The following is a 55438-nucleotide window of genomic DNA, read 5'->3' as shown; positions in this document are numbered from 1 at the left end:
ACCGACTGCCTCGTCCGCGACTGCGCCGAGCACGGCGTCCACGCGGCGGGCGAGGCCCGCCTCGACCTCGCGGACTGCGGGATCAGGAACGTGGGCATGACCGGCGTCGCCGTGGACGAGCAGGCCGTGGCGACGGTCACCGGCTGCCGCATCGACGACGTCGCGACGGGCATCGGCGTCGGCTCGGCCTCCGAGAGCAGGGTCGAGCACACCACGGTCACCGGCACCAAGGACATCGGGGTGCGGGTCGCGACCGGTGGTACCGCGGTCCTCACCGGCATACGGGTCACCGGGGCGGGCGCGGCGGGCGTCGTCGTCGACAAGGGAGCCGAAGCCACCGTCAACGGCGGCTCGGTGGAGGACTGCGCGGGCTCCGGCGTCGTCGTGTGGACCGGGGCACGGCCCACGGTCGCGGACCTGCGCATCGACCGGCCCGCCAAGAACGGCGTCTTCCTCGCCGAGGGTGCGGGCGGCACCTTCACCTCCCTCGACGTGTCCGGCTCCGGGTTCCCGGCGCTCCACGTGGGCGCGGGGGCGGACCCCGTACTCCGGCACTGCCGGATCCGCGACTGCGCGGACGCGCTCGGCACGGACGAGGGCGCGGCCCCGCAGCTCGACGACTGCACCGCGGACGGCGTCCCGCTGACGTTCGGGGAACCCGCGGCCGCCCCGGCGGTGCGCGCCGCCCCGGGCGTACCCGGCGCCCCGCCGGCAGGGACGCGCCCGCCGGCCACCGCCGACGAGGAGGAAGCGCCCGAGGAGACCCTGGAGGACCTGCTGGGCGAGCTGAACGCCCTCGTCGGCCTCGACCGCGTCAAGCGCGACGTCGGCTCGCTGGTGAAGCTGATGCAGACGGTCCGGCGCCGTGAGGAGGCCGGGCTGCCCGCCCCGCCGCTCAGCCGGCACCTGATCTTCGCGGGCAACCCCGGCACCGGCAAGACCACCGTGGCGCGCCTGTACGGCCGGCTCCTGAAGGCGCTCGGACTGCTGCGCGAGGGCCACCTCGTGGAGGTCGACCGTACGGCCCTGGTCGGCGAGTACGTCGGCCACACCGGCCCCAAGACCACCGCCGCCTTCAACCGCGCGCTGGGCGGCGTGCTCTTCATCGACGAGGCCTACACCCTCGCCCCGGTCGGGGCCGGGAACGACTTCGGCACGGAGGCCGTCGGCACCCTGGTCAAGCTCATGGAGGACCACCGCGACGACGTCGTCGTCATCGCGGCCGGCTACCCCGGCGACATGGACCGCTTCATCAGCTCCAACCCGGGCCTGTCCTCCCGGTTCGGCCGCACGCTCCTCTTCGAGGACTACGCCGCGGACGAACTGGTCTCGATCGTCGAGTACCAGGCCGCGGAGCACCAGTACGAACTCACCCCCGCCGCCCGCGAGGAGCTCACCCGCCTCTTCGAGCTCCTCCCGCGCGGCGAGGGCTTCGGCAACGGCCGTTCCGCGCGCCAGATGTTCCAGGAGATGACCGAACGGCAGGCGCAGCGCGTCGCCGAGCTTGACGACCCGACCCCGGACCAGCTCATGGCCCTGCAGGACCAGGACCTCCCCCAGCCCGCGAACCGCGGCTGACCGCCCGGGGCCGCGTGGCGGTCCGGCGCGCGTGTCCGGGCCGCGGGCCGCTCGTGGTCCTGGCGGCCCAACGACCTCGCGCGGCCCGTGGCGGCGTCAGTCGCCGGGGGCGGGCGCGGCGGGGGCCAGGCGCGTCTCCATCCGGGCCACCACCTGCTCCTGGGCGCGGCGGCGCGCGGCGGAGAGCCTGCGGTCGAGGACGAAGACCGGCAGGAGCCACGCCCAGCCCCACACGACCAGCCCGTGGGCGAGGTCGACAGAGCGCAGCAGCGCGTTCGTGCCGTAGGCGAGGACGGCGGCGGCCGCCCAGGCAGGTGCCCGGTGCCGGGCGAGCAGTCGCAGGGGCGCCTTCGCCGGGCCGGACAGTTCGGCGAGCGTGGCCGCCAGCACGGCGGCCCGGTGGTCCTCCGGCCGGCCCCGCGACCATGCCTCGGCGCGGTGCCGGGCCTCCTCCGCCGTGCTGTCGCGCAGGGCGTGCGCGAGGTCGTCGCTCTGCGCCTGGGCGCTGCCCTGCTCCAGCCGGGCGGCCGCCGCCTGCATGCGGACGTCCTCCCACCACGAGCGCTGCGACCACCGCAGAGCCGCCTGGGCGCGCTCGGTCTCCGGGGCGTCGGGTGCGAGGCGCTCGAGCCGTTCCAGCAGGGTCCGCGCGCGGGCGGCCCGCCCGGGGTGCTCGAACGCGTCGGCGGCGAGGCAGAACCCGGCGTACCCGGCGAGCAGTCCGAGGTGGTCCGGGGCGAGTTCCAGTCCCGCCCGGAAGGCCTTCTCCGCCTCGTCGTCGTGGTCGTCCTCGTCCTCGCCGACGTGCCCGAGGGCCAGCCAGCAGTGGAGGTCGGCGGACGTGGGGTCCTGCCGCAGCCCTTCCCGGGCGGTCCTGCGCACCGCCGCGTGGCCGCCCGCGGCGTGGAGGTCGGCGCAAAGGCCCAGGTACTCGTCCGTCGTCGTCATGTGTCCCGCCCCTGAATTCGTGCGCCCCGTTCGGGGCCGCACCACTGTGTGGCATGCGAACGCGCACGTCAACGCGGATTCGGGGCTTCGGGGCGGGGCGTCCTACAGGTCGAGCACCACGTCCGTGCGCGGCTGCGAGCAGCAGATGAGGGCGTTGCCCTCGGCGGGTTCGTCGACGGGCTCCGGCGCGTATGCGACACCGCCCGTCAGGACCTGGGTCTCGCAGGTGTGGCAGACCCCGGTGCGGCACGACCAGCGGGTCGGCACGTCGCACGCCTCCGCGAGTTCGAGGAGCGTGCCGTACGCCGGGTGCCACGGCACGCTCAGGCCGCTGCGGGCGAAGGACACCGATGGACCCGTCGGCTCGCCGGGAGGGGCAGCGGGCGGGTGCGGGGTGCGGGCCGTCGCGTCGACCACGCCGGGGTTGATCGAGGACAGCGCGCCGAAGGTCTCCCGGTGGATGCGGTCCGCGGCCAGTCCCCCCGCTGCCAGCGCCTCCGCCATGTCGTCCATGAAGCCCTGCGGTCCGCAGATGTAGGCGTCCGCGTCCGGCGGCAGGTCCAGCGCGGCGATCCGCGCCGTGTCGAGCCGGCCCGCCCCGGTGTAGTCGGCGCCCGCACGGTCGCTCTCGCGCGGCCTGCTGTAGGCGATGTAGGCGTGCGCGCCCGCCATCTTTCCCACCAGGGCCCGGGACTCCGCGGCGAACGGATGGCTCTCGCCGTCGCGTGCCACGTGCAGCCACCACACCTCGCGCCGGCCGCACGCGTCGGCCAGCGCGTACAGCATCGCCATCACCGGTGTGGCGCCCACCCCCGCGGACAGCAGCACCACCGGCGTGTCGCCCTCCCCGAGGACGAATGTGCCGCGCGGCGCGGCGACGTCCAGCAGGTCGCCCTCCCGCACGTGCCGCCGCAGGAAGCCGCTGCCCGCGCCGTGCGGCTCCTGCTTGACGCTGATCCGGTACTCCGCCGCGCCGGGCCGCCCCGACAGGGAGTACGTGCGGATCAGCGGCGGCCCGTCGGGGTCCGGCCGCATACGGACGGTGAGGAACTGGCCCGGCATTCCGGCCGGCAGCGGACTGCCGTCCTGAGCGGCCAGCGTCAGCGAGAAGATGCTGCTGCTCTCGTCCCGGACCCGGGCCACCCGTAGCGGGCGGAAGCCCGGCCACGCCGGGGGAGGGGCCGCCGTGCCGGTCAGCCCGGGGTTGCCCGCCGCGCCGCCACCGTCCCCCGCCGGGGCGTCGAGCAGCGCCCGCATCGAGGCCTGCCACCCCGGGCTCAGCGCCGGGATGCGCAGGGCGCGCTCGACCTGGTCCCGGGGATGCCCGGGCAGGTACAGCAGCGCGTCGATGTCGGCAACGGTCATCGCCTCCGGCCCGGTCCCGAGCTTGACGATGTCGTCGCCCGCGGCGACCTCGCCCTCCTCCAGCACCCGCAAGTAGAAGCCCGGGCGCCGGTGGGCCACCAGCAGCGCGGCCATCCTGGGCTCCGCCATGCGCATCCCGACCCGGTAGCAGGTCACGCGCGGCTGCGTGACCTCGAAGACCGCGCCGCCGATGCGGTACCGGTCCCCGATGCACACCTCGTCGTCGGGCAGCCCGTCCACGGTGAAGTTCTCGCCGAAGTTGCCGAAGGTGAGGTCGTCCCGCCCGAGCTCCTTCTGCCAGTGGCGGTACGAGTCCAGCTGGTACACCAGCACCGCCCGCTGCTCGCCGCCGTGCCCGCCGAGGTCGCCCTGCCCGTCGCCGTCGATGTTGAGCCGCCGGACCATGCGCGGCCCGGAGACCGGCTCCTTCCAGACGCCCGTGTACGTCGTCCGGCCCTGCCACGGCACGTTCTTGGGCATACCGACGCTCACGGCGACCAGTGTGGCCATGCGCCATCTCCCTCGTAGCGCGAGCCCCCGCCTCCCGGCCACCGTATTACGCCCGTCGTGCCGCGCAACCCGGCCGAGGGGACGGTCCCCGGCGCCCCGGGGCGGGCGGTGCCCCGCGATCACCACCGCCTAGGGTGGGGATCCCGGCCCCGGCCGGGATTGCGGGCGGGCACGACGGTGTTCACCCACCCGACAGCCGCCGGCCCCTCGATGGACGGAGACCAGCACCACCCATGTCCACCACCGTTGATCACGCCCACCCCGCGGAGTCCGACGGCGAGCCCGCCCGGGCCGACGCGGCACCCGCCCTGGACAACCCGGTGTGGGCCGCCCTCACCGGGCCGCACGCCGGTTTCGCCGAGGTCCGCGGCCGAGCCGCCCGCTACCGGTCCGACGTGTCCGTCTTCGCGGGCCTCGCCGACCCGGCCGACCCCGCCGCCTGGGACGACCTGGCCCAGCTGCTCGGCCCAGGCGGTACCGCCCTGGTGACCGGCTCACCGGTGATCCCCGAGGGCTGGGAGGTCGTGGAGGGCGGCGAGGGCATGCAGATGGTCGACACCGCGCTCCACGCCGAGCACGCCCCGGAGGCCGTACGCCTCGGCCCCGCCGACGTCGACGACGTCATGGACCTGATCGCCCGCACGCGGCCCGGCCCCTTCCTGCCGAAGACCCTCGAACTCGGCACGTACCTCGGCATCCGGGAGGACGGCCGGCTGATCGCCATGGCCGGGGAGCGCATCCAGCCGCCCGGCTGGACGGAGATCAGCGCCGTCTGCACCCACCCGGACCACCGCGGCCGCGGCCTGGCGACCCGGCTGATGAGCGCCGTCGCGGCGGGCATCAAGGAGCGCGGGGACACCCCGCTGCTGCACGCCGCTGCGAGCAACACCAACGCGGTACGGCTCTACGAGTCGATCGGCTTCAGCCACCGCCGCCGCACCCTGTTCCTGCTGGTCCGCGCACCGGGAGCCCGGGCCTAACCCCGGTCGGTCCGCTTCTGGTGCTCGCCCGCCCGGGCGGGGGCCTCGGGGCGGACGGTCGCGTCGGCGGTGCCGGCGGCCAGTGAGCCGAGCAGGGCCAGCGAGCGTGCCGCCTCCGATCCGGGCTCGGCGTGGTAGATCACCAGGACCTGGCCCTCGGCGCCGTTGACGCTCAGCTTCTCCCGGTACAGGTCCATGTCGCCGACCTGCGGGTGCCGCATCCGGGCGATCGCGCCCTCGCGCCGGTGCACGTCGTGGCGCGCCCACAGCATCCGGAAACGGTCGCTCTTCAGCGAGAGCTCGCCCACGAGCGCGGCCAGCCGGGGGTCGTCGGGGTCGGGCCCGGCCACCGCGCGCAGACTCGCCACCGCGTTCACCGTCGCGGTCTGCCAGTCCCGGTGCAGCTCCCGCTCCTCCGGGTCCAGGAACGCCGCGCGGAGCCGGTTCACCCCCGGCACGTTGTTCGGCGACAGTGCCCGCGCCAGGGCGTTCGCGGCCAGGACGTCGAGGTACTTCCCCTGTACGAGCGCCGGCATCGGCAACTGCCCGAGCAACTGGAGGACGTGGCCCGGCACCTTCTCCTGCGCGGGGCGCCTGGCCCTGCGCGGCTTGGGTCCCACCAGCCCGATCAGGTACGCCGTCGCGTCGGCGTCCAGCCGCAGCACACCCGCGAGCGCCTCAAGGACCTGCACGGACGGATTGCGGTCCCGCCCCTGCTCCAGCCGGAGGTAGTAGTCCGAGCTGATGCCCGCGAGCATGGCGACCTCCTCGCGCCGCAGCCCCGGCACGCGCCGCAGCCCACCGCCGTTGAGGCCGACGTCCTCGGGCCGTACGAGTTCCCGCCGGGCCCGCAGGAAGTCACCGATCACATTCGAGGCGTCCATGCGCCCCACGCTAGTTCGCCCCCCGCCCCCGTGCCTGGCCCTGCCGCCCCCAGGAACGGCCCGCCGGTGACCGTCCGGGAGGATGGCCGCATGGCTGACGGGAACTCGGGCCTCGCCCGTGGGGACGTGCTCGACGAAGGACGTGCGCTGGCGCTGATCGGCGCCGCGTCCACTGTGGAGCGCCTCCCCGTGGGTGGTGCGACGATGATCATCGGCACCGCCGGGACGCTGATCATCGTGGCGGCGGGGGACGTACCGGGGCGCAGCGGTGTGTGGAACGCCCAGGAGCTTCGTCTGCTCGGCCCCGCACCGGCATCGGTGCTGGAGCGGCTCTGGGAGTGGGCCGGCTTCCATCTGCTCGTCCGCGTGGACGAGGGACTGCTCTACCTCGGCACGGGCCACGCGGAACAGATCGGTTCACACCTTCCTCCCGGCGGCACCGCGTACGAACTCGACGACTGCAAAATACGACCGGAGACGCCCCTCGGCCGGGCGCTGCTCCAGCGGGTCCGCCCGCCGCACCCCGTCGCGACCCGCCCCGGCCTGGAGTGGCTGGACCATGTGAACGGCGACCGTGCCCTCGCCCTGGAGCGGTTCGTCACGGGCTGGTACCCGGCCACCGCCGACGACGGGGAACCACCGGTCGTACCTGGCGGCTGCGCGGACCTGCCCGGAGGGCTCGGGCAGCTCTACCGACTGGCCGCGCGGCGTCCCGGCGTCCTGGGCGTCCAGAACCGCATGGTCGAAGACCCCGGCCGGGAGACCGACGTCTGCGGCGACATGCGTGTCCTCGGCGTCGAGAACCAGGGAGGGTTCCGCTGGTCCACGCTGTGGACGCCCGGCGAGCCCGAGGACGACCCCACCGTCTGGCACCGAGTGGACGACGAACCGCCGGTCGCCGAGAACGAACCCCTCAGCGGCTTCCTCCTCCAGTTCTCGCTCTACGAGGCCGCGATGGGCGCCGACTATGTGGCGCTGGCACACGGAATCAGCGGAGCCGAGGTCGAGCCGCTCACCCGGGAACTGCGCCCGGTTCCCCTCCGGCCCCTGGAGCCCAGGTCGGCCAGGCGTTTCCACGTGGCACCCGGGCTCGTCCTGAGCGTTTCGAAAGGGTGGAGGGAGAACGCGTACGACGTTCGGGCCGGAGCCACCGACCGCGGCGCTCTGGGGCCCCTGGCCCACGACGCCGTCGACTGGCTGCACTTCGACGCGTGACCCCGCGCCGTGCGGAGATCAGGCGCCGGCCTCCAGGCACAGCACCGGTACGCGCTGGACGAGGTTGTTGGCGAAGCCGCCGCGGTTCCAGGGCTGTTCCAGCGGCTGGGTGTGGCCCTCCGCGTCGGTGGCGCGGACGCTGAGCACGTGGTGGCCGGGCGTCGCCTCCCAGGTGGTGTGCCAGTGCCGCCAGGCCCAGGGGTGGCCCTCGTCGGCGAGTGCGGCCGCCTGCCAGGTGTGGCCGCCGTCCGTGCTCGTCTCGACGCCGACGACCGGCGCGCGGCCGGACCAGGCCCGGCCCTCCAGGCGCTGCGGGCCCGGCCGGACGACACGGGTGCGCGTCATGAAGTCGGGGAAGCCGGGCGGCACCATGAGGGCGCGCGGCGCGATGCGGGTCACCGGCTCGCCCGGCTCGTCGGGCTCCTGCCGGAAGCGGTACGCGACGGACTGCTGGAAACCGGTGAACGGCGTGTCCGTGAGCGTGATGTCGCGCAGCCACTTCACGTGCGCCATGCCGTACCAGCCGGGGACGACCAGGCGGACGGGGTGCCCGTGCTGCGGCGGCAGGGGCGCGCCGTTCATGGCGTACGCCACCAGGACCTCGGGGTCCTCGGCGGTGGCGGCCGCGACCGTGAGCGAGCGCTGGTAGTCCTGTTCGACCCCGCGCTCCACGCCGTGGTCGGCGCCGGTGAAGACCGCCTCGACGGCGTCGGGCTCCACGCCCGCCTCCCGCAGCAGCGTGCGCAGCGGCACGCCCGTCCAGTCGGCCGTACCGACCGCCTCGGTCAGCCAGGGCTGGCTGACCGGGCGCGGGGTCAGTCCGGCGCGGCCGTTGCCCGCGCACTCCATGGTGACCCGGTGCGTGACGGCCGGATACCGGCGCAGGTCGTCCACGGACAGGTCCAGCGGGGTACGGACCCTGCCGCCGACGGTGAGCCGCCAGGTCCTGGCGTCGGCCGGCGGGATGTCGAAGTGGACCAGTACGTAGTGCAGGCCGGGCGGCGTGACGTCGTAGCGCAGGGCCTCCAGGGGGAGCGCGTGGTTGCGGGCCGCCAGGCCCAGTTCGTCCATGCCGATGCCCTCGGCCGGGTCGGCCAGCCGGGACGCGGCGCTCACGTGCGCGATGTTCGGATCATCCACCCCACCAGTGTGCCCCGGCAGGTCAGTGCCGGGCACGGTCGAGCAGCGCCCGCAGCACTGGACGCCGCGGCGACTCGCGGGGCAGGGCGCGCAGCGTCGCCTGCAGCAGGTCGACGTCGCCGTGGTTGCCGGGCCGGTCCAGCCAGTCGAGCAGCAGCCTGGCGTCGCCCCGGTCACGCAGGGCGCGACGCAGCCCACAGTGGAGTTCCTCGCGCGCGTCGACGATGGCCGGGGCGTCCGAAGCGGGCAGCAGCGCCCCGGGGTAGCGGGCCAGGGCCCGGCGGTGGGCGCCGCGCGCGAGGAGGGCCCGGACCTCGTCCGCGTCCGTGGTGGCCGGCAGCAGCAGCCGGTACGGGCGCGAGCCCAGCACCTGCGGGCCGAGCAGCCGGCGCAGCCGCGACATCTCGGCCCGCATGGTGACCCGGGCCGATTCGTGCTCGTGCAGCCGGACCGCCAGCGCGTCGGCGCCCAGCCCGCGTGGATGCCGGGCCAGCAGGAAGACGATCTCCGAATGGCGAGGGCTCAGTTCGACCGTGCCGTACGGGGAGGTCAGCTGTGCCCGGTCACGGGCCAGCACCTCCAGCCGGGCCGTCGCGGTCCCCGCGGCCGGTGCCGATCCCGGGGCGGCCGGCAGCACGCCGCGCAGCCGCAGCAACCGCAGTTCGGCCTCCGCCGCCGCCACGGTGGCGCGCACCAGGGCCAGGGCGTGCGGCGCCGCGATGTGGTCGCCGCCGGTCAGGTCGATGACGCCGATGACCGCGCCGGTGTCCGGGTCGCGGACCGGGGCCGCCGAGCAGCTCCACGGGTGCACCGGACGGATGAAGTGCTCGCCCGCGTAGATCTGCAGGGGCCGCCCGAGCGCGACCGCGGTGCCGGGTGCGTTGGTGCCGGCCGCGTCCTCGGCCCACTCCGCGCCCTCGACGAAGCCGATCCGTTCGGCCCGCGCGGCCAGCCCCGGGGTCCCCTCGACCCACAGCAACCGGGCGTGCTCGTCGCCGACCGCCACCAACTGGGCGCTGTCCTGCGCCGGTTCGACGAGCAGGCTGCGTACGACGGGCAGCACCGCCGCCATCGGGTGCTGCCGCCGGTAGTCCCGCAGCTCCGCGGCGCCGAGCCCGGGGGAGCGGGGGCCGTCGGCCTCCGGGTCCACGCCGCGGCTGAGCGAGCGCTGCCAGGAGTCGCGGACGACGTCGCGCACCGGGCGCGGGGGGCGACCCGTCGTCAGGAACTCCTCGTGGGCGCGCGCCACGTCCCGCCGCAGGAGGTCCGGATCGGTTCCCGGCGGCCAGGCCGCGTAGGACGCCGCGTACGAGACAGTCATGGCCGTCCCCGGAAGTAGGCACGGACCGGTGCCCGGCGGCACCGGGTGGGGTGCTGCCGAGTGTAGTTCCGCGGTGGCGCTCCGCCGCAACCCTGTTGCAACCTTGCGTGTCCTACGGTCGCGCCGAACGCCGTCCGCAACGGAGCGGGTGGCACGCAATGGGAGGCCGCCCCATGACCCGGTACGCCAACCCCGGCTCCGACGACGCGATCATGAAGTACCAGCCCCGCTACGACCACTGGATCGGCGGCGAGTACGTGCCGCCCGCCCGCGGCGAGTACTTCGAGAACCCGACCCCGGTCACCGGGGAGACCTTCACCGAGGTCGCCCGCGGCACCGCCGAGGACGTCGACCGGGCCCTCGACGCCGCCCACGCGGCCGCGCCGGCGTGGGGCCGTACGTCGGTGACCGAGCGGGCCAACATCCTGAACAAGATCGCGGACCGCATGGAGGCGCACCTGGAGGAACTGGCCGTCGCCGAGAGCTGGGAGAACGGCAAGCCGGTCAGGGAGACCCTCGCCGCGGACATCCCGCTGGCCATCGACCACTTCCGCTACTTCGCGGGTGCCATCCGCGCCCAGGAGGGCAGCCTCGCCGAGATCGACGACGACACCGTCGCCTACCACTTCCACGAGCCCCTGGGCGTCGTCGCGCAGATCATCCCCTGGAACTTCCCGATCCTGATGGCGACGTGGAAGCTCGCCCCGGCCCTCGCCGCGGGCAACGCCGTCGTCATCAAGCCGGCCGAACAGACCCCGGCCTCCATCCACTTCTGGATGAGCCTGATCGCCGACCTGCTGCCGCCCGGCGTGGTCAACATCGTCAACGGCTTCGGCGTCGAGGCCGGCAAGCCGCTCGCCTCCAGCCCGCGCGTGGCCAAGGTCGCCTTCACCGGTGAGACGACCACGGGCCGGCTCATCATGCAGTACGCCTCGCAGAACCTGAGGCCCGTCACCCTGGAGCTGGGCGGCAAGAGTCCCAACATCTTCTTCGACGACGTCTCCAGCGCGGACGACGACTTCTACGACAAGGCGCTCGAGGGCTTCACGATGTTCGCCCTCAACCAGGGAGAGGTCTGCACCTGCCCGTCCCGCGCGCTGATCCAGGGCGGCCACTACAACGCCTTCCTCGAGGCGGCCGTCACCCGCACCGAGAAGATCGTCCAGGGCCACCCGCTGGACATCTCCACCATGATCGGTGCCCAGGCCTCCAACGACCAGCTGGAGAAGATCCTCTCCTACTTCGACATCGGCCAGCAGGAAGGAGCCAAGGTCCTCACCGGCGGCGAACGCGCCGACCTGGGCGGCGAACTGGCCGGCGGCTACTACGTCCGGCCGACCATCCTCGAGGGCGACAACCGCATGCGCGTCTTCCAGGAGGAGATCTTCGGCCCCGTCGTCGCCGTCACCTCCTTCGGCGACTTCGACGACGCCATCGCCACCGCCAACGACACCCTCTACGGCCTCGGCGCCGGCGTGTGGACCCGCGACGGCAGCACCGCCTACCGCGCCGGCCGCGCGATCCAGGCGGGCCGCGTCTGGACCAACTGCTACCACGCCTACCCGGCGCACGCCGCCTTCGGCGGCTACAAGCAGTCGGGCATCGGCCGCGAGACGCACAAGATGATGCTCGACCACTACCAGCAGACCAAGAACCTGCTGGTCAGCTACTCCCCGAAGAAGCTCGGCTTCTTCTAGGACGCCGCGTGAGGGGTGCCTGGCCCGGCCGGGGCCGGGCACCCCTGTCAGGTGTGGGTGAGGCGGACGCAGGCCGCGGCGACTTCGCGGAGGTCGCCGGTGCGGCGCAGCAGGTCGCGTTGGACGCGGGCGCCGTTGCCGGTCTTGAGGAGCCCGGCGAGGGCGTCCTGCGCGGGGACCAGGTCGCCGTTGTCCTCCAGGGCGTCGCGTACGAGGTCGAACAGCGCGCGGACCACGGCCTCGGCCGGGGCGGGCTCCATGGTCACCGGGTGGACCAGGCGGCCGTCGATGCCCTCGCGGGCCGCCCTCCAGGTCGCCAGCCGCAGCAGGGCCACGCCGTGCGCTGACGGCGGCTCACCGGCCCGCCACGCGCGGGCCGCGGTCTCCACCAGCGCCCGCACCAACGTCGCCAGCAACGCGGTCGCGGACGCGTCCAGGCACACGTCCGCGACGCGGACCTCGACGGTCGGGTAAGCGTGCGACAGCCGGGCGTCGAAGTACACCATGCCCTCATCGCGGAGGGCGCCGGTGGCGATCATGGCCCGCACCTGCTCGTGGTAGGCGGCGGCGGAACCGAACGGTTCCACCGGCCCTGCCGACGGCCACCTGCCCCACACCCGGCTGCGGTAGCTCGCGTAGCCGCTGTCCCGGCCCTGCCAGAACGGCGAGTTCCCGCTGAGCGCCAGCAGCACCGGCAGCCAGCAGCGGATCCGGTCCAGGACCGCGACGCCCTCCTCGTCGGACTCCACCGACACATGGACGTGGCAGCCACAGGTCAGCGTCTCCTGCGCGGTCAGCCCGTACCGCTCCCGCAGCCACCCGTACCGCTCCCCGGTGCTCAGCTGCGGGCTCACCGGCAACGGCGACGTCGCCAGCGCCGCGACCGCGCCACCGGACTCCTCGGCGTGCCGTGCGGCCTCCGCCCGCCACCGCACGATCTCCGCCGCCAGGTCCTGCATCCGCGACTGCGGCCGGGTGGCGAACTCCACCTGCTGACGCTGCAGTTCCGCCTCGAACACCTGGCCGCCCGCCGTGCCGTCACGACCGGCCGACGCCAGCACCGCCGTCGACAACGCCCGCGGCTCCCCGGACTCCGCGTCCAGCAGCAGGAGTTCCTCCTCCACACCGACCGTGCGCAACGCTTCTCCTTCCCGGCAGCCGCGGGGGACGCGGACGCGCCTCAGGCAAGCACCGAATCGTCCTCCGGCCGGGCCCCCGGCAGCCGCAGCCGCGCCGCGATCAGCGCCGTGGCGACGTCCCGCGTGCCGGTCGCCACGCACAGCGTGTACGAGACGTCCGCCATCCGGCGGCGCACCTCGGGGTCCCCAGCGTCGAGCATCCTCAGCGTCTCGTAACGGTCGACCAGGTCGTTCAGCACGGCGGGGTGGGCCAGCAGCACATCGTCCTCCTGCGGGGTGGTTCATGGGATCAAGCCGCGTACCTGGCTGCCGCCTACCCCGGCTTCGGCCGGGCACGCAGGAGGAGCGCGGTGCGGGATCAGCGGCGGGTCCGCTCCGGCAGGGCGGTGACGATGATCTCGCGGGTCGCCGTGCTGTCCTCGACCGTGCGGAACCCGGCGAGGGCCAGCGCGTCCAGCACCGCCCTGTGGAGCGGGCGGCGGTGCGCCCCGGCCGGATGCCGCGCCGTCACATCGGTGCCGAGGAGGGTGCCCCAGCGCACGACCACGCCCCGCGGCCCCGCCTCCACGACGGGACGGTCCTCGCCGCCCGCGTGCCGTGCGAGCGGCAGGCCCGCGTCCAGCAGGGCCAGGCACACCGCCGTGTACAGGCGCCGGACGTCCGCGCCGAGCCGGTGGGCCGACGGGCGGGACGGGGTGAGCGCGCCGCGGTTGCCGGTGAGGTCGAGCAGCCGCAGGACGGTGTCGCTCGCGGCGGTCACGGTCAGCGTCCGGTGCGCGGCCATGGCGCGGTTGCGCAGCTCCAGCAGGGCGTTCAGTCCCGCCCCGTCGCAGTCGGTGACGTCGCGCAGGTCCAGGTCGAGGCCGTCCCCCGCCTCCAGGGCGGCGAACAGGGCGCGGCGCACTTCCGGCGCGGTCGCGGCGTCGAGCTCGCCGATCAGGACGGCCTCGGTGCGCGCGGCGCCGTGGGGACCGAGCAGCATGGTCAGGCGCGTATGGGACTCATGCTGCCCGGCGAGTTCGGGTCCCGCGGGGACGGAGTGCACCCGCAGATCGGGAAACCGGTCCGACATGCCGTACCTCCTGCACTTTCGCTGCTCGCCGGTGCGTGCACCATCTCGGCGTGGAGTGATCGGAAAACGTGAACGACACCCGGAGGCCCGCATGAACATTTCCGGGCAAAAGGGTGACATCGGCATGATATGTGCTGGAGGGCGGGTTGGCGCCCGGTGTGCCGGGCGCGTCCGTCCGCGCGTCGCGGCGGGGCCGCCCGCACGCCCGGTCGGCGGTCGTACGCGGGCCGTACGGGGGCGGGGCTCAGGGATCAGAGCGGGCGGCAGCGCGGCGCTGCCCGTCACGGCGGGCGTCGTGCCACCTGTCGGTGGGAGGCCGGCCCCGCCACAGAGCCGGCCCTCCGGGAGTCCGGTTCCAAGAAGCCACACGGATCGGGACGCCCACCACGCTATGTGCCACCACTGACAACCGGCGCGTGCGGCGACGTCCTCCTCATGGGCGGTGGCAGCCAACGACGGGAGGGGCCGAGGGGAGTTCCCGGTAGGGCGCCCGGCTCAGCGGGAGACCGCCGGCGCGACGTGAACCTCAGCCGGGCCAGACACCGGTGAGACGCCGGGTGGCGGTCGCGCCCGCGCGGTCGACCGCCGCCTTGACGAAGGCGAAGATCGCGCCCTGGAGCGCCGCCGCGGTGAGCACCTCGGCCCAGGAGCGGTCCTCGTCGGTGGCGTCGGGCGCGTCCTGTTCGTGGCCGAGGGTCTTCCAGGCCTGCTTGAACAGCGCGCCGGCGATCAGCCCGGAGACCGCGCCCAGGGTCAGTCCCACGGGCTTGTAGACGATTTTCGACGCCTTCACCCGCGCCTCCTCCTGGCGCGGCGCACCAACAGCAACACCCCCATCGCCGCGCCGGCGCCCAGCAGGGGCGCGCGATGGGACCGCGCGGCGCGTGTGGTCCGGCCGGCACGTGCTCGTACCGCCGGGGCCTTCGTGCGGGCCAGCCGCCCGGCGCGCACAGCCTGGAGCCGCATCCGCCGGGCCGCCTCGACGGCCTTGTCCCGGGCCGGCTCCGGGGTCTTCTCCCGGACCAGCTCGCCTATCCGGGACGCCGCCTCGTGCGCCTTGGCGCCCGCCTGGCCGGCCCGGCCCGCCAGCCGGCCCTTGACATCGGTCTTCGCCGACAGCGCCGCGACGGTGCGGCCCAGTTCCTCGCGCGTCGCCTCGACGCGCTCACGCAGTTCGTCGGTCGTCGGTGACTTGTCGCTCGTCATCGGTGTGCCCTTTCCTTGAGTTCCGCGATGTCGGCCTTGACGCTGTCGATGGTGGCCTCAGGCGCGGGCGGGGCCGCCCGGCCGAACTGCCTACGGCCCGCCGCGGCAAGTACCGCCGCGACCAGGGCCAGGACCCCCGCGACGACCAGCGCCGCCGCCCACACCGGCAGCGCGAGCGCCAGGGCCGCGACGGCGGCGGAGCCGAGCCCCTGCAGCGCCAGGACCGCGAAGAGGCCCGCCCCGCCGAAGAGTCCGCCGCCCAGGCCGAAGCGCCGGCCCTTCCGGGTCATCTCCGCCTGGGCCAGCCGCATCTCCTCGCGTACCAATCGCGACAGTTGCCCCGACGCGCGGGACACCAGTTCGCCCACCCGTTCGTCACCGCCGCCGCGGTGCTCGGTCGCGCTCACGGGCCGTCACCTGCCTCCGTCTGTTCCGCGGTCCGTCTTCCGTTCGCCCCCTCACCACGCGCCTTCCCGCTCCGCACCGGCTCACGCGCGATCACCCTCCTGACGTGACATCAGACCCTGCCGGACGATGATGCGTTCGGCAGGATGGGGACCATGAAGACAACCTCCACGCCGCAGCCGGGTTCGTCCTGCCGGGGCTCCGCCCTGTCCCTGTGGTCCAAGGACTCGGTACTCTCAATCGGTTCGGTGGGCTCCGTGCTCTCCATCGGTTCCGTCGGCTCGGTGCTGTCCGTCGGCTCGGTCGGCAGCGCCCTGTCCGCGGGGTCCATCGGTTCGGCCCTGTCGCTGCTGTCGACCGGTTCGTGGCTGAGCGTGGGCTCACTGCTGTCCGCCGGGTCGCGCTGGTCGGTCCTGTCCTGGCGCTCCTCGCACGGTTTCCGCTCCGCTGGCACGGCAGCCGCCGTGGCCGGAGCGGCCGCGCTCGTGCTGCTGGCCCGTTCGGCGGGGGACCCGCCAGCGGAGTGATCACAGGCCCGCCTGGCGTGCCGCGCCAGGGCCCGGGCGGGGTCCGGGGGTTTGGATGGGGGCGGCCGCCGACCGGTGGCCGTCGCATCCGACCTGGAGGCCGTCGTGCGTGTCCGCCCTGTCGCTGTGTCCGTCCTGTCCACGGCGATGCTCGTGGCCGCGGCGCCCTCCGTACGGGCCGCGGACGGCTGGACGCCGCACCGCGACGGCGGCCGCAGCGTACGGCTCGCCGTGTACGACTCCGGGCGCGTCGGCCACGCCCTGATCACCGTCCACCGGGTCGGGCGCGGCTGGGAGGTCGACGCCCTCGTCACCAAGGAGGTCGACGACCCGGGCTGCATCTACCTCGCCACCGACGACGGTGAGGACGGCGGCCAGGGCCGGGAGATCGGCGCCCAGTGCGGCTCCGCCGACACCACCACCCGCATGATCAGCCACACGGAGTTCCGCCGGCTGGTCCTCGGCTGGGTCGACGGTGACGGCGTCCCCGTCAGCCGGCGCAGCGTCAGGCTCTGACGGCGTGCGCGGTGTCCCCCGGTGTCCGCGACCTCGCCGGAACCGCTGGCCCGCGACCGTAGCGATGGGGTACGACTGCACGATGGACTGCGAGCGTTGCCTGGAACCCGTGATCGAGGGCCCCGAGGGCGGCTACGTGTGCGGCCTGTGCCTGTTCACGGTGGAACCCCCCGGGTACAACAAGCGCCGCGAGGAGGGGCTGCGGGCCGTCGCGGCCGAACGCCGCCGCCGTACTTCGGAACGTCGCGCCCGCAAGGGGCTGCCGGTCTGAAAGGTGCCCATCCGGCACTCCGCGGACCTGCTGCCCGACCCGGAGGCCATGGCCTGGCCGGCGCGCCACGCCCTCCCGCCGAACGGCCTCGACGCGGGCGCGCCCTCGGGATCGGGCGCCGCGCCCCGCGCTGCCGGCGCCGGGCCGTACGGCGCCGGCTCGCCGACCGCCGACTGCATGTCTCCGCACGCAGCAGATCTTCGGCAACGTCTCGCGCTACCTGCTGCCCGCTTTCCCGCTGTTCGTGCCGCCCGCGCCGGCCCTCGCCCGCACCCGGCCCGCCGCGCGGGCCACGCTGCTGGGGTTCGCCGCGCTGGCCTCCGGCTCGTACGCCGGATACGTGCTCTTCGAGCCGGGCGTTCCGTAGCCCGCGGCCATGGTGGTGATCCAGCCCTCGCCCGAGCCCGGCGGCGACCACCACGTACGCGAGCACGACCGCGTCGACGGGCCCCCGGGCAGCCGGGCGGCCCGGCATCCGTGACCCGGATTCTCGGCGGGACGTTAGATCTGGGCGCCGGACCTTGTCCGGGCGAGGCGCGGAACCCCGTGCTCTGGGCACCTCGCCCCGTCCCCCATCAGGGCCTTTCCCTCTGGAGCCGCCGATGTCGCCGACTTCCGCCATGCCCGCGTCCCCGTCCGCCGAGCAGCGCGGCAAGCGCCGCCTCGCCCTCGTGGGAGGGTCGCTGGGCAATCTCGTCGAGTGGTACGACTGGTTCGTCTACGCCAGCTTCGCCCTCTACTTCGCCGACTCCTTCTTCCCCGGTGACAACCCGACCACCCAGCTGATGAACACCGCCGGCATCTTCGCGGTCGGCTTCCTCATGCGTCCCGTCGGGGGCTGGGTACTGGGGCGCGCCGCCGACCGGCACGGCCGCAAGAGCGCGCTGACCCTCACCGTCACCATGATGTCCGTCGCCGCCCTGCTGATCGCGATCGCCCCGACGTACGGTCAGGCCGGCTACGCCGGCGCACTCGTGCTGCTGCTCGCCCGGCTGCTGCAGGGCATGAGCATCGGCGGCGAGTACGCGGCCAGCGCGACCTACCTCACCGAGGCGTCGGCCCGCAATCGGCGCGGGCTCGGCTCGTCCTTCCAGTACGTGTCGATGACGGCGGGACAGCTCCTGGGCCTGGCGATCCTGATCACGCTCCAGCACGTGCTGACCACGGACCAGTTGTACGACTGGGGCTGGCGCGTGCCCTTCCTGCTGGGCGCGGTCTTCGCCCTCGTCGTCTTCTGGATCCGGCGCAGGCTCCAGGAGACCGACGCCTTCGCCGAGGAGGCCGGCACCCAGGACGACGCCCGCGGCTCGCTCCGGCTGCTGTGGCAGCACCGGCGTCAGGCGCTGCTGGTCATGGCGCTCACCCTGGGCGGCACCGTCGCGTACTACACCTACACCACCTACCTCACCAAGTACCTCATCGGCAGCGCCGGCATGGCCAAGAACACCGCGACGCTGGTCAGTTTCACCGCGCTCTTCGTCTTCGCGCTGCTCCAGCCCCTGGCCGGTGCGCTGTCGGACCGGATCGGCCGCCGGCCGCTGCTGATCACCTTCGCCGTGGGATGCACCTTCGGCACCTACCCGATCATGACGGCGCTCGGCTCGGCCTCCTCGTACTGGCCCGCGCTCGGCCTCTCGCTGCTCGCGCTGGTGATCGTCACGGGCTACACCTCGATCAACGCCGCCGTGAAGGCCGAACTGTTCCCCACCCGGGTACGGGCGCTGGGCGTGGCGCTGCCGTACGCGATCGCCAACGCCCTGTTCGGCGGCACCGCGGAGTACGTGGCGCTGTGGTTCAAGGACGCCGGTCACGAGTCGGCCTTCTTCTGGTACGTCTCGGCGTGTGCGCTGGTCTCCCTCGTCACCTACGTCCTCATGCCCGACACCAGGAACGCCGCGCTCAGCCGTGCCGAGGAGGCGGCCGGCGACCCGGCGCCGCGGGCCGCGCGGTCGCCGGCCGAGGGTGTGGTGCCGCAGGCGTAGTACCGCCCCCACCGAGGTGTGCGGCTCCCGATCCCGGACACGGCGCCGGGATCGGGAGCGCGGCGGTCGGTCAGCGGCGGACGACCTGCGGGGCTATGTCCTCGGTGAACGTCCCGCCCTCGGAGGACTTGGCGGTGAGGGCCTTGGCGGGGGTGGTGCCGCAGAAGGCGGCTTCCAGCGTGCCGCCGAGGATGGTGTTGACGGTTCCGTTGTTGGAGGTGTTGGCCATGGACGTCATGCTGCGCTTGCCGTCGGCGGTGGTGAACGCGTAGGTGTAGAAGCCCTGGACGGTGCCGGTGTGGCCGTACACGGTGACGCCGCAGGACAGCTTCCTGGCGCGCAGGCCCAGCCCGTAGGACTGGGTGCCGTCGGCGTTGACCGGGACCATGGTCATCATCTGCTGCAGTTGGGCGGCGGGCACGAGCGTGCCGGAGACCAGCGCGGAGAAGAACCGGTTGAGGTCGTTGGCGTTGGAGATGACCGCGCCGGCGGACTGCGCCCAGGAGACGGTCTGTTCGGTGGAGTCCACCAGCGGCAGCGTGGTGTCGTCGGGGCGCAGGTAACCGTGGGCGTAGGAGCCGGAGATGGTGGTCTGCGGGTGGACGTAGGTGGTGTTCTTCAGGTTCAGGGGCTCGAAGATGCGCTGCTGGTACTGGGTGGCCATGGGCACGCCGGTGACGTGCTCGATGAGTTGCCCCAGGACGACGAAGTTGGTGTTGGAGTAGCTGTAGGCCGCGCCGGGCTCGTTGGTCGGCTGGTGGGCCGTCGACAGGTCGATCAGTTCCTGGTAGGTGAACACCTTGTTCCGTACCGATTCGAAGCCCGGGACGGTGAAGTAGAACATGTCGTTGGTGTAGTCCCACAGGCCGCTGCGGTGGCTGAGCAGATGCCGCACGGTGATCCGGTCGTCCGGCAGCGGCTGGGCCAGGTAGGTGTTCGCCGGTGCGTCCAGGTCGATACGCCCCTCGGCGACCAGTTGCATCAGCACCACCGTGGTGAAGGACTTGCTGACGCTGCCCACCCGGAACCGGCGGTCGGCGTCCATCGCGGTGTGGGCGACGGTGTCCGCCTGGCCGGAGGAGATGCGGTAGCTCGTGCTGCCGGAGTCGATACGGGTCAGCGCCCCCGGGGCGCCGTTGGCCATCGCCTGCTTCTGCACGGCCAGGACGGCGCTGACGGAAGGGGCGGGCAGGGATGAGGTGGCGGCGCCGGCGGGGGAGGCGGCCAGGACGGCCGTCGCGGTGCAGCCTGCGAGCACGATGCCCGCGTTCTTGATGCGCATGGTGGACTTTCTGGTCGGGGAACAGGTGACCGGTGGGGGGCGTCGCCTTATGCGGCGACTGCGGGCCCGGGAACGCGGGGACCCGGATCGTGCCGGGTCCCCCGCCGGTGGCCAGGCGTCAGCCGACGGCCAGGGTGGCGAGGGGGCGGTGGCCCGCGTCGAAGACGGTGACACTGCGTATGAAGGGGCTCCCCTGCTGCGGGAAGGACGAAGGGAGCGGGCTGGTGGCGTACCAGGCGCCCCAGCGGGGGTGTCCGGGCAGCCGGACGACGCTGCCGGTGACCGTGCCGAGGCCGGTGACGACCCTGACGGTGGCCGCGTCGGCGGCGTCGTCCGGGGTGACGTACACCCCGGACAGGAAGTACCGGTCGCCCACCGTCTCGGCTTGCAGGCTCACGCTGGGCCGAGTGGGATCGATGTTGCCGTCGACCACGCTGCGGAACTGGTCCGGCTGGTCGGGCGTGGACCAGTGCTTGCCCTCCTCGGTGAGCCACAGGACCACCCCGGGAGCCGCGTTGACGCGCTCACCGGGCGACACGACCCGCGCCCACCCGCCCCTCGTGGCGGGGGCGCCGGCGGCCGCGGTGGCCTGTGACGTTCCCGTGGGCGCCGTGGACGCCGTGGACGGCGCCACCGCGTAGGCCACTGCCGGCACCCCTGCCAGAAGGGCCGCCGTCATCGTGGCCGCCGCTAACTTCTTCATCCGGGTCATGGATGAGACTCCTTGCAGACTGTCAAACGAACGCACCGGGGGCTCACATGCCCCCTCCACCTCTCAGACCACGGTTCGGCGAAGATCGGTTGACAGAACGCGCAGACTTTCCGGGTCGGTGGTGGTGCGCCACCTGCCGCGTCGGAACCGCCACTGCATGGATAGGGGGAGATCCACGGATGCACGCGCTACCGGTCGAGGACGCCGACCGCATGGCCCACGCATCCGGCACGGCCCTCGCCGCCAGCGCGGCCACACGTGAGCAGGGTCGGCCGGGCCCTGGATGCCCTGCGGTTCGTGCACGAGGCGGAGTTCGACCTGCTCGACCTCGAACCGCCGGACCCGGACCGGCTGAAGCTGCGGCGAATGGCCCCCGGTCATCGGCCTGGTCGTCGCGGGTGTGGGGATCGCGTTGGCACCCGAGGGCCGGCACTTCCCGTCGAGTTCATGCTCCGCGGCCGCGCTCCCGTTGCGGCGCCGCGTCGACTCGTCTCTCCCGGGGCACACGCGGCCGGCCAGGCCGCCCGTCGCTTCCTCGAACACGTCCGCGGCAGCCTCCGTACCCCGGACGGTCGTTGGGGCGTCCCGCGGCGGTCAGCAGCAGAGTGCCCGCAGCACCATGTCCGCGTAGCGGTGCCAGACCGACGGTTCGCGTTCCTCGAGCCGCACCAGCTGCAGGGCCGCGCCGCACAGGAGCACCCGCAGATCCAGCGGCGTGGTGTCCTCGCGCAGCGTCCCCGCCGCACGCGCGGTCTCCATGGCCTCGGTCAGCGACTCCAGGACCGACACGGCGGCCGGGGACGCTCCGTCCGCCAGGCGCTCGGCGAGCAGACGGTCGTGGGCCAGGACGTCGAAGAGTGCGCACACATGGCGGCGGAAGACCTCGCCGGGGCCGGGCTCGTCCCGGGCCGCTGCGGTGCGCCGTTCGAGCTCCTCCAGGCTCAGCCGGGTGATCGTCTCCAGCAGGTCCTCCTTGGTGGGGAAGCTCCGGTAGACGGTCGCCTTGCCGACCTGGGCCCGCGCCGCGATCTGGGGGACGGTGGCCAGGGTGCCCCGTTCGCGGAAGACGTCGACCGCGGCGGCGACCACGCGTTCGTGGTTGCGGCGGGCGTCCGCCCGCCGCGGTGACGTGGACGTCTGCCGTTCCGGGTCGGGCGGGTGCGCAGGGCTCATGGGACGGCTGGCCTGTCTGGGTTCGATGAGGGGCTCGGCCCCCTGGGTCCGGTGGCCATGGTATCGGACCCGGGAGTCCGTTTCCTTGCGGTGAGTGTGTGCGTACGCAAGTACTGGGTGCCTCCATGGCGCGCGCCGACCTCCGCCGGCGGATGCGGGTGGTGCCGGTTCGCAGGCCCCGGTGGGGAACGACCGTGCAGGCAAGCCGCGCCGCTCGGCCTCGTGGGGCCGGTTCGCTGATGACGTCGATCCGGAAGCCGGCCGCGGTGAACGCGTCGGTGATCGCGTGCAGCGGTCGTCCCGGAAGGCCATCAGGTGCTTGGCGCCGCCGAGTTCCCTCATCCCGGACGAGCCCCGTCAGGGCGTTTCGGGCTTGCGGGCCAGGAGGCAGGCGTGCGGTCGGTTCACACGTCCGCCGGGCTGCTGTTCCAGTTTCGCGGTGACGACGAGTCCGGCCTGCTCCAGCAGGTCGACCATGCGGTCCAGGGGCAGGAGGTACGACTTGTAGGACACCGGACGGCCATAGCGGTGGGTCGGCTGCAGTCGCTCATCGCCGACGTAGTCTCCCCAGAGCAGGCAGCCGCCGGGCGCGAGCGTGCGGTGGAACTCGGCGAACACATCCGGCAGCCACTGCGGGGGCGTGTGATGGGTGGAGTACCAGGCCAGGATGCCGCCGAGCTCGTCGTCCCCCATCTCCAGCGCGGTCATCGAGCCCTCGGTGAACCGCAGGTCCGGGTAGGCGTGCCGGGCCAGCCCGACCATCTTCGGCGACAGATCGACGCCGAAGGCGGACACCCCCAGCCCGGCCAGGTGCGCCGTCACGCGCCCGGGGCCGCACCCCAGGTCCGCGACCGGCCCCAGACCGGCCGTCCGCACCAGTTCGGCAAATCCCGCCAGCATCGCGCGTGACAGCGGGTCCATGGCGTCTGGAGGCGGGACGCGTTCGACGTAATCGGCGGCGACCGTGTCGTACGACTCGCGGACGGAGGTCAGGAAGGAGGGCTCGGCCATGCGGGCGACCCTAGGCCAGGCAACTGACAGACCATGGCACGACCTTCAGCTCGTCTGGGCGACATCCGCCGCGGTCGCCACCCAGCCGTCGCACCACGCCGCTGATCGTTCGCGGTCACGGCACCGTCGCCGGTGCGCCCACGTCGGCACCGCCATCCCGGACGGCTCCCGGTGCCGGACCGGGTCGCCCTGGCGGGCGTCGATACGCCCCAGGCGATCGCCGAAGGCGAGTCCCCACCGTGAACTCCCGCGGCCCCGACTGTCCTGGCAGCCCACCCGCTACCTTCCTCACATGGAACGGGCCATCATCCTGGGCAGCCTCGCCGCGGGCGGAACCGACACCGCCCCGCAGCGACTCGCCGAACTTGCCGCCGAACTCGACATACCGGCCGCCGACCTTCTCGTTGTCGCAGGCCGGCCGGTGCCGACGGAACTCCTGCCCCCGGAGCGCGACGCCAGGGTCATGAGGCAGTTCGCATACCGCGTCAGTCACTGCGACCACTCCCAGCTCGCCGCGCTGGAGGCATGCGTCCGCTCACTGCCCCGCGTCACCGCTCCAGGACCCTTCGTTCAGCCGGCGTGGCCGGGCCGCCGTCCCGCCGAGACCGGGTTCGCCGCCGTGTTCGGCGCGCTGATCCGCAATCGCGGCTTCGGCATCCGTGAACTGCCGTTCATGGGACTGTCCCTCAGCACGCTGTACCGGATGGTGTCGCGCTGGGACCCGAGTCCGCACCGCCGGCAGCAGCTATCGGCCGTAGCGGGTCCGCTGGGCTGGACCCTGCCCGATCTCTTCGCGGTCGCCGATGAGCCGTACTCGGAGGAACTCCGCCCGCTGCTGCACTGCCACCACCTCGGGCGGGTCTTCGCGGCGGCCGTCCCCTTGACCACCGCCCAGCTGATCAAGACCGCGGAGGAGGCGGATCGACTGAGCGTGCGTGAGGACCGCGGCGCATGGCAGCCCGTCTCGCAAGGCTTCGCCGAGGAGTGCCCGGACTTCCCCTGACGGCAAGGGCCGCCTCGGTGCCTTCTGGCATGAGCGCTCGCTCGGACGCCTCCGTCGAGAGGCCCACCGCGGCCGCGACGCGGTCCCGCGAGACCGGTCCGGCCGTGACCGGCATCCTGTACACGCTGTCTTCGACGCAGAGGGCGTCATCTGTCCCGGGCAGGTGAATCCCTTCCGGGGAGCGCCGTGCATCGGGGTCTGACAACGTTGTCTAACCGAAGTGCCATGCGTGCGTTCGCAATCAAAGGGAAGGTGGGCGGCCGACAGGTCCAACCCTGTCGGCCGGGGGGTGTGGGGGATTCAGACCATGGGGCGGACCCTGCCGCTGCGGGACGCCGCTGTGGCGACCGCCGTCATGCAGGGGGTGCAGTACTCGTCGCGGTAGTCGTCGTCGGGTGCCGGAACGGGCCTGCCGGCGAGCGCACGGCCGCACAGGGTGCTTCCGTCAAGCCGGAGTACGTGCCACAACTGGGCGGATCCGGTTTCCGTCGCTATGGGTTCGGCGCGCATGTCGTACATCGGCGACCTCCCACTCGAACGCGTATGCGGTCACGCTCATGAGACGCCGCCCGCCCCGAAGCCGCGACCGAGAGGCCGCCGAACGGGTGAATCGCGCAGGGTGACGGGACGAGCGTGGGATCAGCCGCGCCGGACCAGCGCCAGCAGATCCGTGACGAGTTCGAGCGAGGCGTCGACGTGGGGGAGGGACATGGACTCCACCATGAAGTGCTGGATGCCCGTCCGGTCGGCGAGCGACTTGATGGCGTCGGCGACCCGGGTCAGCGGGGTCCCCTCCACGACGTTGACCCGCATGACCGTGTCCAGCAGCGAAGGGTCGCGTCCCGCCGCACCGGCGAACTCGTTGATCAGGGCGCGCTGCGCCAGCACCGTGTCGGCGTCCACGAAGACGGGCACGACGCACGCCGGCAGCCAGCCGTCCGCACGTTCACCGATGCGCTTGAGCGCGGCGGGGGCCCCGCTCGGCGCACCGAGGTAGAAGGGAGGGCGGGGCTTCTGCGCGGGCTTCAACGGCGCGTACTGCAGCGGAAGCTCCAGGTGGCGGCCGTGGTACTCCACCGGGTCCCGGGTCCAGAGCAGCTCGAGTGCGTCCAGCATCTCGTCGGTACGGGCGCCGCGCTTGGTGAAGTCCACGTTCGCCGCCGTGAATTCCTCGGGCGACCAGCCGACGCCGAAGCCGGGGATGAGCCGCCCGCCGCTGATCCGGTCGATCGTGGTCAGACTGCGGGCGAGCTGTGCGGGTGCGTAGACCGGCGCGATGAGGACGTTGGTGCCCAACTGCACCTGCTCGGTCGCGGCCGCCGCGACACCGAGCAGAACGAAGGGGTCGGCCGCGGTCCGGTACTCCACCGGGATCGTGGTGCCGGGGCCGGTGGCCCCGATCGTGGGGTTCACGGCGGCGAAGTGCCGGTCGCCCGCCCACAGGCTTGCCGCACCGGCCTTCTCCGCCTCCCGGGCGAACTCGGCCGCCCGGTCGACCTGGTGGGCCACGTTGTGCAGGTACGGAAGCGCAAACCCGATCTTCATGGAAACCCTTCGTTCGCCTCGGGGGCATGCCGGACACGGCCGTTGCCCACGTCAGGAGCCCGCGACGAAGCCGTAGGCCGTGCCCAGCCTGCTGTCCCGCCGTCCGGGGGTGAAGGCACTGGTGTTCCTGGGAGTGCCGGGACCACCCGGCACCTTCATGACGAGGCGACTGGTCCCCCCGCTCCCAGGACCGCCGGGGCACTGCCACCGGGGGCCGGGGGCGTGCACAGTGGGGTTCCCCCAGGGAAGCGGTGTTCAGGCGGCCGGAACGGGCTCCAGGGTCTGCTCGGCCCAGATGGTCTTGCCGACCAGCGCGTACCGGGTGCCCCAGCGATGGGAGCACTGCGCCACCAGGAAGAGCCCGCGTCCGCCCTCGTCGGTGGTGGCCGCCCGGCGGATGTGGGGCGACGTGCTCGCCGCGTCGCTGACCTCGCAGATGAGCGTCCGGTCGAGGATCAGGCGCAGCCGGATCGGGTCGTGCCCGTGCCGGATGGCGTTGGTGATGAGTTCGCTGACGATGAGTTCGGTGGCGAAGGCCAGGTGTTCCAGCCCCCACAGGTCGAGCTGCCGCAGCACCAGCGAGCGCATGTCGCCGACGGCCGCGGGGACGGGGGGCACGGTCCACGTGGCCAGCTTCCCCGGGTCGAGGGGGCGGGTCCGGGCCAGCAGCAGGGCCAGGCCGTCCTCCATCGTGAGCTGGGCGGCGACCAGGTCGGAGATGGCACGGCACGTCTCCTCGATCGGGCGGGCCCGGTCGGCGACGACGGTGCTGAGGCGGGCGGCGAGCGTCTCGGACGTGTCCGTGGCGCGCTGGAGGCTGTGGCTGGAGAACACCAGGGTGCTGCCTTCGGCGAGTTCCAGATCCAGCGGCTCGAACACCGGGTCCCCCTGGCCGAGGGGGTTGTTGACCGGCACATCGGGGATCACCACGTCCCCGCTCCGGCCGACGACGGCCGGCGGGGGATGTCCGGCACTGGCCATCACGCACCGCCGCGAGACGGGGTCGTAGACGGCGTACAGGCAGGTCGAGCCCTTGAGCGCCTCCACCACGGGCGCGGACCCGGTGGCGTGTTCGCGCTCCAGGAGCCGCGGCACCATGTCGTCGATCTGGCCGAGCAACTCGTCCGGTGTGAGGTCCACTTGGGCCAGCGTGCGGATCGCGGAGCAGATGTGCCCCATGCACGCGGCCGCCTGGAACCCCGTGCCCGGCACCGCGCCCACGACCAGGGCGACCCTGGCACCGGACAGCGGGATCACGTCGAACCAGTCGCCGCTCACGCCTGCGTGCACCCGCGACGGCCGGTAGTGCTGCGCCACCTCGACCGCGCTCTGGTCCGGGACGCTGCGCGGCAGCATGCTCGCGTGGAGGGTGAGGGCGGCGGTGTGCTCGTTGGTGTAGCGGCGGGCGTTGTCCAGGCAGACGGCGGCGCGCGCGACGATGTCCTGGGCGAGGACGAGGTCGTCGGGTTCGAAGGGTTCCGTGCCGCGCCCCCGGTACAGGTGCACCAGGCCCAGGGTCGCGTCCCGCGCGCGCAGCGGTGCGAGGATCAAGGAGTCGATCCCGTACCTGAGCATCGCCTTGACCCGCTGGTCGGCGGTGTCCCGCAGCCAGGGGGCGCCGGGGTCGACGACGGGGATCAGCCGCGGCCGGCCGTCGGCGAGGCTCTGCACGTGCGGCGAGTCGGGGGGATAGTCCTGCAGCTCCCCGGGTTTCCGGAGCCCGCTGATGACGTCCGGGTCGACGGCCGTGCGGGCGAGGGAACGCAGCGCGACGGGCCCGGAGCCCATCGGCTCCGGTTCCGCACCCTCCATGACGTCGTCGAGGAGGTCGATCGTCGCCACGTCGGCGAGCCTCGGAACGAGCACGTCCACGAGTTCCTCCGCCGTGCGCCGCACGTCCAGCGTCGTGCCGATGCGCATCGCGGCCTCGTCGAGGAGCGCCAGACGCTCCCGGGTCCTGTGGCGGTCCGTGATGTCGATGATCAGATCGGTGACCCCGAGGACGTCGCCGTCCGGTGCCGTCAGGACGACGGAGGAGACGTGCCAGACGTGGTCCCGGTGCGGGTCGGCGGAGGTGCGCCCTTGGTGGACGGCGTTGACGACCGGCCGGCCGCTCTCCAGGACCCCCTTGAGCCTGCGCTCGATCGCCGCGGCGTCGAGTCCGGGGAGGACCTCGCTGACGGGCCGGCCCAGGGCCTTCTCCGCGGGGAACCCGTGGATGCGTTCCAGGGCGGCGTTGACCCGAACGAAGCGCAGGTTCCGGTCGTACACGGCGATGCCGATGGGCGCCTGGGTGAAGAGGGCCTCCAGGATCGCCTCGCCCTCCGCGAGGGCCGAAGAGATTGCCGGGACCGCGACGACCGCGGTGCCCCCGCCGTCGCGCCCTCCCGGCTCGAGCAAGGGCGACATGTGGAGGACGACGTCGGGGGGGCCGCCGTCACGGCGGCGCGTGAGCACGGCGCGACGGCCCGATGAGGACGGCCGCCCGGGTGCTCCGGCGGCAGGCCCCGGGGGCCCGGCGAACGCCTCCGGCCACAACTCGGCTGCCGGGCGTCCGACGACGTCCGCGGCGCGGCAGCCGAAGAGCCGTTCTGCGGCGGCGCTCCACGCGGAGACGAGGCCGTCGTCATCGAGGACGAATCCGGCGACGTCCTCGTCGCCGGACGATCCTGAGGGGCGGCGTCCGTATGGAGCCTCGGAGGGATTGCCCATTCTCATGTCCTGTCACGCAAGGTGACGATCCCGGCTGTCCCGGGACGCCCCGGGCGCCCGCGAGACGCCTGCCGCTCACGGCCGCACCACAACTCAGGCTACCGAGACCCACCGACACACGCCCGACCTGCTGCGGACGTCAACCTGCTACGGACGGTGACGGCACCGCTGCCCCGGGGTGAACGCCTCGTGCGGGCCGTTCGGCCCGTCATGCCTGGTACCAAGGGGGCCAGGCACGTGCGCGCCGAACGGGGTTACGGTCCTCGGTATGGACGCTTCGAATGCGATGGGTGAGTTCCTGCGGGGGCGCAGGCGCCTGGTCCGGCCGGAGGACGTCGGCATCGGCACCCAAGGGACGCGTCGGGTCGAGGGTCTGCGACGGGAAGAGGTCGCGATGCTCGCCGGGATCAGCACGGACTACTACCTCCGGCTGGAACAGGGACGCGACCGCAATCCGTCACCACAGGTGCTCGACGCGGTAGCCCGGGCGCTGACCCTGGACCAGGACGCGGCCGACCACCTGATCGGCCTGACGCAGGCTCAGGGAGACCGCACGTCCGCCCGGAGACGGTCCCGCGGCCGGGCACCGCGACCGGAACAGGTGCCACAGAGCATCCGCGAACTGATCGACGGATGGAGCGGCAACCCCGCCTGGGTGCAGAACAGGTTCTTCGACGTGAACGGCGCAGGGACTGGGAGTCGATGACACACGAGGGTGCGGCCATCCTGCGGGCCCTGGCGAGGCCGGACGTCGACGACCCCCGGCTGACCGAGCTGGTCTGTGACCTGTCGCTGCGGAGCGACCGTTTCCGTGACCTGTGGGCCCGCCACGACGTGACGCCGCACACGGGCCGGGTCTCCCGCCTGAGGCACCCGCAGGCCGGCGACCTGGAACTGCGGTCGAACAAGCTGACCATCGCCGGGAGCGGCGGGCTCATCCTCGGGGTGTTCCATCCCGAGCCGGGCAGCCGCAGCGCGGAACTCCTGCAGATGTCGGCAGTCTCAGCGCCTCCGCCCGCCCCTCGGCGGGGGAGAACCGGGACCGGCTGACCGCGCCGGAGCGGTGAGCGAAGGACTCCGGTCCCCGGTCCCACGACGTCCGACAAAACGGGGTGCTCCGGCACACGGCACCCTGACGGTGAAAGCAACGAGGATGACAGACAGACGAATTCCGGCGGAGACGCCCGTGCCCGGGGACGGTGTGGACCTCACCCGGGTGACCGCCAACTTCCGCCAGTACCTGCTCGGATGGGGCGAGGCGGAACGCGGCGAGGGGGACCTCGACTACTACCGCAGCGGACTCGCGACCCCCCAGTTCAACGGCGTGGTCCGGACCCATTCCCCGGACGAGGCCGGGCGGGCGGCCGCCACGGTCCGGACCCGGCTCGCCGACGTCCCCTGGTGGTGGTGGGTGGGCCCCGACAGCCCCGACCCCGAGGGAACGGCGGCCGCGCTCGCCCGCCACGGACTCGCCGAAATCGGCTCCGTCCCGGTGATGGTCCGGTCGCTCGACCGGCTCGTCGAAGCCGGGGAGCGACCGGACGGCCTGCGGATCGAGACGGTCGAGGAGCCCGCCCGCCTCACGGAGTTCGTCCGCACCTACAGCGCCTCCATGGGCGTCCCGCCGGGCCTCGAGGCCGACATGGTGCGCATCGAGGCGCAGCGCCCCGACAACGCGGACATCGTGCGGATCGCCGCGGTGCTCGGCGGTCGTATCGTCGGCACGACCGTGGTGATCACGGCCCACGGCCACGCGGGGATCTTCCTCGTCCACGTCGCCGGGACCCACCGCCGTCGTGGAATCGGCGGCGCCCTCACGGCCGCGGCCCTCCGCGTGGGGCGCGACCGCGGGATGCATTCCGCCGCCCTCATGGCCAGCCCGGCCGGTGAGCCCCTCTACCGGCGCCTCGGCTTCACGACGGTGTCCGCGTACCGGCTCTTCACCCTGCCCGCGTGAGAGCGGCCCGTGCCCCGGCCCTGGTGAGGGCCGGGGCACGGGCCGGTCGGATCACTCTCCGGAGTGGACGGCGGGCCGGCGCAACTGCACCTCGGCGCCGGTCTGCTTGAAGGACTCCGCGGACACCGGGACGAGCACCGCGTCGCGGTGGAAGTCCCGCAGGTTCGTCGACCCGCAGCTGATCATCGTCGAGGTGAGCTTGGCCCGGGTCCGTTCCACGTTGTCGTACAGGCTGCCGGCGTAGGGCACGTAGCCGTCGACGCCCTCTTCGAAGACCATCTGGCCGCGGTGGCCGTAGCGGGCCGCGTTCTGCGCGCGCCGCGAGCCCTCACCCCAGTACTCCTTGTACCACTGGCCGCCGATCTGCAGCTTCGGCGACGGGCTCTCGTCGAGCCGGGCGAAGTAGCGGCCGAGCATGATGAAGTCCGCCCCCATCGCCAGCGCCATCGCCATGTGCGAGTCGTTGAGCAGGCCCCCGTCGCAGCACAGCGGCACGTACACCCCGGTCTCCTGGGCATAGGCGTCGCGCGCCTCGACCACGTCGAGCAGTGCGGAGGCCTGCCCGCGGCCGATGCCCTTCTGCGCGCGGGTGGTGCAGATGGCCCCGCCGCCGATCCCGACCTTCACGAATGCCGCGCCCGCATCGGCCAGGTAACGGAAGGCCCGGCCGTCGACGACGTTCCCCGCACCGACGAAAACGTCGTCACCGTACGTCTCCCGCGCGAATTCGAGGGTCCTCGCCTGGTACACGGAATAGCCGTCGGAGGAGTCCAGGCACAGCACATCCGCGCCGGCTTCCAGCAGGGCGGGAATACGGTCCTTGAAGTCACGGGAATTGATGCCGGCGCCCACCCGCAGACGCTTCTCGCCGTCCACGCTCGCGCGGTGGTACGTCTTGTGGGCCTGGTAGTCCCTCTTGAGCACCAAGGAGACGACCCGGCCGTCCTCGAGCAGCGGCAGCACGTCCAGGTGGTGATGCCAGATCAGCTCGTTCGCCTCGGACAGCGAAACCGAGGCCGGCGCGGTGACCAGATCGTCACGGCCCCGCATCCGGTTGCCGGCGGCCTCGGAGGTTCCGTGACGTTCCAGGTGGAAGTCGTCGAGGCTGATGATCCCCTGGAACTCGCCGTCCGGTTCCCCGTTCTCCGTCACCACGGCCACGCCCTGCTCGGTGTCGGCCAACTGCCGTGCCACCTCGCCGAGAGGCGTCTGCGACGCCACGGTGACGTCGCTGGTCCGGAAGCCGGCCTTGTGCCGCTTCACCGTCCGCACGTCCGCGGCCTGGTCCTCGACCTGCTGGTTCTGGTGGATGAACGACAACCCGCCGACCTGCGCCAGCGCCACCGCCAGCGTCGGTGACGACACCGCCTGCATGATGGCGCTCACCATGGGGGTGGCGACCCGGATCCCCGGCTCCTCGCCGACCCGGTGACGCACCAGGGGCGCCCCGAGGTCCACGTTGTCCGGCGTGCAGTCTTCCGTGGTCAGGCCCGGAATGAGGAGGTACTCACTCAGGGTGCGGGAAATCTCGGGGAGGATTTTCACGTCGTCTCCAAAAAGGGCCTGCGCACCGGTCGACGACCGATGGGCGAGGCTCGCGCCGGCAGTGCGGATCGACGCCGGCCGGTAGCGCACGGTCGGAAGAATGCGCTCTGGAGATCCTGGGAGCGGGCGCACCCGGCGGGTCGGTGCACACACGCGCGGCCGAATTGACAGCGAAGGCACGACAGGCCGGAATCCGCATGGTGTTGCACAGGCGCTGACTTCCATGACGCCATGCGTGATCGTACCGCACCCGGCCTTTCCCGAGGTCAGATCGAAACGTTGGGGCGGCGTGCGAGGATCATTGCGCGACCGTTCCGACACTGCTCACCCATACGGGTAGAGGCGCCGCCTCCCCCTCGCGCGACGGTGGTTCGGACCGGTCGCCCACGACGTCAAGGTCCGGCCAGGCGACCAGGCCGGGTTCCGGGTCGTTGAGGAAGTCCTTGACGATGGATTCGAGGTCGCCGGAGGGCGCGTAGGCACCGCCGAACGGCAGCTCGTCCGCGGCCACCGACCCCGTGGAGCAGCGGAGTTGCCCGGCCTGTTCGTCGTGCCACACGTAGAACGTGGCCGCCCCGGCGAAACCCGTGGCGTGGACGCGTCGCCGGATGCCTTCGGCGGTCCGCTCGAAGGCGTCGACCACCTCGGCCACCGAGACCGACCGCCGGTCGTCCACCTCCGCGGACAGGCACCAGGTGTTGGTCTCCCACTCGACCCGGCGGTCGGCCGGCTCCAGCAGGAGCGGCTCGTCGGCCATCTCGGCGATCGATGTCAGCAGCACGCCGCAAGTATCCCCGGGCGTGCACGGGGAATCGACGTCTCAGGCGCTGTCGGCGTCCGTCGGGGCATCCAGGACCTCGTCGCCGTAGACCTTGGTCACCTCGACGTCCAGAACGGTGGCGATCCGGCCGAACGACCAGTAGTAGCCCGCCACTTGAAGGACCTCGACCAACTCGCGCTCACTGAGGAAGGACCGCGCCAGGTCGAACACCTCGTCGCTGACGCGGGGCTGCCGCACGACTTCGGCGGTGAGGCGGAGCAGGGCGCGGTCGGGGAGGGGGATGGCGGGGTTGTCCAGGTCCCGGGCCCGGATGAGCCGGCGGGTCGGCTCGTCGACTCCTGCGGCCTGCGCCATGGGTTCGTGCTGGGCCGCGACGAAGGCGCAGTCGGTGTACTCGGCGACCGTGAGGATCACGAGTTCGCGTGAACGGGCCGGGAGGCGCAGGGAGGTGAACTGGGCCCGGGCGAGCTCCACGAACGGTTTCACGGTGCCGGCCGAGTGGGACATCATCTTGACCATGGGGTCCGGCGGCAGCGCCGTCAGGTACTGACGGACGTCGTCGGGGAAGGACGCCGGGTCGGGGTCGGTCAGGCGGGGCATGGTGTGCTCCTGGGGTGCGTGGTCGGGGGCGTCAGCGGGCTTCGGCGGGGAGGTCGAAGCCGGTCTCGCTCAGGTGCGAGAAGCGGCCGTCCTCGGCGTGGGTGCCGAAGATCGCGATCTCGCGGTGCTGGGTGGAGCCGTCGGCCAGGGTGAGGTGGAAGACGTGCCGTTCGGCGTACGTCGTGCCGTCGCCGACCTCGTCGATGACGGTCACCGTGCCGCCGGTGATCCGGGGGCGGATGCCGGCGACCATGGCCGCGAACTCCTCGCGGGTCAGGACGTCGCCGTCGCTGCGGTGGGTGTAGTCGGGCGCGTAGTACCGGTCGAGGACCTCGTCCAGTGCGACGCCGGGCTCGGGCTCGAAGACCAGTGCCCGGAGGGCTTCGCTGATGCGGGCGCGTGTCATCCCAGGTGCTCCTTCGGGGGAGGGGCTATGTGGACCCTTGGGTCCGGATGCATCCGACCGTACCGGACTCGAGGGTCCGGTACGGCGTCCGGTGGCCTGTGGACCTCGTCACAGCCCGCGGACCGCGGCGCAAGCGGCGAGCAACCCGGTACCGCGAGTCCCAGGAAAACGAGACGACTCCCTGCCCGCCCCGCCCCGCCGCAATCTGGAGGCGTCGGAGAACGAACACCGAGACGGGAGCGACACCATGACGACGACACTGATCACCGGAGCCAACAAGGGGCTGGGGTACGAGACGGCGCGGCGCCTGATCGGGGAGGGCCACACCGTCTGGATCGGCGCCCGCGACGCCGAGCGGGGCCGACTGGCCGCCGAGCGGCTGGGGGCGTCCTTCGTCCGGCTCGACGTGACGGACGACGAGTCGGTCGCCGCCGCCGCGCGGACGATCGAGGCCGGCGGCAGCCTGGACGTGCTGATCAACAACGCCGGCATCGAGGTGCGCCGGCCGGACAACAGCGTCGTGCCCACCGTGGAGACCACCGCCGACGCGATGAGGACGACCTTCGACACCAACGTCTTCGGCGTCGTGCGGGTCCTCCACGCGTTCGTGCCGCTGCTCCGGAAGTCTCCAGCCCCGGTCGTGGTCAACGTCAGCAGCGGCCTGGCCTCGCTGCACCACGTCACGGACCCCGACCAGCCCGCCCACATGTTCCCGGGCCTGGACTACCCGGCGTCGAAGCTGGCCGTGAACATGATCACCGTCCAGTACGCGAAGGCGCTGCCGGACTTCCGGATCAACTCGGTGGAGCCGGGCTTCACCAAGACCGACCTGAACGGCAACACCGGGTTCCAGTCGGTCGAGGAGGGCGCCGAGGTCATCGTCCGCATGGCGCTCGTCGGCTCCGACGGCCCGACCGGCGGCTACTTCGACCGCAGCGGCGCGCTGCCCTGGTGACGGGAGGCTGTAGGCGGTATACCCGCGGGTCAAGCTGGCGCCATGACGGCGGATGCTCCCCTGGACGCAGACGAAGAGCGCTTCTGGCGTGCCCTGCAGCGCGTGATGACCGCGTTGCCGAAGGCTCTGGATGACGACCTTCTGAAGCCGACCGGGCTGACGCTGTCCGAGTACTCGGTGCTGATGTTCCTGTCGGAGGCCAGGGACGGCGAACTGCGGATGATCGACCTGGCCGAGCTCACCCGCCTGTCGGCCAGCCGTATCTCACGGGTCGTCGACTCCCCCAAGGCCCGCGGCTGGGTGGCCAAGCGACGGCACGAGCTGGACGCGCGAGGGGAGCGTGGCGACGTTGACGTCCGGTGGCCTGGAACGGCTGGAAGCCGCCTATCCGTCGCTCCTGGCCAGTGCGCGCAGGCGCGTCATGGACCACGTCGACTCCGCCTCCCTCTCGGGCATGGCCGTCCAGTTCGAAGGCGTCGCCGAGCACCTCGGCTGAGGGCCGGCGTCCGGCGTCCGGCGGCACAAACTCGGTGGCGGAAGCGGGCCGTCACGGACCACCATGCGGGGCATGAGCGACCAAGCGCCACGATGGACCCGGGCAACCGTCTACCCCGACATGTGGGTCGACCCGGACGACGACCCCCGCGACAGCGAAGGCCCCGGTCCGGAGGGTGAACTCGCCACCCTTCAGGACTACCTGACGAGCTACCGCATGACCCTGCGGATGAAGTGCCAGGACCTGGACCCGGAGCAACTGGCCCGTCGTTCGGTCCCACCGTCGACGATGTCGCTGCTCGGCCTCGTCCGGCACCTCGCCGAGGTGGAACGGGACTGGCGCAACTGGATCAGCGACGGCGAACCGCTGCCGAAGCTGTACGGCAGGCGGGACGCGGACTTCGACGACGCCGTCGCCGACCAGGCCGTGGTCGATGCCGCGTACCGCGATCTGGAACGCGAGCAGGCAGCGACCGACGCGGCGCTCGCGGCGCACCCGGACCTGGGCGAGCGCGTGGGGAAGGACGGGATCGCCGTCAGGGGGCTGCTGGTGCACCGGATCGAGGAGTACGCCCGGCACTGCGGGCACGCCGACCTGTTGCGCGAGTGCGTCGACGGCAGGGTGGGGCAGTGACGGGGGCCTGAGCCCTTCCTCCCCGGCACGCGGGTGATCACGCGGTGGCCGCCGTCCTTTTGGCCCGGGCCTGCCGGTCCCGGCCTGCCGCTCCCGTCCTACCGGGCCCGGACGGCCGCCCGGCTCGGTACGACCATCCTGGAGGTGTCGACCAGGGAGAGCCCGGCCAGTCCCAGCAGGGGAAGGACGCGCCACGGCGGGATCCTCAACACCTTTACCTCCGTGTGGTACGTGCTCGTGTCCACGTGCTGCCACAGGATCCGGCCGCCCGCGGGGACGTGGTCGGCGAAGTACACGCCGTACAGGACGAGGGCCACGCCGATCGCCGTGGGCGACGAGGCGCTGCAGGAGCCGGTGCCGGCCGCCGATCGCCGGGACCACGGCGAACGCCTCGTTGAGGAAGCGCGTCGTACGGACCGGGACCAGGGCGAGGCAGAGGCCGAGCCCGATCATCGCGCACGCCGCCAGTACCGCGACCAGCGACGCCCCCGCGAACCCGCGCACCGCCCACTCCCCGCGCTCCTCCGGCGCCACCCCGGGCGTCGTCAACGCCAGCGACAGGGCGGATCCCCGGGAAGCGGCGTTGACGGGACCCGTACGCGGTACGGATCCCTGCGGCGACAGAAGATCCGCACAGCGCAGGGGAGACCCATGACCGTCTCACTGATCACCGGAGGCACCAGGGGCCTCGGCCGGGAGACCGCCCGCCGGCTGATCGAGCTGGGGCACACCGTGCACGTCGGCGGCCGCGACGCGAGCCACGGCCGCGCGGCCGCCGCCGAGCTCGGCGCCCACTTCGTCCCCCTCGACGTGACCGACGACGCCTCCGTCACTGCGGCTGCGGCCGACCTCACCCGCCGGGAGGGCCGGCTCGACGTCCTGGTCAACGGCGCCGGGGCGTTCGAGGGCGTGCGCGGGGCCGAGGAGGTCACCGCGGCCGTCATGCGCCACGTCTTCGAGACCAACGTCTTCGGAGCGGTGCGGATGACACACGCCTTCCTGCCCCTGCTGGCGGTCTCCGAGGCGCCCGTCATCGTCAACGTGAGCTCGGCGTTCGGCTCGTTCGGCCTGGTCACCGACCCGGGCCGCCCGGAAGCCCGCATCCTCCTGCCGGTGTTCGCGTCGTCGAAGGCGGCGCTGAACATGCTCACGGTGCAGTACGCCAAGGCCCTGCCCGGCCTGCGTGTCAACGCCGCCGAGCCCGGGCTGACCGGGGCGGACCCGTTCGGAACGGGCACCGGGACCGTGGGGGAGGGCGCCGAGGCGATCGTCCGGCTGGCGACCCTCGGCCCGGACGGCCCCACCGGCACCTTCTCCGGCCCGGACGGCGCACTGCCCTGGTGATCCCCGCGGTCGGCGCCGCGGTCAGCCAACGTTACGGTCCCGTCCCGCGAGCAGGCCCGCGGCCAGCTGCGCCACCATCAAGGCGGCCATGAGGACCAGCGGGACCCGCCAGCCGCCGGTGTGCTCGTAGAGCGCTCCGACCAGGAACGGGACGGGGATCGACAGCAGGTAGCCGGCGCTCTGCGCGAAGGCGGAGAGCCGCACCACCGTCGCGCTGTTCCGGCCGCGCAACCCGATCATCGTCAGGGCCAGTGGGAACGAGCAGTTGGCGACGCCCAGCAGCACGGCCCACACCCACGGCGCGGCAGCCGGTGCCGCCCACAGCCCCGCGTACCCGGCCAGCCCGAACACCCCGAGCACGACCGCGATGCCGCTCTGCCGCCGCAGCCTCCCCGCGAGGGCCGAGAGCGCGAAGGACAGCGGTACGCCCAGCAGTGAGGTGACGGCGAACAGCACGCCCGCGGTCCCGGCCGACAGCCCTGCGTCCCGGAACACCTGGGGCAGCCAGCCGATGACGACGTAGGCCGCCCCCGCCTGCAGGCCGAAGTACGCGGCCAGCGCCCATGCCGTGGCGGAGCGGGTCATCCGCACACCGAGTCCGGTCCCGGCGCCGGGTGGCCCGGGTGCGGGCTGCGGCGCCCGGTCCGCCGTACGGATGCGCGCCAGTACGAGCCACGGGGGCACGGCGGCGGCGGCGACCACGCCCCAGGCGCCCAGCCCCCACCGCCAGTCACCGCCGAAAGCCCCGGACAGCGGCACCGTGGCGGCCGCCGCGACCGAGGCGCCCAGGTTGAGGGCCATGGAGTACAGGCCGGTCATACGGCCGACCTGGTCGGGGAAGCGCTGCTTGACCACCACCGGCAGCAGCACGTTGGCCACGGCGATCCCGGCGAGCGCGAAGGCGCTGAGCGCCAGGAACAGCGCGGTGCCCCCGGCGAGGGGCCGCAGCACCAGCCCCACGGCGACCACGGCCGTGCCCGCCGCGACGACCGCCGAAGGTCCGTACCGGCGGGCGAGCCCGGGAGCGGCGAAGCCGACCAGGGCGAAGCAGAGCGCCGGCACGGAGGTGAGCAGCCCGGCGACGGCACCGCTCATCCCGAGGGCGGCGCGCGCTTCGGCCAGGACGGGCCCGAGGCTCGTGACGGCGGGGCGGAGGTTGAACGCCACCAGCAGCAGCGCCACCACCGCCAGGCCGCCGGTGCGGGCACCGGGCCGTGCCGGGTTCCGCCGTTCCGCGGACCGGTTCGGGACCCTCCGGCGTATAATCATGGGATGAGTCTACGTCCCGTGCCGCGTCCTTCCGGTCTCTTCGAGCAGGTCGTGTCCGGACTGCGCCGCCAGATCACCTCCGGGGCCTGGCCGGTGGGCTCGCGCATCCCGACCGAGCCGGAACTCGTCCGGCAACTGGGGGTGGCCCGCAACACCGTCCGCGAGGCCGTCCGCGCGCTCGCCCACAACGGGCTGCTGGACATACGCCACGGCTCGGGCACGTACGTCGCGGCGACCAGCGAGCTCGCCGGGGTGATGCAGCGCCGCTTCGAGGACGCCGGGCAGCGGGACGTGACCGAGGTGCGCGGCGCCCTGGAGTCGGCCGCCGCCGGCCTGGCCGCGACGCGCCGCACGGAGGACGACCTCGCCCGCCTCGGCACGCTGCTGGACCAGCGGGAACGCGCCTGGGCCTCGGGTGACCGGGACGCCTTCGTAGACGCGGACAGCGCCTTCCATCTCGCCGTGGTGGCCGCCTCGCACAACGAGGTGCTGGCCGAGCTCTACGCGGACCTGGGCCAGGTCGTCAGGGACTCGCTGAAGGAGCACTTCGGCGGCCGCGCGTTGCGCCCGGAGGACTACATGGACCACGCGCGTCTGCTGGACGCCGTCCGCGCGGGCGACGCGGCCGCGGCGGCCGGTGAGGCCGCCTCCCACACCTCGGGCTGCCGGTTCGGCGGCTGAGCCCGCCGGGCCTGCGGCCCGTCAGGCCGGCAACGCGCCCGTCCGGGTGGCTTCCTCCCTGAGCCGCGCGGCGGTCCTGGTGACGTCGTAGCCGGGTCCGACGCCGTCGACGAGGATGACCTCGCCGTCGAGATGGCGGGTGCGGAGCGGAAGGATCTCCTGGTAGAGGTTCGACCCGTACCAGGCCCGCGCCCGGTCCATGTCCGGGAACTCGATCAGGACGATCGTCCCGGGCCACCGCCCCTCGACGACCTCCACGGTCGCGCCATGGACGATGAAGCGGCCGCCGAAGGGGTCCAGGGTGTCCTGGATGCGCTCCATGTAGGTGAAGACCTCCTCGTGGGGCTGCGCGGGACGAAGGTGGCCGACGGCGTAGGCGGTCATGGCTGCTCCCTGGGGTCGTGGTGAGTGGTGTCCCGTGTCCGTCCTGCCGGACGTCCTTGATCCTGCCGGGCCCGTGCGGGCCGGTCGATGACGCCGGAGGTAATGGCGTCACGGGCGGCGATCTCGTCGACCCGGCGGCGTGCCACGGCTCGACCTCCGCCATCGCCGTCATGTGTGTCTTCATCCGACTTGTTTGTCATTGGATGACGCGACCCTGATATCGCTCACCGGCCGGCAGCTCGGCCGCGCCTCCACCCGGGCCGACGGCGGCTACACGCTGACCGCGCCCGGCGCCGGCTCGTACGTGCTCGTCGCCGCCGCCGACGGCCACCAGCCGCAGGCGTCCACCGTGGTGGTCGGCGAGGAGCCCGTCCCCTACGACGTGGTCCTGGCCACCGGCGGCACCGGCCAGGACGGCACCTTCGGCTTCCAGGACCTGCCCGCGGGCGACTTCACCCTGGCCGTCAACGCCACCGGCTACCGGCCGGCCGCACTGCCGGTCGAGGTCGCCGGCAACGGCCCCACCCACGTCGAGGTCCCGCTCCGCACCGGAGCCCGCCTGCAGGGCACCGTCCTCGGCGGCACCGCCCGCACACCACTGCCGGAGGCCCGCGTCACCCTGATCGACGCGGCCGGGAACCTGCTGGCCACCGCCACCGCCACCGCCACCACCGGCACCGACGGGGCCTACGCCTTCGGCGACCTGGACGCCGGCGAGTACGCGCTGGTCGCCAGCGGCTACCCGCCGGTGGCCACCCAGGTCACCGTCGGCAACGACGCCACGGCCGGCCACCAGGACGGCTTCGACGTCGAACTCAACCACCCCGAGGGATGACGCGGTCGTCCCTCTGTGCGGACGGGTGCGAACTTCATCACATCCAGGTCATATCGGTACGGTTCGGGCGGGGCCGCGAGGCCCGATGCGGGACCGCCCCCAGGAGGCCGTCCGCGACCAGAGTGGCGGTCGCCCTCCCGGGTGGCGGCAACGGCCTGCAGCGGTCGCCTCCGCCTGGCCGGCCGGCCGACAACGGCGCGTCGCGTCACCGCACTTGGGGCATCGGGCACGCCAAGACCGCGGTGCGGAACGGCGTCGCGTCACGGCCGCGCGACGGTCCCCGAAGGCTTCCCCGTGAACCGTCCGGCCACGCGGGGACGTGGCCGCGCAGCGCCTGCCGAGGTCCTCGCCGCCCCGGCCGGACGTAGCCGACGTCACATCCCGTCCTGCCCAACCGTCCGCCCACACTGGGCAGTCAGCCCGGCCGGCAGCAACCCGATGGACGGAGTGACATGGGTCATACCCGAATATCCCGGCGCGCCCTGGCCGCCGCGGTCCTCGCAGGCGTGGCGGTCCCCGTGGCGGCAGGAGCCGCGACGGCGGAGGCCGCCGCCGCGACGCCCCAGGTGAGCTGCAGCTCGGCGGCGCCCGGACTGGCCGCGAAACTGCAGCGGGACATCACGTCGGCGCTGGAGGGCGGCACCGCCCGTACGGCCGTGTCCGTGCACGACCGCGCGACCGGCACGTCGTGCACCCTCCGCGCGGACCAGCACTTCGACTCCGCCAGTACGGTCAAGGTCACCGTCCTGGCGACCCTGCTGCGGGACGTGCAGCAGCACCACCGCCACCTCACCTCCCGTGAGGCCGGGCTCGCCACCGCCATGATCACGAAGTCGGACAACGACGCCACGACCGTGCTGTGGAAGCAGCTCGGCGTCGCCAAGGTCAACGACTTCCTGTCCGCCGCCGGGATGAGCCACACGGTGCCGGGCGGCGCCGGGGCCTGGGGTCTCACCCAGATCACCGCCGGGGATGAGCAGAAGCTGATGGACCTGCTCACGGCACCGAACGCCGTGCTCGGCGACAACGCGCGCGCCTACGCCCTCAAGCTGATGAACGAGGTCGTCCCCTCCCAGCGCTGGGGCACCCCCGCGGGCGCTCCGGACTCCGCGGTCGTCCACGTCAAGAACGGTTGGCTCTCCCGCGCCACCCACGGTTGGCGGGTGCACAGCCTGGGCGCCTTCACCGGCGGTGGGCACGACTACAGCATCACCGTCCTCACCGACGGCGACGCGACGATGGCCTCCGGCATCGCCACCGTCGAGGGCGTCTCCCGCGCGATCCACCAGGACCTCGACGCGGCCTAGGCAAGGCCGTGTCGTGCGCCCCTCCGCGCAGGGGCTGGACTTAATGTCCAGGATGGACGTAGAGTCCAGCCATGGAGAAGGCGCGACTCGACGAGAACGACCCCCGGGTACGGCAGTGGGCCCCGGTCTGCCAGGCCGTGGCCCTGCTGCTGAGCCCGTACGCCGAGGTGGTCCTGCACGACGTCGCCGACGACCGCGTGCTGGGCATCTGGAACCCCATGTCGCGGCGTACCGCCGGCGACCCCTCGCTGCTGGGCGAGCTGGAGCGGCTGGACCCGTCGGCGCACGACGTGTACGGCCCGTACGAGAAGCTGCTCGCCGACGGGCGCCGGCTCTCGTCCGTCAGCGCGGTCCTGCGGGACGGCGACGGCCGGCCCTCCGCGGTGCTGTGCGTCAACCTCGACCGGACCCCGCTGGAGCAGGCGGCCTCGGTGCTCTCCGCCTTCGCCGCGCCCACCGTGCCGCACCCGGAGCCGCTCTTCGAGCAGGACTGGACCGAGCACGTGCAGCGGACCGTCGGCACCTACACCCGTGACCGGGGCTGCCCGGTGGACCGCCTGGGCCGCGAGGACCGCCTCGCGATCCTCGAGGAGCTCGACCGGACCGGGGTGTTCACGATGCGCCGCGCCGTGCCCGTCGTGGCCGGCGCCCTGCAGGCGTCCCGCTCCACCGTCTACGCCCTGCTCGCCGACCTCAAAGCGCAGAGGAAGCGCCCGTGAGCCGACTTCCCGACTTCCGGCTGGAAACGTACTTCTCCCGCTGGGAGTTCACCGTCCGTCATCACCTGACCGCCTCGGACGCGCAGACCATGACCCTCCCCGAACTGCTGGAACTCGCAGACGCCGAGGACCGGCACGCCTGGCAGACGCTCTCCCTCGGCTACACCCGGACCTTCGGCGACCCCGGGTTGCGCGAGGCGATCGCCGCAACGTACGAACGGGCGGGCGCCGACGACGTGATCTGCTTCGCAGGCGCGGAGGAGGCGCTCTACCTCGCGATGCAGGTGCTCCTCGGCCCCGGCGACCACGCCGTCGTCGTCACCCCCAACTACCAGGCCGCGGAGACCGTGCCGCTCTCCCTGTGCGAGGTGACGGGCGTGCCGCTCGACCCCGAGCGGGACTGGGCCCTGGACGTGGACCGGGTGGCCGCGGCGCTCCGCCCCACCACCCGCGTCGTGTCCGTCAACTTCCCCAACAACCCGACCGGCAAGGTCATCGACGCCGCCGACTTCGCGCGCCTGGCCGAGCTCTGCGACGAGCGCGGCATCCACCTGTTCAGCGACGAGGTCTACCGCGGCCTCGAACGCGACCCGGCCCGCACCCTGCCCCAGGCCGCCGACCTGTCGGAACGGGCGCTGTCGCTGAACGTCACGTCCAAGGCGCTCGGCCTGCCCGGGCTGCGGATCGGCTGGATCGCCTGCCGGGACCGGGAGTTGCGCTCGCGCCTGGAGCGGGCCAAGCACTACACCACGATCTGCAACGCCGCGCCCAGCGAGGTGCTCGCCCGGATCGCCCTCAAGGCCCGCGACCGGATCCTGGACCGCAACCGCGCCCTGATCGCCGCCAACCTCCCGCTCTTCGACGCCTTCTTCGCCGAGTTCGACGACCTGTTCAGCTGGCGCGCCCCGGACGGCGGCTGCGTCGCCTACCCCCGCTACCTCGGCGCCGACGGCGTGGAACGCTTCTGCACCGAACTCGTCGAGCAGGCCGGGGTCCTGCTGCTGCCCGCGAGCATCTTCCGCTCCGAGCTCACCGATACGCCCGCCGACCGCTTCCGTGTCGGCGTCGGGCGCCGCGACCCGGCCCCCGGACTCGACGCCCTCGCCGGCTGGCTGCGAGCGCGCCGATGACCGTCCCCGTCCTGGGCCCCGAGGAGATCGAGGCCGCCGCGCGGCCCGCGCTGGTGCTGGACGCGGTCCGTGCCGCGCTGATCGCCCACGCGGCCGGCCGCACCACCGTGCCGCCGCCCACCCATCTGACGTTCCCCGCCGCGGACGGCGACTGCCACGTGAAGACGGGCTGGATCGACGGGTCCGACGACTTCACCGTGAAGATCGCCTCCGGCTTCTACCGCAACCCGGAGCGCGGCGCACCCGTCAACCACGGCCTGGTCTGCGTCATCAGCGCCCACACCGGCCGGGTCCGCGCCGTCCTCGACGACGGCGGATGCCTCACGGCCTGGCGCACGGCAGCCGCCGGAGCCCTCGCCGGCCACGCCCTGGCCCGCCCCGAAGCCCGCAGCGTGGGGGTGTTCGGCACCGGCGAGCAGGCCCGGCTGCAGGTGCGGTGGCTGGCGATGCTGCGCCCCGTCGGCCGGGTCCTCGTCCACGGCCGCGACGGGGGCCGGGCGACCGCCCTCTGCGAGCACCTGGCGGCCCACGGGCTGAGCGCCGGCCCCGCCTCCGCCGCGGAGGCCGCGGGCGCCGACATCGTCGTCACCGCCACGCCCGCCACCTCCCCGGTGCTGGACGCCGACGCGGTCCGCCCCGGCGCGCGCGTCACCGCCGTCGGCGCGGACATGCCGCACAAGAACGAGCTGCCGCCCGCGCTCTTCGCCCGTGCCGCCGTCATCGCCACGGACGACCACGAACAGTGCCTCCACCACGGCGACCTCGCGCACGCCGTCCGAGCGGGCGCGGTCCCGCACGACGCCGACGTCCCCCTCGGGGCCCTGCTCCGCACCCCTCCGGACCGCAGGGACCGCACGGACGCCACTGTGACGATCGCCGACCTCACAGGCGTCGGGGCCCTCGACGCCGCCGTCGCCTCGGCGGTGGTCCGGGAGCTCCTCGGCTGACGTCCCGTCGGACGACCGCTTCCCCGGGGCGGGGTCAGGCCGAGGCGCCGCGACGCGGGGCGACGAACAGGCTCTGCACGCTGCGGCCGATGGGGCCCTGTTCGTCGTGGAGGGAGGCCTCGGCCATGCCCACGCCGTACGGGTCGACGGTGGTGCGGGCATCGAGGCAGACCCACTCGCCGGCGGGGTGGCGGTGGAGGTGGACGGTGAGGTCGGGGTTGACGAAGAGGTGCTCGGAGAAGTCCAGCACATTGCTCACGCCGTTGCCGGAGTCCGCCGCGACCAGGACACGGTCCAGGGGAGCGGTCTTCTCGCCCGCGACGAGCGGGACGCGCATCCGCAGCCAGCAGGTGGCGGGGCCGCGGTCGAGGAAGGAACCGGCGGCGAAGCGGGTCTCCATGGCCGTGTGGTAGCCGGTGTCCCACGGCACGGGGAAGAACGGCTCGGGGCGGGCCTGCGCGGGTCCGGGAACGGCGGGTTCCGCGGCGGCGCCGGGATCCGTGGTGGGGCCCGCGGCGGGGACGGTGCCGGGCGCGGTGCGGATGCGCAGGGCCCGCGCCCGCATGATCTGCGCGCCCCCGTCGGGCGACAGGGAGGCCTCGACCAGTTCCACGCTGCGCCCCTCGCGCAGCACGCGGGTGGTCACGGTGAGCGGGGCGAGCGGCACCGGGCTGTGGATCTCGAGGGTGATCCGGACCAGGCGCATGTCCTCGCGGGCGCCCGGACGCGTCTGCACCGCGCGGCCGAGCAGGGCCGCGGGCGGCCCGGCGTGCTGGCTCGCGGCGTCCCAGGGGCCGCGCGTGTACCCGGTCGGGACGAAGCGTTCGTCCGCCACCCGCTCGAAGAAGGCCTCGACATCACTATGGTCCGGCATGCTCACCGCTGCTCTCCCGCCCGCTGACGACGCAGTAGAGGCTACTGGTGGGTAAGTCCGGTGTCACGGCACTGGTGGGAGGGGGCTTCGCGGGCGTCCTGCCAGGCGGCGGCCGGCGACAGTTCGAACCACGTCGTCTTGCCGGTCGCCGTCAGGTCCGAGCCCCAGGCGTCGCTGAGCAGGTCCAGGATCTCCATGCCGCGCCCGCCCTCCGCATCGGTGTCGGTGACGCGCCGGACCGCGGCCCGGGAGCTGATGTCCTCGACCTCGCACCGCAGGTGCCCCTCCGCGACGCGCAGGTTCATCCGCACCGGACCGCGTGCGTGCCGCAGGGCGTTGGTGACCAGTTCGCTGACCAGGAGTTCCGCCGTATCCGCGAGGTTGCCAAGGCCCCATGTACGCACCTGAGCCGTGGCCAGCCTGCGGGCGCGGCCCACCGAGGCCAGCTCGTGCTCCAGCGGCCAGGAGGCGTCCCGGGCGGAGGCGCGTCCGGCCGGAGCGTGCAGGGGGCGCACGGGCTCCAGGGTGCGTGACCACAGCCTGAGCTGCCGGGCGAGCCAGGACGCTGAGGTGCGCGTCCCGTCTGTGCCGATGGCCTGGGCGGCGGCCATGGTGATCATTCCCTTCCGCTGTCGGGAGTGTGAGGCGCGAGAGTCTTTCCTGTAGCACCCGCTACGTCTATCAAATATACATGTAGCGGGTGCTACGGTAAATGCGCTGGCAAAAGTGATAAATGCGGACTTCGGGAGAGTGTCATGCCGCGACGGGCCGATGCCGACAAGCGGCGGGAACTCCTCGACCGTGTGCGGGAGTACGTGGTCGCGCACGGCCTGGCGGATCTTTCCCTGCGGCCGATGGCCAAGGCGCTGGGCACCAGCGACCGGATGCTCCTCTACTACTTCGGCAGCAAGGAACGCCTGGTCGCCGAGGCACTCGCCCTGGACGCGAGCCGGCCGATCCTGCGCTTCCGCGAGGTCCTCGCGGTGGCCGGCACGCCCCGGGACGCGGAGGGGATGCGACGCCTGGCGGAGGCGCTGTGGCGGGAGATCCGCAGCCCCGAGCGCCTTGCGCTGTTGCCCCTGTACTTCGAGATGATGGCCGCCGCCATGCTGAGACCCGAGCGCCACGGCCCCCACATGTACGGACTGGTCACCGAGTGGACCGAGCTCATCGCCCCTGTCTTCGAGGGCCTGGGTATGGCAGGGGAGCGTGCGCGCATCGAGGCATCCCTCCTGGTGGACGCCGTCTTCGGACTCCTGCTCGCATTCCTCGCGGACGGTGAGGAGGAGCGTGTGGACCCCACGTTCCGCACGCTCCTGGACCGCCTCGAAGCTGGCTGGCGTGCCCCGGACCGCGCCCCGGGGGCCGCCGCCGTCCCGTGACCCCGGGCCGGGTTCACGCCCCGGCCAGTGCCTCCTCCGCCGCCTGCAGCGCCGTCTCGCGGTCGGCCGGGACGAGGCCCACGCGGGTGCGCCGGTCGAGGAGGTCGCCGGTGTCGAGCGCCCCCTCGTGGCGTACGGCCCACACCAACTCCGCGCGCGTGACGGGGTGACCGGGCACGACCGGCTCCCGCAGGGCGGGATCGGCGGCCCCGAGGGCGTGCACGGCGGGGGCCTCGGTTCCGTAGCGCTGCACCAGGCGGCGCGGGGCCCGCAGGCCGGTGAGCACGTGCGGCGCTGCGGCGCCCACGAGCGGCAGCGACGTGGTGCGGCAGGGGGCGGTGCCGAGCCCGCGGGCCGTGACGGCGGCGTCGATCGCGTCCTGGGCCATGCGGCGGTAGGTCGTCAGCTTGCCGCCGACGACGGTCACCACGCCCTCGGCGGAGGTGAGCACCGCGTGCTTGCGCGAGATGTCGGCGGTACGGCCCGAGCCGTCGGCGGAGGTGTCGAGCAGCGGGCGCAGTCCGGCGAACGCCCCCACCACGTCGTCGCGGTGGACGGGGACGTCGAGCGCCGTGCCGAGCACGTCGAGCAGGAAGCCGATGTCCGTCTCGGGCACCTCCGGCACGTCGGGGACGGCTCCGTCGACCGGCTCGTCGGTGAGCCCCACGTACACCCGGCCGTCGCCCTGCGGCAGGACGAGCACGAACCGGTTGGACTCCCCGGGGATCGGTATGTGCAGGCCTGCGGGCAGGCCGCCGAGGCCCTCCGAGCGCAGCACCAGGTGCGTGCCCCGGGACGGACGCAGCCGTACGCCGTCGACCAGGCCGCCCGCCCACACGCCGGAGGCGTTGACCACCGCACGGGCCCGGATCGTGTGCTCCTCGCCGGTCAGCTCGTCGCGTACGACGGCGCCCGAGCCGCTGAGTGAGACCGCGCGCACCCGCGTCAGGACACGCGCCCCGTGCGCCGCGGCGGTCCGGGCGATCGCGGTCACCAGGCGGGCGTCGTCGGCGAGTTGGCCGTCCCAGGACAGCAGGCCGCCGCGCAGCCCCGCGGTGCGCAGGGCGGGGGCGAGGTGCCGGGTCTCCACCGCGGACAGCCGACGCGGCGCCGGGAGAGTGGCCCGCGCCGTCCGCGCCGACAGGCGCAGCGCGTCGCCGGCCCGGAAACCGGACCAGGCCAGTGCGGCCTGCCCGCGCGAGACCAGCGGGGTCAGCGGCAGCACGAAGGGCTGGGCGCGGACGAGGTGGGGGGCGGTGCGCTCCATCAGCACGCCGCGCTCCACCGCGCTCTCGTACGCGACGTCCAACTGGCCGGAAGCCAGGTAGCGCAGGCCGCCGTGGATCAGCTTGGAGCTCCACCGGGAGGTGCCGAAGGCCAGGTCGTGGGCGTCGATCGCGGCGACCGACAGCCCGCGGGACGCCGCGTCGAGGGCCGCGCCCGCGCCGGTGGCGCCGAGGCCGACGACCAGGACGTCCACCTGCTCGCCGGCGGCCAGTTCCGCCAGTTCGCGGGCGCGCCGCGCGGCGCTGAGCGAGGACGCGGGGGAGGGGGCCGGGCTGTTCATGGAACTCATGGGGCTCATGGAACTCATGGGGCGAGGGTCCTCTCCAGGATGTCCCGCAACTCCCCGAGGAAGGCCGCGGAGGTCAGGTCGGGGTCGTCCTCGTCGGTCATGGTGCGCAACGAGAGCGTGAACGACTGGACGACCAGCAGCACGGAACGGGCCTGCCGGGTGACGTGACCGGCGCGGACCGAGCCGTCGGCGTGGCCCTCCTCCAGGGCGCCGGCGATCCGTTCCAGCAGTGCGTCCTGGCTGGCGCCGCGGCGGTCCAGCACATAGGGGAGGAGCAGTTCGGGGTCGACGTCGAGGATCTTGACGAACAGCGGGTGGCGGCGGAAGGCGCGCACCCCCGCCACCAATCCCTCGACCATGTACGTCCGGATGCTCGTGTCCTCGTGCCGCTCGGGCATCGCGTCCACCGCGACCGAGACCCACTCACGGGTCATCAGGTCGCCGACGAGCGTGCGCACGTCGGGCCACCGCCGGTAGAGCGTCATGCGGGACACGCCGGCCCGGCGGGCCACGTCGGTCAGGGTCGTGCGGCGGACGCCGACGGCCAGGACGCAGTCGCGGACCGCGTCGAGCACCGGGTCGCTGTCCGAGCTGTTGTGACGAATAGGCGCCATGTGTCACAGTGTAACGCCCTGTGGGGGACGCAGGAGACGGCACCCCCAGAAACGACCGGTGAGGACGAGCCCGTGGACATGTTGTGGAGCGGCTGGGGCGACCCGGCCAAAGCGGCCCCGCTGCCCGACACCGTGATCGGCCTGCTGCGCGATCTGCTGGGCGTCAAACCCCGCGGCGCGGAACCCGCCGCCCTGGAGGACGTCGCCGTACCCGGGTCCCCCCTCACCGACGAGGCCCGGCAGGACCTCGCCGACTGCGTGGGCGACCCGGCCCACGTGCGCACGGACGCCGAGACCCGGATCCGCCACACGCGCGGCAAGTCCACCCCCGACCTGCTGCGCATCCGCGGCGGCGACGTCGACGACACCCCGGCGGCCGTCGTGCTGCCCGCCGGCCACGACGAGGTCCTGGCCGTCCTCGCCGTCTGCGCCGAACACGGCCTCGCCGTCGTCCCCTTCGGCGGCGGCACCTCCGTCGTGGGGGGCCTCGCCCCGCAGGGGCGGCGCCCCTTCGTCGCCCTGGACCTGCGCCGCATGAACCGTCTGCTGTCGCTGGACCCCGTCTCGCGGACAGCGATCCTGCAGCCGGGGCTGCGCGCCCCCGACGCGGAGGCGCTCCTGGCCGAACAAGGCTTCACCCTGGGCCACTTCCCCCAGTCCTACGAGTGGGCCACCATCGGCGGATTCGCCGCCGCCCGCTCCAGCGGCCAGGCCTCCGCGGGCTACGGCCGCTTCGACGAGATGGTGCTGGGCCTGACCGTCGCCACCCCGCGGGGCACCCTCGACGCCGGCCGCGCCCCCCGCTCCGCGGCCGGCCCCGACCTGCGCCAGCTGATCCTCGGCTCCGAGGGCGCGCTGGGCGTCATCACCTCCGTGACGGTGCGGATCCGCCCGCTTCCCCAGGTCAAGGTCTACGAGGGCTGGCGCTTCGCCTCCTTCGCCGAGGGCGCCGCGGCCCTGCGCCGGCTCGCCCAGGACGGCCCCCGCCCCACGGTGCTGCGCCTGTCCGACGAGACCGAGACGATGGTCGGCCTCGCCCAGCCCGACGCGATCGGCTCGGACGGGGCCGCGTCCGCGGGCTGCACGGCGATCGCCGGTTACGAGGGCACCGCGGAGGACACCGCCCTGCGCCGGGAGCAGGCCGCGGCCGTACTGCGCGAGTGCGGCGGCGCGTACCTGGGCGAGGAGCCCGGCGAGCGCTGGGCCCACGGCCGGTACTCCGCCCCCTACCTGCGGGACTCGCTGCTCGACGCGGGCGCCTTCGCCGAGACCCTGGAGACCGCCACCTTCTGGTCCCGGATCCCCGAGCTGTACGACTCCGTGCGCGATGCGCTCACCGCGACGCTGGCCGCGGCCGGCACCCCGCCGCTGGTCATGTGCCACATCTCGCACGTCTACGAGAACGGCGCCTCGCTCTACTTCACGGTCGTCTCGGCGCAGGGCGAGGACCCCGTGGCGCACTGGACCCCCGCCAAGGAGGCCGCCAACGAGGCCGTCCTCGCCGCGGGCGGCACCATCACCCACCACCACGGCGTGGGCACCGACCACCGCGACTGGTACGTCCGGGAAGCGGGTCCGCTCGGCATCGAGGCCCTGCGCGCCGTCAAGGACGCGCTCGACCCCGACGGGCTCCTCAACCCCGGCATCCTGCTGCCCACCCGCTGACCCCGTCCCGCCGTCCCCGGAGGCACACCCATGCGACAGTTCACGGCCGTCGTCAACCCCACCGCCGGGGGATCCACCGGGGCGGCAGCCGTCCTCCCACTGGCGAAGCTGCTGCGGGAGGCGGGCGCGGAGCTGGAGACCGTGTGCAGCGACAGCCTCCGGCACGCCCAGGACCTGGCGCGCCGGGCCGGCGAGCGCGGCCGCGTCGTCCTGGCCGTCGGCGGTGACGGCATCGTGGGCGGCATCGGCGGCGCCCTCAGCGGGACCGGCACCGTCCTCGGCCTCGTCCCCGCAGGCCGCGGCAACGACTTCGCGCGCGCCCTCGGCCTGCCCTCCGGGCCCGCCGAACTCGCCAGGATCCTGCTCCGCGACGAGCCGCGCGCCGTCGACACCATCGAGGTCGAGTCGGCGGTCCACGACCGGACCGTCGTCCTCGGCAGCGTCTACGCAGGCGTCGACGCGGTCGCCAACCACCACGCCAACACCGCCCGGCTGCTGCGCGGCCCGGCCTCCTACTACGCCGGCGGGCTGCGCGCGGTGGCCGGCTGGCGTGCCGCCGCCTACCGCGTCACCGTCGACGGAGTCGTCCACGAACGCCGCGGCTACACCGTCGTCGCCGCCAACTCCGGCTACTACGGATCCGGCCGGGCCATCGCGCCCGGCGCCCGGGTCGACGACGGGCTGCTCGACGTCGTCATGATCCACGACGCGCCGCGCCGCCTCTTCTTCGCGCTGATGAACGAACTCAAGACCGGTGCGCACGTGGAGCGCCCCGAGGTCGAGATCGTGCGCGGCAAGGAGATCCGCATCGAGGCCGACCGCGCGATCCCGTACGGCGCGGACGGCGAGGTGGAGGCCGCCCTCCCGGTCACCGCGCGGATCCGCCCGGGCGCACTCCGCGTGCTGTGCTGATCCCCGCCGTGGGTAGGCTCGCCCGGTGCCCGAAGACGCCTACCTCGCCGCGGTCCGGGAGTCGTACGACACCGTCGCCGCCGACTACGCCGCACAGGTCAGCACCCCGGACGGACTCGACCCGCTCTCCCGCGCCATGCTGGCAGCCTTCGCCGAGACCGTGCGCACGGCCGGCCGGGGCCCGCTGGCGGACCTGGGGTGCGGCCCCGGCTACGTGACGGCGCACCTCGCCGGGCTGGGGGTGCGCGCGTACGGGGTCGACCTGTCGCCGCGCATGGTCGAGCTGGCCCGGCGGGCCCACCCGCACCTGCGCTTCACCGTGGGGTCCATGACCGCGCTCGACATCGGCGACGGCGAACTGGGCGGCGTCCTCGCCTACTACTCCACCCACCACACGCCGCCCGAGCTGCTGCCCGTCGTCTTCGCCGAGTTCCGCCGCGTCCTGGCACCCGGCGGCCACCTGATGCTCGCCGGCTGGGTGGGCGAGGACGAGCACCTGTGCCCGGAGCACGCGTACGGCGGCCACCCGGTCTCGTACGGGCTCCACATGCTGCCGGCCCCGCGGATCGCCGCGCTGCTCGAGGAGGCCGGTCTCACCGTCACGGCACGCCTGGTGCAGGAGCCCGGTGCGGGCGCGAAGCGCGCCGTCGCCACGTTCCTCGCGGAGAAACCCGAACGCCCCTGACGGCCGGGCCCCTTCCTGCGTCACCCCGCGGGCGGACCGATGTCCAGTCCGTTCTCGTCCAGGGCGTCGGAAGGCGGCGCGGGTCGACGCTGTTCCACGTCAGCGAGAGCTCGTCCGGCTCGTTGTGGTCGGCCTCGACCTGCTCGCCGGCGAAGCCGACCACCGCGTCATCCTGCCAGAGCCCGCGCGGCGGGCTTGAACCGGCCGTAACGGGAGGTCATAGCGTTGTCGGCGTGATCGGGAACGACGACGACCGGCGTCTGTGGAGCATCGGCGAGGTGGCCCGCGCCACCGGCACGACCATCCGCACGCTGCGCCACTACGACGAGATCGGCCTGCTCGGGGCGAGTGCACGCACCGCCGCCGGACACCGCCGCTACACCGAGCGGGACGTGCGCCGGCTCTACCGGGTGCGGGCACTGCGCGCGCTCGGGCTCCCGCTGGACGAGATCCAGCGCGTCCTCGCGGACAGCGGGGAGGACCTGGGGTCGATGCGCGACCTGCTGACCGCACAGCTGTCCGCTCTGGAGGCGCACGCCGCGCGGATCCGCCAGCTCACCGCGCAGCTCCGCGGGCTCCTCGGGCGAATCGAGGGGACGTCGATGCCCCATCCCGAACAGTTCATGACGACCTTGGAGTTGATGTCCGTGTTCGAGACCCACTTCACCGCCGGGCAGCGGGAGCAACTGGCCGCACGACGGGCCGAGATCGGCCCGGAGGGTGTCGAGGCCGCGAGGACCGAGTGGACCGGGCTCGTGGAGGCGCTGCTGTCGCACGTCGAGGCGGGCACGCCCGCCGACGACCCGGAGGTCAGGACCCTGGTCGGTCGCTGGGACGCCGTGGGGAGCGGCTTCCACGCCGCGGGTGAGGACGGCGAGGCGACCAGGGCCGCCGCGCGGCGGCTGTGGGACGAGCGCGGGGAGGAACTCGCGCGGAACCTGCCGTGGCCCCCGGACCGGATGCGGGCCCTGCTGCGGTACGTGGAGGAGGTTCGCGAGGCCGACTGGGGCGTGTCTGACAAATAGCGCCGTCCGCCCGGAGGGCGGGGCTCGGGGCGGCTGGTGCGTGCTATCGCAAGGCGGAGGATCGGCCTCGTACTGGACGTACGTGGACGACTCCGACAACGCAGCGAGGTGCCCCCACCGCCCGAAGGGCGGGCCCAGCGGCTCCCCCAGCTCCGCTGGGAGGTGCCCCCAGGTGCGGTCCATCCAGGCGATCCGGTGCAGGCCGTGCCGGGTCAGGATCCGGTGCACTGTCGAGGCCGGCATCCCGAGAATCGGCCCGATCCGTGCCGGACCGAACTTACGAGTGGTCCGCAGGTGACAGACCTGGGCCTCCATGGCGGCCGGTGTGCGGTGGGGGACGGTGTGAGGCCTGCTCGTACGGTCGTGCAGGCCGGCGTCGCCCTCGACCCGCCAGCGGCGGACCCACTTGTGAGCCGTGGCGCGCGATATCCCCATCTCAGCCGCGACATGAGCGACCGGTCGGCCCGAGCAGACACGCTCGACCAGCAGCCGCCTGCCATGAACGGTCAGCCGGGCATTACGGTGGGACACGAAGACCTCCGGTGTGGTGCGGTCCTAGACAGCTCCACCACACCGGAGGTCTTCGCCTTGATCAAGCCCGGACCGGTGTCAACAACGCTCGTGATCAATACACCTAGGCTGGAACGTCGGCCGGTTGCGGGAGGGAGACCGATGGACGGGATGTCGCGAGGGCCGGACGGCCCGCTCTCACGCGGTCCGGGCGGGGCGGCCGGAGCGCCGCGGGGACGGCTGCACCGGCCCGGTGATCTCAGCGTCTCCCCGGGACCCGACCGGCACCACTACTGGGCCCTGCTGCCCGCATACGTCCGCGCGCGCATGGCGCACGGGACGGGCACCGTCCTGGAGTGGTGGGCGCACGCGGCGGTCGGCGGCGGGGTCCAGGCCGTGGTGCTCGGCACCGAGGGCCTCGGCGTGGCGGAGCCCGCCGAGGGCCCGGGCCTCTCGGTGCGCACCCTGCGGCTCGACCCGGACTCCTTCGTCACCCGGCCCTTCCGGAGCGGCCCGGCGACCCCCACGGCACGCGCCGCCGGTCTCGGGGCCGCCGCCTCGCTGCTCTCAGGACGGGCGGCGCCCACGCCTTCCCCCGCGGCACCCGACGCCGAGGGCGCCGAACCCGAGCTGACCAGGGAGGCCCGGGACTTCCTCGGCAACCTGCCCCCGGGCGCCCAGCGCTTCCTGCAGCAGCCCTTCCTCGGCGAGGACCGGCACGTCACCACCCGGTGGTACTTCTACGAGCAGCCCGTGGCCGGAGGCCCGCCGGAGATGTCCGTCTGGTGCCACCTGGAGGGCCGGCGCACGGTGACCTTCCTCTCCGCAACCCGCCGGCTGCCGCAGGGCGCCGATCCCGCACAGGCCACCTGGTCGGTCGTGTGCCGCCGTGCGGCGGTGCTTCCCCCGGCGGGCCCCTGAGGCCTCCCGTGCGGAGGCGTTTCCGGATGGCCGCGGTGACGCCGTAGCATCCGCTGGAGAGGGATGAACGCCGGAAGGGACGCGATGGGCCTGGACGAATCCGTGGCAGCCCGTGCCGAGGACGTGGCGCTCACCCGGGCCGCTCAGGCGGGTGACGTCACGGCGCTCGGTCTCCTCCTGGAGCGTCACCGCGCCGGCATGCGCGCCGTCGCCCTGAGCGTCCTGGGCCCGGGGCCCGACGTGGACGACGTGCTGCAGGACGCGGCGCTGACGGCGTTGCGCCGCGTGGGCGACGTCCGTGATCCCGCCGCGGTGGGGCCGTGGCTGCGGATGATCGTCCGCAACAACGCCCGCTCCCTGCTGCGCGGCACGGCCCCCACCAGCCCGGTCGACGACCTCGTCCTGCGCGCGGCGGACTCAGGACCCGAGCGGTGGCTGGAGTCCGCCGCGCTGCGGGACTGGATCTGGGAGGCCATCGAGCAGCTCTCCCCGACGCTGCGGCTGCCGCTGGTACTGCGCCACTTCACCACCGGCGTCAGCTCGTACGAACAGATCGCCTCGGCCTGCGGGCTTCCCGTCGGCACCGTCCGCAGCCGGCTCAGCCAGGCCCGGGCCAAGCTCGCCCAGGCACTCGCCGAGACCGCGGACGGCGCCCACGACGACAGCACCCGGCGCACCAGGGCCAGCAGGACCGAGGCCCACGAGACCCTGGCCGCGGCCGAACGCGGCCACTTCGCCGGCTTCCTGCGGGAACGCTGGTCACCCGAGGTCGGCCTGTTCAGCGGGAGGGAGCGGGTGGGGGGCAGGGGCCTGCTGATCCGCGGCATGGACTCCGACCTGACCGCCGGGGTCCGCCAGCGCCTCGTGCACGCCGTCGCCGGGCGCTCGCTGACCGTCTGGGAGATGGACATCGTCAACCCGCCGGACAACCCGGGGCACTGCCCACCCGCCGTCGCCTGGCTGATGACCCACGACGCCACGGGCCGGGTCGACGGCCTGCGCCTGCACCACCCCCGCCCCGTGCCCGTACCCGGCGCCGCGGCCGCGTGAGCCGGGTACGGGCACGGGGCGGGGGTGGTGCAGGCGCAGGC

At 73.4% G+C, this 55438-nt stretch carries 57 protein-coding genes and 4 pseudogenes (1 of these 61 cut by a window edge); 31 read left to right on the top strand and 30 right to left on the bottom strand.

Annotation, left to right across the window (positions count from 1 at the left end):
- Nucleotides 1-1578 carry the 3' portion of a right-handed parallel beta-helix repeat-containing protein gene (locus PV341_RS01775; RefSeq protein ID WP_500356459.1) on the top strand. Its footprint begins 954 nt before the window's first position, so 1578 of the gene's 2532 nt are visible here — the last part of the coding sequence; the start codon falls outside the window, past its left edge; its stop codon occupies nt 1576-1578.
- Nucleotides 1579-1674: 96 nt separating this feature from the next.
- On the opposite strand, the gene PV341_RS01770 is transcribed toward PV341_RS01775, so the two are convergent.
- Nucleotides 1675-2526: a hypothetical protein gene (locus PV341_RS01770; protein ID WP_500329369.1), complete on the bottom strand. Its 852-nt coding sequence runs from the start codon at nt 2524-2526 to the stop codon at nt 1675-1677.
- Nucleotides 2527-2628: 102 nt separating this feature from the next.
- Entirely contained in the window at nt 2629-4401 is a 1773-nt protein-coding gene (locus tag PV341_RS01765; RefSeq protein ID WP_500329370.1) for an MOSC domain-containing protein, read from the bottom strand.
- Nucleotides 4402-4634: 233 nt separating this feature from the next.
- On the opposite strand from PV341_RS01765, the gene PV341_RS01760 reads away from it, so the two are divergent.
- Entirely contained in the window at nt 4635-5381 is a 747-nt protein-coding gene (locus tag PV341_RS01760) for a GNAT family N-acetyltransferase (RefSeq protein ID WP_500329371.1), read from the top strand.
- Here the strand turns inward: PV341_RS01760 and PV341_RS01755 are convergent.
- Entirely contained in the window at nt 5378-6265 is an 888-nt protein-coding gene (locus tag PV341_RS01755) for a helix-turn-helix domain-containing protein (RefSeq protein ID WP_500329372.1), read from the bottom strand. The two genes, PV341_RS01760 and PV341_RS01755, sit on opposite strands and share 4 nt — an antisense overlap.
- 90 nt (nt 6266-6355) lie before the next feature.
- Here PV341_RS01755 and PV341_RS01750 point away from each other — a divergent pair, with 90 nt between their 5' ends.
- Nucleotides 6356-7480 carry a hypothetical protein gene (locus PV341_RS01750; protein WP_500356457.1) on the top strand — a complete coding sequence of 375 codons (1125 nt, stop codon included), beginning with the start codon at nt 6356-6358 and terminating at the stop codon, nt 7478-7480.
- 18 nt (nt 7481-7498) lie between these two features.
- On the opposite strand, the gene PV341_RS01745 is transcribed toward PV341_RS01750, so the two are convergent.
- Entirely contained in the window at nt 7499-8551 is a 1053-nt protein-coding gene (locus PV341_RS01745; RefSeq protein ID WP_500356469.1) for a sulfite oxidase, read from the bottom strand.
- 91 nt (nt 8552-8642) lie between these two features.
- Complete coding sequence (locus PV341_RS01740; protein WP_500329374.1) at nt 8643-9941, bottom strand: GAF domain-containing protein; 1299 nt, start codon at nt 9939-9941, stop codon at nt 8643-8645.
- 173 nt (nt 9942-10114) lie between these two features.
- On the opposite strand from PV341_RS01740, the gene exaC reads away from it, so the two are divergent.
- Nucleotides 10115-11638, top strand: a complete 1524-nt coding sequence (gene exaC / locus PV341_RS01735; RefSeq protein ID WP_499509404.1) for an acetaldehyde dehydrogenase ExaC — start codon at nt 10115-10117, stop codon at nt 11636-11638.
- A 47-nt stretch (nt 11639-11685) separates the two neighbouring features.
- Here exaC and PV341_RS01730 read toward each other — a convergent pair whose 3' ends face one another.
- The 6 genes from PV341_RS01730 to PV341_RS01705 form a co-directional block, all read right to left on the bottom strand.
- Nucleotides 11686-12777, bottom strand: a complete 1092-nt coding sequence (locus PV341_RS01730) for a glutamate--cysteine ligase (RefSeq protein ID WP_500329375.1) — start codon at nt 12775-12777, stop codon at nt 11686-11688.
- A gap of 41 nt (nt 12778-12818) precedes the next feature.
- Entirely contained in the window at nt 12819-13037 is a 219-nt protein-coding gene (locus tag PV341_RS01725; protein ID WP_500329376.1) for a DUF5133 domain-containing protein, read from the bottom strand.
- 98 nt (nt 13038-13135) lie between these two features.
- A complete protein-coding gene (locus PV341_RS01720; RefSeq protein ID WP_500329377.1) occupies nt 13136-13849 on the bottom strand; it encodes an STAS domain-containing protein in 714 nt (237 codons plus the stop codon).
- 526 nt (nt 13850-14375) lie between these two features.
- Complete coding sequence (locus PV341_RS01715; protein ID WP_500329378.1) at nt 14376-14642, bottom strand: DUF4235 domain-containing protein; 267 nt, start codon at nt 14640-14642, stop codon at nt 14376-14378.
- Nucleotides 14639-15055: a DUF3618 domain-containing protein gene (locus tag PV341_RS01710; protein ID WP_500329379.1), complete on the bottom strand. Its 417-nt coding sequence runs from the start codon at nt 15053-15055 to the stop codon at nt 14639-14641. Before PV341_RS01710 ends, PV341_RS01715 begins: the two co-directional genes overlap by 4 nt.
- Complete coding sequence (locus PV341_RS01705) at nt 15052-15462, bottom strand: phage holin family protein (RefSeq protein WP_500329380.1); 411 nt, start codon at nt 15460-15462, stop codon at nt 15052-15054. The genes PV341_RS01710 and PV341_RS01705 overlap by 4 nt, the downstream gene beginning before the upstream one ends.
- 153 nt (nt 15463-15615) lie before the next feature.
- Here PV341_RS01705 and PV341_RS01700 point away from each other — a divergent pair, with 153 nt between their 5' ends.
- From PV341_RS01700 to PV341_RS01680, 5 genes and pseudogenes are all read left to right on the top strand, one after another.
- Nucleotides 15616-15987: a hypothetical protein gene (locus PV341_RS01700; RefSeq protein WP_500329381.1), complete on the top strand. Its 372-nt coding sequence runs from the start codon at nt 15616-15618 to the stop codon at nt 15985-15987.
- Between the two features lie 105 nt (nt 15988-16092).
- Nucleotides 16093-16503, top strand: a complete 411-nt coding sequence (locus PV341_RS01695) for a hypothetical protein (protein WP_500329382.1) — start codon at nt 16093-16095, stop codon at nt 16501-16503.
- A gap of 82 nt (nt 16504-16585) precedes the next feature.
- Nucleotides 16586-16774 (top strand): hypothetical protein, encoded by a 189-nt coding sequence (locus PV341_RS01690; RefSeq protein WP_500329383.1) that lies wholly within the window; start codon nt 16586-16588, stop codon nt 16772-16774.
- A gap of 181 nt (nt 16775-16955) precedes the next feature.
- Nucleotides 16956-17141, top strand: a pseudogene (locus tag PV341_RS01685) (hypothetical protein); the annotation flags it as partial.
- Nucleotides 17142-17394: 253 nt separating this feature from the next.
- Nucleotides 17395-18756, top strand: a complete 1362-nt coding sequence (locus PV341_RS01680; protein WP_500329413.1) for an MFS transporter — start codon at nt 17395-17397, stop codon at nt 18754-18756.
- A 70-nt stretch (nt 18757-18826) separates the two neighbouring features.
- Here the strand turns inward: PV341_RS01680 and PV341_RS01675 are convergent, their stop codons facing one another.
- The 4 genes from PV341_RS01675 to PV341_RS01660 all read right to left on the bottom strand — a co-directional run bounded on the left by PV341_RS01675 (nt 18827) and on the right by PV341_RS01660 (nt 22934).
- Entirely contained in the window at nt 18827-20038 is a 1212-nt protein-coding gene (locus tag PV341_RS01675) for a serine hydrolase domain-containing protein (RefSeq protein WP_500329384.1), read from the bottom strand.
- Nucleotides 20039-20156: 118 nt separating this feature from the next.
- The gene (locus PV341_RS01670; protein ID WP_500329385.1) at nt 20157-20741 is read right to left on the bottom strand and encodes a hypothetical protein; all 585 of its coding nucleotides are present in this window, start codon (nt 20739-20741) and stop codon (nt 20157-20159) included.
- Nucleotides 20742-21344: 603 nt separating this feature from the next.
- Nucleotides 21345-21923, bottom strand: coding sequence for a TetR/AcrR family transcriptional regulator (locus PV341_RS01665; RefSeq protein WP_500329386.1), 579 nt, complete (start codon nt 21921-21923; stop codon nt 21345-21347).
- Nucleotides 21924-22280: 357 nt separating this feature from the next.
- Nucleotides 22281-22934, bottom strand: a complete 654-nt coding sequence (locus tag PV341_RS01660) for a class I SAM-dependent methyltransferase (RefSeq protein ID WP_500329387.1) — start codon at nt 22932-22934, stop codon at nt 22281-22283.
- A gap of 292 nt (nt 22935-23226) precedes the next feature.
- Here PV341_RS01660 and PV341_RS01655 point away from each other — a divergent pair, with 292 nt between their 5' ends.
- On the top strand, nt 23227-23937 hold the full coding sequence (locus tag PV341_RS01655; RefSeq protein ID WP_500329388.1) for a hypothetical protein: 711 nt from the start codon (nt 23227-23229) through the stop codon (nt 23935-23937).
- A gap of 300 nt (nt 23938-24237) precedes the next feature.
- Here the strand turns inward: PV341_RS01655 and PV341_RS01650 are convergent, their stop codons facing one another.
- From PV341_RS01650 to PV341_RS01640, 3 genes are all read right to left on the bottom strand, one after another.
- The gene (locus PV341_RS01650) at nt 24238-24456 is read right to left on the bottom strand and encodes a hypothetical protein (protein WP_500329389.1); all 219 of its coding nucleotides are present in this window, start codon (nt 24454-24456) and stop codon (nt 24238-24240) included.
- 120 nt (nt 24457-24576) lie between these two features.
- A complete protein-coding gene (locus PV341_RS01645) occupies nt 24577-25482 on the bottom strand; it encodes a TIGR03619 family F420-dependent LLM class oxidoreductase (protein ID WP_500356455.1) in 906 nt (301 codons plus the stop codon).
- Between the two features lie 255 nt (nt 25483-25737).
- Nucleotides 25738-28194, bottom strand: a complete 2457-nt coding sequence (locus PV341_RS01640; RefSeq protein WP_500329391.1) for a SpoIIE family protein phosphatase — start codon at nt 28192-28194, stop codon at nt 25738-25740.
- Between the two features lie 268 nt (nt 28195-28462).
- Between PV341_RS01640 and PV341_RS01635 the strand changes: the two genes are divergently transcribed.
- From PV341_RS01635 to PV341_RS01625, 3 genes are all read left to right on the top strand, one after another.
- Nucleotides 28463-28900, top strand: coding sequence for a helix-turn-helix domain-containing protein (locus PV341_RS01635; RefSeq protein ID WP_500356453.1), 438 nt, complete (start codon nt 28463-28465; stop codon nt 28898-28900).
- A complete protein-coding gene (locus PV341_RS01630) occupies nt 28897-29244 on the top strand; it encodes an MmyB family transcriptional regulator (RefSeq protein WP_500356451.1) in 348 nt (115 codons plus the stop codon). The genes PV341_RS01635 and PV341_RS01630 overlap by 4 nt, the downstream gene beginning before the upstream one ends.
- A gap of 103 nt (nt 29245-29347) precedes the next feature.
- On the top strand, nt 29348-30151 hold the full coding sequence (locus PV341_RS01625) for a GNAT family N-acetyltransferase (RefSeq protein ID WP_500329394.1): 804 nt from the start codon (nt 29348-29350) through the stop codon (nt 30149-30151).
- A gap of 51 nt (nt 30152-30202) precedes the next feature.
- Here the strand turns inward: PV341_RS01625 and PV341_RS01620 are convergent, their stop codons facing one another.
- From PV341_RS01620 to PV341_RS01605, 4 genes are all read right to left on the bottom strand, one after another.
- The gene (locus tag PV341_RS01620; RefSeq protein ID WP_500356449.1) at nt 30203-31696 is read right to left on the bottom strand and encodes an IMP dehydrogenase; all 1494 of its coding nucleotides are present in this window, start codon (nt 31694-31696) and stop codon (nt 30203-30205) included.
- A 298-nt stretch (nt 31697-31994) separates the two neighbouring features.
- Nucleotides 31995-32477 carry a hypothetical protein gene (locus tag PV341_RS01615; protein ID WP_500329396.1) on the bottom strand — a complete coding sequence of 161 codons (483 nt, stop codon included), beginning with the start codon at nt 32475-32477 and terminating at the stop codon, nt 31995-31997.
- 39 nt (nt 32478-32516) lie between these two features.
- Nucleotides 32517-33077 (bottom strand): carboxymuconolactone decarboxylase family protein, encoded by a 561-nt coding sequence (locus PV341_RS01610; protein ID WP_500329397.1) that lies wholly within the window; start codon nt 33075-33077, stop codon nt 32517-32519.
- Nucleotides 33078-33108: 31 nt separating this feature from the next.
- Nucleotides 33109-33483, bottom strand: coding sequence for a nuclear transport factor 2 family protein (locus PV341_RS01605; protein ID WP_500356447.1), 375 nt, complete (start codon nt 33481-33483; stop codon nt 33109-33111).
- Nucleotides 33484-33730: 247 nt separating this feature from the next.
- Between PV341_RS01605 and PV341_RS01600 the strand changes: the two genes are divergently transcribed.
- The 4 genes and pseudogenes from PV341_RS01600 to PV341_RS01585 all read left to right on the top strand — a co-directional run bounded on the left by PV341_RS01600 (nt 33731) and on the right by PV341_RS01585 (nt 35567).
- A complete protein-coding gene (locus tag PV341_RS01600) occupies nt 33731-34438 on the top strand; it encodes an SDR family NAD(P)-dependent oxidoreductase (RefSeq protein ID WP_500356445.1) in 708 nt (235 codons plus the stop codon).
- Nucleotides 34439-34480: 42 nt separating this feature from the next.
- Nucleotides 34481-34711, top strand: a pseudogene (locus PV341_RS01595) (winged helix DNA-binding protein); the annotation flags it as partial.
- 67 nt (nt 34712-34778) lie between these two features.
- On the top strand, nt 34779-34934 hold the full coding sequence (locus PV341_RS01590; RefSeq protein ID WP_500329414.1) for a hypothetical protein: 156 nt from the start codon (nt 34779-34781) through the stop codon (nt 34932-34934).
- Between the two features lie 72 nt (nt 34935-35006).
- A complete protein-coding gene (locus tag PV341_RS01585) occupies nt 35007-35567 on the top strand; it encodes a mycothiol transferase (RefSeq protein WP_500329400.1) in 561 nt (186 codons plus the stop codon).
- Nucleotides 35568-35665: 98 nt separating this feature from the next.
- Here PV341_RS01585 and PV341_RS01580 read toward each other — a convergent pair whose 3' ends face one another.
- A complete protein-coding gene (locus tag PV341_RS01580; protein WP_500356443.1) occupies nt 35666-35884 on the bottom strand; it encodes a hypothetical protein in 219 nt (72 codons plus the stop codon).
- Between the two features lie 334 nt (nt 35885-36218).
- Here PV341_RS01580 and PV341_RS01575 point away from each other — a divergent pair, with 334 nt between their 5' ends.
- Nucleotides 36219-36911 (top strand): SDR family NAD(P)-dependent oxidoreductase, encoded by a 693-nt coding sequence (locus tag PV341_RS01575; protein ID WP_500329402.1) that lies wholly within the window; start codon nt 36219-36221, stop codon nt 36909-36911.
- A gap of 21 nt (nt 36912-36932) precedes the next feature.
- Here the strand turns inward: PV341_RS01575 and PV341_RS01570 are convergent, their stop codons facing one another.
- A complete protein-coding gene (locus tag PV341_RS01570) occupies nt 36933-38180 on the bottom strand; it encodes an MFS transporter (RefSeq protein WP_500356442.1) in 1248 nt (415 codons plus the stop codon).
- Nucleotides 38181-38183: 3 nt separating this feature from the next.
- Here PV341_RS01570 and PV341_RS01565 point away from each other — a divergent pair, with 3 nt between their 5' ends.
- Complete coding sequence (locus tag PV341_RS01565; RefSeq protein WP_500329404.1) at nt 38184-38861, top strand: FadR/GntR family transcriptional regulator; 678 nt, start codon at nt 38184-38186, stop codon at nt 38859-38861.
- A 21-nt stretch (nt 38862-38882) separates the two neighbouring features.
- On the opposite strand, the gene PV341_RS01560 is transcribed toward PV341_RS01565, so the two are convergent.
- On the bottom strand, nt 38883-39245 hold the full coding sequence (locus PV341_RS01560; protein WP_500356440.1) for a DUF1330 domain-containing protein: 363 nt from the start codon (nt 39243-39245) through the stop codon (nt 38883-38885).
- Nucleotides 39246-39456: 211 nt separating this feature from the next.
- On the opposite strand from PV341_RS01560, the pseudogene PV341_RS01555 reads away from it, so the two are divergent.
- From PV341_RS01555 to PV341_RS01535, 5 genes and pseudogenes are all read left to right on the top strand, one after another.
- A pseudogene (locus tag PV341_RS01555) lies at nt 39457-40080 on the top strand (carboxypeptidase regulatory-like domain-containing protein); the annotation flags it as partial.
- A gap of 452 nt (nt 40081-40532) precedes the next feature.
- Nucleotides 40533-41387: a serine hydrolase gene (locus tag PV341_RS01550; protein ID WP_500356439.1), complete on the top strand. Its 855-nt coding sequence runs from the start codon at nt 40533-40535 to the stop codon at nt 41385-41387.
- A gap of 71 nt (nt 41388-41458) precedes the next feature.
- Nucleotides 41459-42106 (top strand): helix-turn-helix transcriptional regulator, encoded by a 648-nt coding sequence (locus tag PV341_RS01545; protein ID WP_500332292.1) that lies wholly within the window; start codon nt 41459-41461, stop codon nt 42104-42106.
- Nucleotides 42103-43236: an aminotransferase class I/II-fold pyridoxal phosphate-dependent enzyme gene (locus PV341_RS01540; RefSeq protein WP_500332291.1), complete on the top strand. Its 1134-nt coding sequence runs from the start codon at nt 42103-42105 to the stop codon at nt 43234-43236. The genes PV341_RS01545 and PV341_RS01540 overlap by 4 nt, the downstream gene beginning before the upstream one ends.
- Entirely contained in the window at nt 43233-44183 is a 951-nt protein-coding gene (locus PV341_RS01535; RefSeq protein WP_500356437.1) for an ornithine cyclodeaminase family protein, read from the top strand. The genes PV341_RS01540 and PV341_RS01535 overlap by 4 nt, the downstream gene beginning before the upstream one ends.
- 34 nt (nt 44184-44217) lie before the next feature.
- On the opposite strand, the gene PV341_RS01530 is transcribed toward PV341_RS01535, so the two are convergent.
- Together PV341_RS01530 and PV341_RS01525 are read right to left on the bottom strand one after the other, a co-directional pair.
- Entirely contained in the window at nt 44218-45057 is an 840-nt protein-coding gene (locus tag PV341_RS01530; RefSeq protein ID WP_500356466.1) for a thioesterase family protein, read from the bottom strand.
- Nucleotides 45058-45098: 41 nt separating this feature from the next.
- The gene (locus tag PV341_RS01525; RefSeq protein WP_500356435.1) at nt 45099-45677 is read right to left on the bottom strand and encodes an ATP-binding protein; all 579 of its coding nucleotides are present in this window, start codon (nt 45675-45677) and stop codon (nt 45099-45101) included.
- 135 nt (nt 45678-45812) lie between these two features.
- Here PV341_RS01525 and PV341_RS01520 point away from each other — a divergent pair, with 135 nt between their 5' ends.
- Nucleotides 45813-46439, top strand: a complete 627-nt coding sequence (locus PV341_RS01520; protein WP_500332288.1) for a TetR family transcriptional regulator — start codon at nt 45813-45815, stop codon at nt 46437-46439.
- A 13-nt stretch (nt 46440-46452) separates the two neighbouring features.
- Here the strand turns inward: PV341_RS01520 and PV341_RS01515 are convergent, their stop codons facing one another.
- Nucleotides 46453-48024 carry a glycerol-3-phosphate dehydrogenase/oxidase gene (locus PV341_RS01515; protein ID WP_500356465.1) on the bottom strand — a complete coding sequence of 524 codons (1572 nt, stop codon included), beginning with the start codon at nt 48022-48024 and terminating at the stop codon, nt 46453-46455.
- 5 nt (nt 48025-48029) lie between these two features.
- Nucleotides 48030-48629, bottom strand: coding sequence for a TetR/AcrR family transcriptional regulator (locus PV341_RS01510; protein ID WP_500356434.1), 600 nt, complete (start codon nt 48627-48629; stop codon nt 48030-48032).
- Nucleotides 48630-48701: 72 nt separating this feature from the next.
- On the opposite strand from PV341_RS01510, the gene PV341_RS01505 reads away from it, so the two are divergent.
- The 4 genes from PV341_RS01505 (at nt 48702) to PV341_RS01490 (ending at nt 52916) form a co-directional block, all read left to right on the top strand.
- Nucleotides 48702-50294, top strand: a complete 1593-nt coding sequence (locus PV341_RS01505) for an FAD-binding oxidoreductase (protein WP_500332286.1) — start codon at nt 48702-48704, stop codon at nt 50292-50294.
- A 30-nt stretch (nt 50295-50324) separates the two neighbouring features.
- Nucleotides 50325-51206, top strand: a complete 882-nt coding sequence (locus PV341_RS01500) for a diacylglycerol kinase family protein (protein ID WP_500332285.1) — start codon at nt 50325-50327, stop codon at nt 51204-51206.
- Between the two features lie 25 nt (nt 51207-51231).
- On the top strand, nt 51232-51891 hold the full coding sequence (locus tag PV341_RS01495; RefSeq protein WP_500332284.1) for a class I SAM-dependent methyltransferase: 660 nt from the start codon (nt 51232-51234) through the stop codon (nt 51889-51891).
- A gap of 233 nt (nt 51892-52124) precedes the next feature.
- Nucleotides 52125-52916, top strand: a complete 792-nt coding sequence (locus PV341_RS01490; protein WP_500332283.1) for a MerR family transcriptional regulator — start codon at nt 52125-52127, stop codon at nt 52914-52916.
- A 159-nt stretch (nt 52917-53075) separates the two neighbouring features.
- Here PV341_RS01490 and PV341_RS01485 read toward each other — a convergent pair.
- A pseudogene (locus tag PV341_RS01485) lies at nt 53076-53447 on the bottom strand (leucine zipper domain-containing protein); the annotation flags it as partial.
- A gap of 150 nt (nt 53448-53597) precedes the next feature.
- Here PV341_RS01485 and PV341_RS01480 point away from each other — a divergent pair.
- Together PV341_RS01480 and PV341_RS01475 are read left to right on the top strand one after the other, a co-directional pair.
- Nucleotides 53598-54347, top strand: a complete 750-nt coding sequence (locus PV341_RS01480; protein WP_500356432.1) for a hypothetical protein — start codon at nt 53598-53600, stop codon at nt 54345-54347.
- A 63-nt stretch (nt 54348-54410) separates the two neighbouring features.
- The gene (locus tag PV341_RS01475; RefSeq protein WP_500332281.1) at nt 54411-55397 is read left to right on the top strand and encodes an RNA polymerase sigma factor; all 987 of its coding nucleotides are present in this window, start codon (nt 54411-54413) and stop codon (nt 55395-55397) included.
- Nucleotides 55398-55438: the final 41 nt, after the last annotated feature.

It is taken from the genome of Streptomyces sp. PA03-1a, assembly GCF_033792805.1.
Lineage (GTDB): Bacteria > Actinomycetota > Actinomycetes > Streptomycetales > Streptomycetaceae > Actinacidiphila.
Note: the sequence above shows the minus strand (reverse complement) of the source record. Positions and strands in the feature narration are given on the sequence as shown.

Coding starts and splice junctions, on each gene's coding strand:
- PV341_RS01640 (WP_500329391.1), bottom strand. CDS start 28,194: ATGGGCAATCCCTCCGAGGCTCCATACGGACGCCGCCCCTCAGGATCG.
- PV341_RS01515 (WP_500356465.1), bottom strand. CDS start 48,024: ATGAGCCCCATGAGTTCCATGAACAGCCCGGCCCCCTCCCCCGCGTCC.
- PV341_RS01600 (WP_500356445.1), top strand. CDS start 33,731: ATGACGACGACACTGATCACCGGAGCCAACAAGGGGCTGGGGTACGAG.
- PV341_RS01575 (WP_500329402.1), top strand. CDS start 36,219: ATGACCGTCTCACTGATCACCGGAGGCACCAGGGGCCTCGGCCGGGAG.
- PV341_RS01720 (WP_500329377.1), bottom strand. CDS start 13,849: ATGTCGGACCGGTTTCCCGATCTGCGGGTGCACTCCGTCCCCGCGGGA.
- PV341_RS01675 (WP_500329384.1), bottom strand. CDS start 20,038: ATGCGCATCAAGAACGCGGGCATCGTGCTCGCAGGCTGCACCGCGACG.
- PV341_RS01745 (WP_500356469.1), bottom strand. CDS start 8,551: ATGGACGAACTGGGCCTGGCGGCCCGCAACCACGCGCTCCCCCTGGAG.
- PV341_RS01655 (WP_500329388.1), top strand. CDS start 23,227: ATGGAACGGGCCATCATCCTGGGCAGCCTCGCCGCGGGCGGAACCGAC.
- PV341_RS01570 (WP_500356442.1), bottom strand. CDS start 38,180: ATGATTATACGCCGGAGGGTCCCGAACCGGTCCGCGGAACGGCGGAAC.
- PV341_RS01670 (WP_500329385.1), bottom strand. CDS start 20,741: ATGAAGAAGTTAGCGGCGGCCACGATGACGGCGGCCCTTCTGGCAGGG.
- PV341_RS01630 (WP_500356451.1), top strand. CDS start 28,897: ATGACACACGAGGGTGCGGCCATCCTGCGGGCCCTGGCGAGGCCGGAC.
- exaC (WP_499509404.1), top strand. CDS start 10,115: ATGACCCGGTACGCCAACCCCGGCTCCGACGACGCGATCATGAAGTAC.
- PV341_RS01525 (WP_500356435.1), bottom strand. CDS start 45,677: ATGATCACCATGGCCGCCGCCCAGGCCATCGGCACAGACGGGACGCGC.
- PV341_RS01635 (WP_500356453.1), top strand. CDS start 28,463: ATGGACGCTTCGAATGCGATGGGTGAGTTCCTGCGGGGGCGCAGGCGC.
- PV341_RS01660 (WP_500329387.1), bottom strand. CDS start 22,934: ATGGCCGAGCCCTCCTTCCTGACCTCCGTCCGCGAGTCGTACGACACG.
- PV341_RS01770 (WP_500329369.1), bottom strand. CDS start 2,526: ATGACGACGACGGACGAGTACCTGGGCCTTTGCGCCGACCTCCACGCC.
- PV341_RS01560 (WP_500356440.1), bottom strand. CDS start 39,245: ATGACCGCCTACGCCGTCGGCCACCTTCGTCCCGCGCAGCCCCACGAG.
- PV341_RS01610 (WP_500329397.1), bottom strand. CDS start 33,077: ATGCCCCGCCTGACCGACCCCGACCCGGCGTCCTTCCCCGACGACGTC.
- PV341_RS01680 (WP_500329413.1), top strand. CDS start 17,395: ATGCCCGCGTCCCCGTCCGCCGAGCAGCGCGGCAAGCGCCGCCTCGCC.
- PV341_RS01520 (WP_500332288.1), top strand. CDS start 45,813: ATGCCGCGACGGGCCGATGCCGACAAGCGGCGGGAACTCCTCGACCGT.
- PV341_RS01740 (WP_500329374.1), bottom strand. CDS start 9,941: ATGACTGTCTCGTACGCGGCGTCCTACGCGGCCTGGCCGCCGGGAACC.
- PV341_RS01510 (WP_500356434.1), bottom strand. CDS start 48,629: ATGGCGCCTATTCGTCACAACAGCTCGGACAGCGACCCGGTGCTCGAC.
- PV341_RS01550 (WP_500356439.1), top strand. CDS start 40,533: ATGGGTCATACCCGAATATCCCGGCGCGCCCTGGCCGCCGCGGTCCTC.
- PV341_RS01710 (WP_500329379.1), bottom strand. CDS start 15,055: ATGACGAGCGACAAGTCACCGACGACCGACGAACTGCGTGAGCGCGTC.
- PV341_RS01755 (WP_500329372.1), bottom strand. CDS start 6,265: ATGGACGCCTCGAATGTGATCGGTGACTTCCTGCGGGCCCGGCGGGAA.
- PV341_RS01625 (WP_500329394.1), top strand. CDS start 29,348: ATGACAGACAGACGAATTCCGGCGGAGACGCCCGTGCCCGGGGACGGT.
- PV341_RS01480 (WP_500356432.1), top strand. CDS start 53,598: ATGTCGCGAGGGCCGGACGGCCCGCTCTCACGCGGTCCGGGCGGGGCG.
- PV341_RS01645 (WP_500356455.1), bottom strand. CDS start 25,482: ATGAAGATCGGGTTTGCGCTTCCGTACCTGCACAACGTGGCCCACCAG.
- PV341_RS01500 (WP_500332285.1), top strand. CDS start 50,325: ATGCGACAGTTCACGGCCGTCGTCAACCCCACCGCCGGGGGATCCACC.
- PV341_RS01535 (WP_500356437.1), top strand. CDS start 43,233: ATGACCGTCCCCGTCCTGGGCCCCGAGGAGATCGAGGCCGCCGCGCGG.
- PV341_RS01650 (WP_500329389.1), bottom strand. CDS start 24,456: ATGTACGACATGCGCGCCGAACCCATAGCGACGGAAACCGGATCCGCC.
- PV341_RS01545 (WP_500332292.1), top strand. CDS start 41,459: ATGGAGAAGGCGCGACTCGACGAGAACGACCCCCGGGTACGGCAGTGG.
- PV341_RS01530 (WP_500356466.1), bottom strand. CDS start 45,057: ATGCCGGACCATAGTGATGTCGAGGCCTTCTTCGAGCGGGTGGCGGAC.
- PV341_RS01765 (WP_500329370.1), bottom strand. CDS start 4,401: ATGGCCACACTGGTCGCCGTGAGCGTCGGTATGCCCAAGAACGTGCCG.
- PV341_RS01565 (WP_500329404.1), top strand. CDS start 38,184: ATGAGTCTACGTCCCGTGCCGCGTCCTTCCGGTCTCTTCGAGCAGGTC.
- PV341_RS01750 (WP_500356457.1), top strand. CDS start 6,356: ATGGCTGACGGGAACTCGGGCCTCGCCCGTGGGGACGTGCTCGACGAA.
- PV341_RS01690 (WP_500329383.1), top strand. CDS start 16,586: ATGGACTGCGAGCGTTGCCTGGAACCCGTGATCGAGGGCCCCGAGGGC.
- PV341_RS01475 (WP_500332281.1), top strand. CDS start 54,411: ATGAACGCCGGAAGGGACGCGATGGGCCTGGACGAATCCGTGGCAGCC.
- PV341_RS01700 (WP_500329381.1), top strand. CDS start 15,616: ATGAAGACAACCTCCACGCCGCAGCCGGGTTCGTCCTGCCGGGGCTCC.
- PV341_RS01605 (WP_500356447.1), bottom strand. CDS start 33,483: ATGACACGCGCCCGCATCAGCGAAGCCCTCCGGGCACTGGTCTTCGAG.
- PV341_RS01585 (WP_500329400.1), top strand. CDS start 35,007: ATGAGCGACCAAGCGCCACGATGGACCCGGGCAACCGTCTACCCCGAC.
- PV341_RS01760 (WP_500329371.1), top strand. CDS start 4,635: ATGTCCACCACCGTTGATCACGCCCACCCCGCGGAGTCCGACGGCGAG.
- PV341_RS01665 (WP_500329386.1), bottom strand. CDS start 21,923: ATGAGCCCTGCGCACCCGCCCGACCCGGAACGGCAGACGTCCACGTCA.